Source organism: Tenacibaculum holothuriorum (genome assembly GCF_002120225.1).
Classification (GTDB): Bacteria; Bacteroidota; Bacteroidia; order Flavobacteriales; family Flavobacteriaceae; genus Polaribacter; species Polaribacter holothuriorum.
Genome location: NZ_LAPZ01000002.1, coordinates 1 through 57,671 on the forward strand (window position 1 = coordinate 1; position 57,671 = coordinate 57,671).

A 57,671-nucleotide genomic window follows, 5' to 3' on the forward strand; every position below is an offset into this window, starting at 1 on the left:
ACTTGAAATATTTGTTAACTCATCTGGTAATGTCGATAAACTGTTACTTTGAAGATTTAATGTATATATATTTAAACTACCTATTGTACTTGGAATACTAGTTAATCTATTAGACTCAATTCTTAGCTCTTCTAAATTAATTAAATTTCCAATATTAACAGGTAATTTAGTTAGCTTATTGCTATACAAGGTTAACTCTTCTAACAGCACCAAATTACTCATATCTTCTGGTAAGTCTGTATTAAAGTTTGGGTTATCTTCCCCTAAACGGTTGTTATGTAAACGCAAATATCTTAACTTGGTAAAGCCTCCTAAACCTGCTACTACTTGTAATTCGTTATTATTTAAATATAAAGTTTCTAAGTTGGTTAAATTAGCAAATGCTGCTGGTGTATTTGAAATTTTACAATTAGCAAAATCTAAAAATGTAAGTTTTGTTAATTGCCCAAACTCATTAGGGATACTGGCAATATTATTTGGAGCCGCTACTAAGCGAGTTAATTCTGTTAATCCTCCTATTTCTGGAGGCAGTAATGTTATTCTTGTAGAACCAAACTCTAAGGTTTCTAATTTTTTCAGATTTCCTATGGTAGTTGGTATAACATCTACTTGAGTATTGTTAAAGTAAAGTTCTTCTAAATTGGTTAAATCTCCTAAACCATTTTGTAAGGTTGGTATTTGATTATTACTTAAGTTTAATATTCTTAAATTCGTTAAACCATAAACCTCTGTAGGAACTGAATTAATGCTATTGTTATTTAAATATAGTTCTTCTAATTTATTAGCATTCCCTATTTCAGCTGCTATACTTTGCAAACCATAACTTGGCAAAAATAAATGTTTTAACTCAGTAAAAACACCTATTTCAGTTGGCATATTACCTCCTATGTTACGGTTACTAATATGCATCTCTGTAACTCGGGCTTCTCCATTAATACTTTCAATTTCTAACCATTCAGTATCATTACTTCCATTTTTAATTGTGCTTGCATATGTGTAATTGTCGTTAACAAAAAACTTTTTTAACGCTTCTCTTTCTGCTATATTCGGAACTGCATTTTTATCTGCTTGATCATAGGCTACAATTCTTAATCCTAAATCGAAATAGTCTCCATTAAGGTTTGTAAATCCAGTAACATTAGGCACTTCTATATATGCCAAATTTTGCATGTTTTTTAGAGAAAAGGAAGTGTTGGAATTAAAAACAGAAGACATTATTCCATTACTTGGAAATTTAACAAAACTAATATCTGTTTCAGCAAAAATAAGTGTTCTTAAATCTGGGAAATTTTCAAAATCTAATTGCCCTGTAATATTTCCAGAACCATAACCTAAAGATATTGTCTGTATGGTCGTAGGAAAAAAATCTTTTGATATGTTACCACTTAAATTATTGCGAGAGAGTTGTATATGTAATAAATTGGTTAAAGAAGATAAATCAGGATAACTTCCCGATAATTTATTAGTTGATAACTGCAACACTTGTAAAGTATTCGGTAATTTTGAAACATCTATAGTTCCCGTAATTTGATTGGCTGCAAGCTCTAGACGATATAGGTTTGTTAATTTACTAAAATCTGGTATATCTCCAATCAAATTATTACCAACCAAATCTATTCTACTAACGTGCTTTTGGCCATTAATTACTTCGGTAGTAATCCCATGCCAGGTAGAAACATCAGAAGTTGAGTTTGGGTCTATGTCCCAATTAGTATTATTAGTCCAATTATCACCATCGGTAGCATTGTATAAATTGATCAATGCTTGTCGCTCAGCTTGAGAAACTTAAGCTTTAATTGCAAAAGAAAATAATGCAAAGAGAAAAAGTAATTTTGTTTTCATCTGTGTAAATTTTATTTTTTACTCGGTCAGATGTAACATTCACATTAAAACATGAATATTTCATGACACCCCTAGTTTAATTTGTTAAAAATAGGGGCTTTAGTATTTAATGTAAATACCTAGAAATGGGTATATTTTCTAAAAAGAAAACACCTTTAAAAACTTAGAAAACTCTTTATTATCAGATATTTCTAATTTTAATCTAATGTTTTTTATGTGCGTTCTTACGGTGTGTATAGAAATATATAAATTATCAGAAATCTCTTGGTGATTTTGCCCTAAAGCTACATTTTTTAAAACCTCTTTTTCTCTCTTAGTTAGAAGGTTAAATTTATATTCATTTATTAGTTGAAATTTTTCTTCTTCTAAAAGAGAATTTAACGATTTAAAGGTCTTTTTAATATTACTTACAGGAATTTTCACAATTACATTTCCTTCATCATCAACTCCTTCATATGTTATTTTTTTCTTCTCATTATCTATATATAGTTGTTCCTCTTCAAACAACCATTCTCTTGCTTTTTCTTCAGTTGTAAAATGTTTCGGTACAATACAAGAATTCAATTTATCAAAAGTATCAATAACAGCAATATGTGCTAAAACATCTTTACTTACTACAAAAGCACATTTTTTATTTCCGTATTCTAAACAAGGAATATTTACACTTTCCTCTATCCATACTTGCGTTTCCAGATCTAACTTAATAGTCATATTCTCTTGAATCCACAAAGTATACCTTGGTTTATGCTTCTTGTAAAAACTGGTATATATCAACATTTCTTGCTTAAACTCATCTATTGTAGTTGGAGAGTTTACCCAATATTGAATAAAAAGTGAGTCTTCTTTTTCATAAGAAATTGATAAAAAATCTCCCCTATAAACCTCTATCATATTTAAATTATTGAAAACCTCCTCAATATAATAATTTATCATTCATTTATTAAATTGTGTTATTATAAAAGAAATCTTCTGATAAACACTTTTTTCAGCAAAAAAAGTATCTTTGCATTTCAATTTTTTAAAAGATGAAAAGAAGTAGCGTTAAAGAATTATTACATTCTGATAAGTTTTTACAAGAAGTACATGTAAAAGGATGGGTTAGAACTTTTAGAAGCAATCGTTTTATTGCTCTAAATGACGGTTCTACTATTAATAATATTCAATGTGTTGTCGATTTCGAAAATACAAATGAAGCGCTTCTAAAAAGAATAAATACAGGTGCTGCCGTTGCTATTAAAGGTACTTTAGTAGAAAGCCAAGGTAAAGGACAAACTGTTGAAGTACAGGTTACCGATTTAGAAATCTTAGGAGATTCAAATCCTGAAGAATATCCAATCCAACCTAAAAAACACAGTTTTGAGTTTTTACGTGAAAACGCACACTTAAGAGTACGTACAAATACGTTCAGTGCTATTATGAGAGTTCGTTCGGCACTATCTTTTGCTGTACATCAATATTTTCAGCAAAACGGATTTTACTACGTAAACACACCAATTATTACAGGTTCTGATGCTGAGGGAGCTGGAGAAATGTTTAAAGTAACCAACTTTGACACTAACAAAGCACCTTTAAACGAAGAAGGTGAAGTTGATTATACTCAAGATTTCTTCGGAAAACAAACTAACTTAACCGTATCGGGGCAGTTAGAAGCAGAAACCTATGCAATGGCGTTAGGTAAAGTATATACTTTCGGGCCTACTTTTAGAGCTGAAAACTCAAATACAACACGTCACCTAGCAGAATTCTGGATGATTGAACCTGAGGTAGCTTTTAACGATTTAGATGCTAACATGGATCTTTCTGAAGATTTCATTAAATATGTTTTAGGTTATGTTTTAGAAAACTGCAAAGACGATTTAGCTTTCTTGGACAATCGTTTAGCTCAAGAGGAAAAACAAAAACCTCAAGCACAACGTAGTGACATGGGATTATTAGAGCGTTTAAACTTTGTTGTAGAGAACAACTTTAAACGTGTAAGTTATACAGAAGCTATTGATATTTTACGTAACTCTAAGCCAAATAAAAAGAAGAAATTTCAATTTCCAGTAAACGAATGGGGTGTTGACTTACAGTCTGAACACGAACGTTATTTAGTTGAAAAGCATTTTAAATGTCCAGTAATCTTATTTGATTACCCTGCAAACATTAAAGCTTTTTACATGCGTTTAAATGAAGATGGAAAAACAGTTCGTGCTATGGACGTTTTATTCCCAGGAATTGGAGAAATGGTAGGAGGATCTCAAAGAGAAGAGCGTTTAGACGTTTTAAAAGAGAAAATGGCTGAATTAGATATTCCTGAAGAAGAATTATGGTGGTATTTAGACACTCGTAAATTCGGAACAGCTGTACATTCTGGATTCGGATTAGGTTTCGAACGTTTAGTATTATTTACTACTGGAATGGGGAATATTAGAGATGTAATTCCTTTCCCAAGAACTCCACAAAATGCAGAGTTTTAATCGCAAGGCGATAACTAATTATACAACAATGTGAATTTTATTTTAGAACTTCACTTATACTCTTTTACTGAAGTTGTTAAATAAACAATAAAACTTACAAAAACAATCGTCATTCCTAACCGAATGACGATTTTCTTTTATACCTATTTGCTATATTTGTATTTATGCTAAAACAAAGTTTACATCAAAAATTACTTCAAAAATTATCTCCGCAACAAATTCAATTAATGAAATTGATTCAGTTGCCTACTCAAGCTTTTGAAGAACGTTTAAAGCAAGAAATTGAAGAAAACCCTGCGCTTGATTCTGGAAAAGAAGAACCTGAAAATTTTGAAGATTCGTTAGCTAACGATACAGATTATGACGATGCTGGCACCGAAAAAATAGAAGCAGATGATATAAATATTGATGAATATTTAAGTGATGATGAATACCCTAGCTATAAAACGCAAGCTAATAACTATTCGTCTGACGATGAAGAAAAGCAAGTTCCCTATGCAGCTGGAACTACTTTTCATCAATCTTTAAAAAATCAATTAAACACCTTTAGAATCGATGAAGAAGAACGTTCTATTGCAGAATTCTTAGTGGGTAGTATTGATGATAGCGGATATATTCGTCGTGAGATTATTGATTTAGTTGATGATTTGGCATTCACTCAAAATGTTTTTACCTCTGAAGAAAAGGTTTTAGACGTTTTATGTAATGTCGTTCAACGATTAGATCCTGTTGGTGTTGGAGCTCGTGATTTAAAGGAATGTTTAGTTATTCAGCTAAAAGCTAAATCAGAAAAACAAAGTAGACAATTAGCTATTGATATTTTAGAAAATGCTTTTGATCATTTTGTAAAAAAACATTACAAGAAATTATTAGAAAAATTCAATATTACTGAAGAGCAATTAAAAGAAGTTATTACTGAAATAGGAAAGTTAAATCCTAAACCAGGAAGTTCTTATGCAGGCAATAACAAAATTGCTGAACAGATAGTTCCAGATTTTACGATTCGAATTCTCGAAGGGCAATTAGAGTTGACTTTAAACTCAAGAAACGCTCCAGAATTGCATGTTTCTAGAGAGTACAATAATATGCTTAAAGGGTATCAAGATTCAAAAGAAAAGAGTAAAGCTCAGAAAGATGCTGTACTTTTCATCAAACAAAAATTAGATGCTGCTAAATGGTTTATAGATGCCATTAAACAACGTCAACAAACTCTTTTAGTTACTATGAATGCCATCATGCATTATCAAGAAGAATATTTTTTAACTGGTGATGAACGTAAGTTAAAACCTATGATTTTAAAAGATATTGCAGATGGAATTAATATGGATGTTTCTACAGTTTCTCGTGTTGCAAATAGTAAATATGTCTCTACTCCTTACGGAACAAAATTGATTAAGGAATTCTTCTCTGAATCTATGAAAAATGATCAAGGAGAAGATGTTTCTACCAGAGAAATTAAAAAGATTTTAGAAAATGTTATTGCTGAAGAGGACAAAAGAAAACCTTTAACTGATGAAAAATTATCTAAATTATTAAAGGAAAAAGGATATCCTATTGCAAGACGTACAGTAGCTAAATATCGTGAGCAATTAGATATTCCTGTAGCAAGACTTCGCAAAGAAATTTAATGCGTTGGCATAAATTCATATCAACAATTTTACACCCAGTAGTTATGCCAACTATTGGGGTTTTGTTGTTTTTCATCATATCTAGTTATTCAATAAATGAGCAACAACTACTAGCTATTTTAAGTTTAGTATTTACTGCTACATATATAGTTCCAATTTTATTATTGGTTTTTCTAAAATTGTTTGGATTAATAGACAGCTATCAAGTTAGTACGATTAGAGAGCGAAAAATTCCAGTAATTTTTATGATTGTTCTATTTTTTCTACTGGGAAAAACGTTAAATAATGTTCCTATTATTAGAGATTTTAGTATTCTCTTTTATGGAACATCAATTTCTCTAACAATTGTATATCTATTATTTTTTACAAAAACAAAAGCTAGCTTACATCTTTTATCAATGGGAAATGCCATTGGTTTCTTTATGTTTTTAACCAATACCTTGAGCTTTTCAACTCTTTATATTATCATTCCTTTGGTATTACTTTCAGGGCTATTAGCAAGTTCTAGACTACACTTAAAGGCACACAACAACAAAGAAGTATATCTTGGTTTTTTTCTAGGAATTTTAGGGCAATTAATTGCTTTATATTTATAGTTCTCTTACAAGAAATAAAAACTAATTCCCAATTTAAGGATAGAAGTATTTAATGTTTCACTTCCAACAACTGCATTATTAAATAACGGAGTTAAACCATAAGAAACATAAAAATTAAATGTACTATAACCCGCTGATAATGTTGCTGCCATTTGCCATTTGTTATAATTTGAAATACTTGAAGTTGAAGTTGTAACTCCACTTTCAACATTGGTGAAATTATGGCTTAGGTTATAGGTAACTTTCAATCCGGTATAAATACGCCAAAAAGAATAGGTTGTAGCTGTAGAAGTTCTCCAACGTAATTGAATAGGAAACTCTATATTGTGCAAATTTAAGGTGTTCGATGTTGGATTATTAGCTGCAGAAAAAACAACATTAGTATTGGTTTTTAATACTTTTAAACTGTGGTTAAAAGAATCATAATTATATCCTAATCCCAATCCAAGAGCAAACCTACCTGCTCTATTAAAAGGGATATCTTTGATATATCCTGCTGAAATTCCGTAAGAAAAAGTACTTGAAGGAATTGTTGAAGGTTGTTTAGTTAACACATTATAACTAATATCTAAATACAATTGGTCTTCCCAATATTTATCTCCAATTTTTAAAGAATCTTTTTGAGAAAAAACTAAACTGCTAGTAAAGAATACTAAAAAAAATAAAACTCTTGTCATCATAACTTATAACGCTAAAGATAGTTCTTTTTTATATAAAAAAAGAGCAATCTTTCGATTGCTCTTTTGTATTATGTTAAGAAGTAAATTACTTTTTTATAGTACTTCCTTTATGACTCGATAAACTTAATTTAAGAGCATTTACATCTCTTAATTTTTCACGAACATCAGCTAAAGTACCAACACTCGATTCTTTATCTGCCTTAATAGAAGTTGTCATAAAAGGAACTTCTTTTTCAGACTTATCTTCTCTCTCTCTAAGAATAAAAGCTGTCACATCATCTGCAGTACCAATCTTATCGTTTAATTGAATTCTATTGTACCCAGTTCCATATTTAGGATCTTTGGCTTTACCTACATAAATAGTACTTACTAAGCTTTTACGCTCTAACTTCTTTACTTCAGTAGCACTTGGTAAACGTGGCGAATCAATTTTTAAATCTGTTTCTCTCATAGTAGTTGTTACCATGAAAAAGAATAATAACATAAAAACAATATCTGGTAAAGATGCTGTAGATACAGCTGGTAAATCTTTTTTCTTCTTTCTGAATTTAGACATATCTATTGTTTTTTATTATTGTACACTAGTTGGTTCAACATCTGAAATAACTTGTGGATATGCTTTCTTAATATCCTCAACTTTCTTTCTTAAATCATCGTCTTTTCTTGCACTATCTTTGAATGCTTGCTCTAACTCAGTAAAAGACATTCCGTAACGCTCTTGAGAAAGTCTGTTACGTAAATCTCTGTAAGCAGCTAATAATTCATTTTGAACTGTTACATAAGTACCATACTCAGTAGCTCTATCACTTTCAACAGAGATAATTGCTTTATTTGGATGATCTGAAGATTCAGGGTCTTTACTACCTTTACAATAAGTACAAGGTCCAGACTCTACACCTTCTTCAACTTTTCCAACACCACCTCCGTTATCTAAGAAATCTATCGTAGCTTGTTTTAAGTCTTTTAACTCCATAATTTCACCTTCAACAAAAAGGTCATTATTACGGTTAATACTTATTTCAAAGATGTTTTTCTTTTTAATAATTGGTGGAACAAAATCTTTGGGTGGTTTTTCAGCTAACTTCTTTGAAATACCTGAATCAACATCCATAGTTGTTGTTACAAGGAAAAAGATAAGTAGCAAGAAGGCAATATCTGCCATAGAACCTGCATTAATTTCTGGGTTTTCTCTTCTTGCCATTTTAAATTACGATTTAATTAAACTCTTTAATAAATCCCAAACAAAGAATACTCCTCCAACCACTAATAAAATGTAGCTATAGTTTAATCCTGTTTCAGACCATTTAGAAACACTACCTGCTTCTAATAAACTTTCGTTGTTTGCTCCTGTTACAGCTCCATCAGATGATGCAAAGTAAGACACAGCTAATAAAACACCTAAAACTACAAGTCCTAATAATGTTTTCTTTAACGCTGCTGGGTTTTTGAATAATGATAATAAAGACATTACTACAGCTAAAAATGCTGCTAAACCTAATAAAACAACTGCAAAGTTAACCATGAAAGAAGCAGCACTAGCCATCTCTGGAGAAGTATCTTCTCCACCGTTAGCTACCATAATCATTCCTACTACTGCAAGAATAAAAATTAAGGCAACTAATACTTTTAAAAATAAATTGCTCTTCATAGTTAATTCTTATTTTTTATATTTTGCTAATAAATCGATTAAAGAAATCGAAGCATCTTCCATATTGTTTACGATACTATCAATCTTAGAGATAATATAGTTATAAAAGATTTGTAAGATAATTGCTACAACTAAACCAAATACAGTTGTTAATAATGCTACTTTAATACCACCTGCTACTACCGCTGGAGAGATATCGTTAGCAACTGCGATAGAGTCAAATGCTCCAATCATACCAATTACAGTTCCCATGAACCCTAACATTGGTGCTAATGCGATAAATAAAGATAACCAAGAAACGTTCTTCTCTAATAATCCCATTTGAACTCCACCGTAACCTACTACAGCTTTTTCAGCAGCATCTAATCCTTCTTCAGAACGCTCTAATCCTTGATAGAAAATAGAAGCAACTGGTCCTTTTGTGTTTCTACAAACTTCTTTTGCAGCCTCAACTCCACCTGAGCTTAATGCTTCATCAACATCTGCTACTAATTTCTTAGTATTAGTAGTAGCCATATTTAAATAGATAATTCTTTCGATTGCAATAGCTAAACCTAAAATTAAAGCTACTAATACAATCCCCATAAATCCAGGTCCACCTTCAATAAAACGTTGCTTTAATTCTTGACGGAATCCTTTCGATGCTTGGGCAGCTTCTTGAGCTTGTGTTGATTGAATAGCTCCTAAAAACATAAATCCTGCAATAGTTAGGACATTTACTACTTTTTTCATTTTGTTATAATTAATTTAAATAGTTAACGGGTTAAAAATACAAATTTTACTAAGAAAAACGTAAAAAAATACCAATTAGCATAGTTTTCTTACTTCTAATTAATTTTTTCACATTTTTTCAGAGTGCCAAATAACAAAAAAATGTTGGTTCAGTAAAAAAATTAATAGAGTATTTACGTTAAATCAAGGATTTTAATGCTTAAAAAAAGAAAATCAAAGAATTACAAACCTTAAATTAACAATTAATTAACGTTTTTAAGTTATCTCACCCCTTAAAGATAATTCGAAATAGTGTTTAAACTCTTCTTTTGATAGTTTTTCACCTAATAAATACATCATTTTTGCAACTGCAGTCTCTGTAGTAATGTCTTTTCCTTCTATAACTCCTATTCTTTTTAGCTCAGAACTTGTTTCATAGTGTCCTAAAATAACACTACCTCCTACACATTGAGTTACATTTACAATATGAATATTTTTTGCAATACTTTCTTTTAATAAATTAACAAACCATTTATAAGTTGGTGCATTACCTGCTCCATAAGTCTCTAGCACAATTCCTTTTAAATTTGGAATACTTACTATACTTTTAATCACCTCTTCTGTAATTCCTGGAAACAATTTTAAAATAACTACATTTTTATCTAACCTTTTTCTGAAGATTAGTTTTTTACCATTGTTATTTGACCTAAACAATATAGGTTTATTAAAATTTAAATGTACTCCACTTTCTGCTAATGGAGGGTAATTCATCGAAGTAAAAGCCTCAAATTGTTCTGCACTTATTTTAGTTGTTCTATTAGCTCTGTATAACTTGTATTCAAAGTATAATCCTACTTCTTGTACGATAGGTTTACCATCTTCATAAGCAGATGCAATTTGAATTGAAGTAATTAAATTCTCTTTTGCATCAGTACGTAAGTCTCCAATTGGTAGTTGAGAACCCGTAAATATCACTGGTTTTTGTAAATTTTCGAACATAAAACTAATTGCCGAAGATGTATACGACATGGTATCTGAACCTGTTAACACCACAAAACCATCGTACTTTTCATAATTATCAGCAATAATTTCAGCAATATTGATGTAGTAATTAATATTCATGTTTGAAGAATCTATTGGTTCTTCAAAAGAAATTGTAGTTACATTACAATTCAATTGTTTTAATTCAGGAATTTTCTCTAAAATCTGACTAAAATCAAACGCTTTTAATGCACCTGTTTGGTAATCCTTTACCATACCAATGGTACCTCCTGTATAAACTATGAGTATTTCTGGTTTCTTTGCCATTTTGACATTTAATAATATTAAATACTAAATTGGAATAATTTATGTTGTAAATTTATCAAGAACAAAATTGACATATTTTTTTTAAACAACATATATTATGATTGGATTTTATGCCCTTATTGGTATTATTTCTTTATTCAGCTGGATGGTTAGTAACACCTTAAAAAGAAAATTTAAAAAATACTCACAAGTACATTTACGCAATGGCATGAGTGGAGCAGAAATTGCAGAAAAAATGTTAGCAGACCATGGTATTAATGATGTAAAAGTTATATCTACTCCTGGTATGTTAACCGACCATTACAATCCGCAAAATAAAACAGTAAATCTTAGTGAAGGAGTATATAATCAACGAAATGCAGCTGCGGCAGCTGTTGCAGCTCACGAAGTTGGTCATGCAGTACAACATGCGCAAGCCTACCAATGGTTACAAATGCGATCTAAATTAGTACCAGTAGTGAGTATTTCTTCTCGATTTTCTCAATGGATGATCATAGGTGGAATTGCTATTGGTTTAGGTTCTGGTAATAACAGCATTGGTTTTATGATTGCTATCGGTGGTTTAATTTTTATGGCGTTAGGAACATTGTTTAGTTTTATTACTCTCCCTGTAGAATATGATGCTAGCAATAGAGCATTGGCTTGGTTAGAAAACAAACACATGGTAACAAGAGAAGAATTAGCTGGTTCTAAAGACGCATTAAAGTGGGCTGCAAGAACTTATTTAGTTGCTGCACTAGGTTCGTTAGCAATGCTTTTATATTGGGCTATGCGAATTTTAGCAAGTAGAGACTAACAGAGCAATCAAAAATATTTTAAAAAAGCTTTCAGGTTTCTGAAAGCTTTTTTCTTTTTAACCGTCTAAGTTTCTGTAAATGAATTATCAATGAAGAAAATATTCTTATCACTTTTTATTTTACTGAACCTAAATAGTGGTTTTTCTCAAAAAATGACACCTACAAAATTAGGGGAAATTTTTACTGAAGTAAGTGATAGTATATACAGTCAAAAAAATCAATGGAGATTTACCATTAAAAACATCCCTCTCATTGCAATTGCTGATTCTACTCACAATAGAATGAGAATAATTTCTCCTGTTGCTGAAGTAAAAAAACTAAACAGTGAGTTATTACTAGCTAGTTTAGCTGCTAACTTCCATACTGCTTTAGATATAAAATATGCTATATCAGACAATCTATTATGGTCTATCTATGTTCACCCTTTAAAAGAACTTAATAAAAATCAAGTTATAAATGCTATAAGTCAAGTATACTATGGAAATGTAAACTACGGAACAACATTTTCCAGCACTTCTCTAGTTTTTCCAGGTAGACAACCCAAACCAAAAAAAGAACCTAAGAAAGAAAATAATTTCACAGAAAAAATTTAACCCCCATTTTCATTGAGTAACAAAACGTTTTCAATTTTAAAGTTGAAAACGTTTTTTAATTATATACTAATTCATCGAAAAATTATCCCATTTCATCTGTTTCATATTTTTTACCAAATAGATAAATTGCACTTTTGAAGTGTTAGTAAAAATAAAAACTATGAAATCTTTAATTACCACAACACTTCTTATCGTATTTTCAATTGCTACTTGTTTTTCTCAACATAGCATTAAAGGTAAAATAACTGATCAAAACCAAGAACCAATACCTTTTGCTAACATTATTTTAAAAACAAAAGACTCTAAAACAACTCCCAAAGGCGCTGTTTCAAACGAAAATGGTGAGTATATTTTTGAAAATATAAAAAGCGGCACTTATCAATTAGAAACTTCAGTTTTAGGATTTCAAACTAAAAAAACGAAGGAATTTAAGTTAAACAACAATCAAACATTCAATTTTGTTTTAAAAGAAGAAAGTCAAACTTTAAACGAAGTTGTTATTAAAGCGAAGCGACCAGTAATTAGACAAACTGCTGAGAAACTTATTGTAGATTTAACAAAATCAGATTTACCTACTGCAAGTTTACAAGATGTAATGCGACGAGTTCCTGGTGTTTTAGTTACCAATGACAGAATATCTGTAGCAGGAAAAGCCGATGTTCGAATTTTAATAAACGGTAAAACTACCGAATACATGGACATTAACACACTTTTACGCGATTTACCTTCAGACGATATTGCTAAAGTAGAAGTTGTAGAACAACCTGGTGCAGAATATGACGCTTCTGGTTCTGGAGCAATCATCAACATTATTTTAAAGAAAAATGTGCGTTTAGGAACTCATGGTAGTGTAACTGGTTGGATTGGTGAAGATGAAGGTTTTGAATTTGGTACAAGAGCCTCTATTGCTAGTTATAAAAACAAATTAAATTGGCAAACAAGCTTTGGATATTCTCAACCAACATGGAGAGATGATTTATTTTTAGTTAGAACTGTAAATGTTAACAACACTACTGAAACCTACGACCAAACAACCCGTTCTCCTTTCGACCCTACAAATATTTATGGTAGCGCAAGTATAGATTATTTTATAAATGACAAAAACTCTTTTGGTGTAAACGGAAGATGGAGAAAAAGACTTTCAGACAGAGTTTCTTCTTCTACAAACATTATTACCTCATCTACCGAAAATAATTCAATTTTAACAGAAACAAGTACTGATTTAGATCGCGTTACTTTCAATATAAATCCATATTACGAATACAAATCAGAAACTGAAAAACTATTAGTTGACTACAATTACATTAACTTTAAAAACAACACAACTACTAATATTATTGATATTAGAAGCACTTTACTAACTCCTAATGATAATTTACGTTATTTTCAAAATGGAAAATTTACAATCAATACCTTTAAAGCTGACTATTCTAAAAACCTATCAGATGATTTAAAGATTAGTTTTGGTAGTAAATACTCAATGGTTAAAACTGATAATGACTTACAAGCTTTTACAAACAGTACTGGGAATTATGTTAAAGATATAAACGGAAGTAGTCGTTTTTTTATTGACGAATCTATTTTTGCTATCTACTCTAAAGTAAATACCACATTTGGAGACTGGTCTTTATCTGGAGGACTTCGTTATGAAGATAGCCACACAAAAGGAACATCTAACTTTATTAAAAACAATGCACCAACGACCGAAACTAAAGAACGCCCTATTAGTAAACTATTCCCAAGCTTAGCTATTAGCAAGAAAATCTCTGAAAACTTAGGGGCAAACATTGCATATAGTTATAGAATTCAACGTCCGTCTTATGGAAGCTTAAATGCTTTTCAAACATTTTTAGATCGTTTTTCTGGTGAAGAAGGAAATCCAAATTTAAAGCCATCTTTCACTAATAATTATCAATTCAACTTAACATACGACGGTCAACCATTTTTCACTGTTGGATATAGCCAAACAAAAGATGCAATTTTTGATCAAATAAAGCAAACAGGAAACCAAATCCGTCAAAAGGCAGTAAATGTAGAAGATTTTACTAATTGGAATTTTAGACTTTTTGCTCCTTTAAGTTTTATTAAAAAATTAGATGGTTATACAGGTTTTATCGTTACTAATCCTAGCTACACTTCAAAAGCTCATGGAATAAATTTATCTAAATGGAATTTATATTGGTTTATTCAAGCGAACTACCAATTACCTTGGGAAATAGATTTTCAATTAAGTGCTAATTACGGAACAGGGGCTTTAGAAGGACAAATTGAAGTTGACTGGATTGCTGATTTAGATTTTTCTTTCAGTAAAAAATTCATGAATGATCGCTTAAAAACTTCCTTAGGAATTAGCAAAGTATTAAACCGTGGTTTTAACGGAACCATCGATTATGGAAATGGAAATGCTGTAGTTGAAAGTAATGGTTCTCGTCAAAATATTCAGTTTAGAGTTACGTATAGTTTTGGATCTAAATTCGGAAAGAAAAAATCAAGAAGAAATGCTTCTAAAGAAGAAGAAGATAGAATTAACGACAATAATTAATATGTTTGTTACATGAATACCAAACTTAACAAATCAGATTATATTCTTCTTATTCTTTATTATGGAGTAGCTGTAATTTTAAACATTATAGATTATAAAAGTAGAGGATTAAAAACTATTGAGTTCTGGGTAGACATTCCAGCTTCTCTTATCATTTCCTTTATCACAATAATACTATTTATGTACATTATTATTCCTAAATTCTTGATGAAAAAAAAGTATTTATTATTTCTAATTTCTGCTTTTTTAACTCTATCAATATTAGGTGTTATTGATGACACATTAGGTTTTTTAAGTGCAGGAAGAAAATTATCTAATCTTCCTAAATGGTACAACATTATTATTAACGGAGTTTATACTTCGTCCAACAATGCAGGGTTTCTTCTAGGGATTTTATTCACTAAAAAATTCTATGAAGGTCAATCTCAAATCTTGAAAATAGAAAAACAACAAAAAGACAATGAATTAAAGCTATTGCGCTCTCAAATAGATCCACACTTTTTATTTAATAATTTAAACACTTTAGATAGCTTAATAGATTCCGACGCTGAAAAAGCTAAAGAATACATTAACCGATTATCGCTAATTTACAGATATTTAATTAAAACAAAAGATGCCGAAGTAATGGAGCTCTCTAAAGAACTTCAGTTTGCTGAACACTATATTTATCTGATGAAAACTCGTTTTGGAAATGATTATGATTTTAAGATTGAAAAACAAACCGATTTAACTGATAAATTCATTCCAACGGGTGCGTTACAAACTTTACTAGAAAATGTTGTAAAACACAACAAACCAAAACACAATGAAACTATTGTAGCTAACATTGTAATTAACAACAAGTCGTTAGAAGTCATTAATCACAAAGGACATACAACCCTTAAAAAAGATTCTTTAGGCACTGGTTTAGAAAACTTAAAAGTTAGATATCAATTATTATCAGATGAAGAAATTACAATTTTAAATACTGACAAAAAGTTTAAAGTAGTGATTCCTATTATAAAATTATCAGAATAAAAATCATGAACATTTTAATATTAGAAGACGAAATACCAGCTCAACAAAAACTAGAGAAATATTTATTAGAATATTTTGAAGATGAAATTTACTATGATTGGGCACGTTCAATTTCTGAAGGAAAAAAACTATTATCAGAAAATAAGTATGATTTTATTTTATCAGACATTCAGCTTTTAGATGGAATTTCTTTTGATTTGTTTGATGAAATTACCATAAACTGCCCCATTATTTTTTGTTCTGCTCACGACGATTATTTATTCAAAGCTTTTAACACAAACGGAATTGCGTACATACTAAAACCGTATTCAAAAGCAGATTTTAATAAAGCGATTGAAAAGTATCAATCTCTTTTTAACCAAGGAAATTACAACAAATTAAACTCTGATACGATCTCTAATTTAAAATCAGCTTTACAAGAAGAAAACACATCCTATAAAAAACGTTTTGTTATTAAAAAAACAAAAGGAATTCAATTGTTAAATGTTACAGATATTAGTTTAATTGAAGCTTCAGGTGATTTTTGTATTGCAACAGATTCATCTGGAAAAAGACATACTATTTCGCAAACTTTAGGAAACATCTTTCAACAATTAAACCCTGCTAAGTTTTTTAAAATTAATAGAAGTGAGATCATTAATATTGATTTTATTAATAATATAGAAAGTCATTTTAAAAACCGTTTATTAATCACATTACAAGGTGTAAAAGAAAAACCGATGACAAGTACTTCTATTACTTCTGAATTTAGGAAGTGGTTAGAACAATAAAAAAAGCTTCAGTATCCTGAAGCTTTTTTTATTATATATTTCTTTTAATATTAATCTCTACTTAAAAATATTTGCAATACATACCAAAACAACAACATTAAAGAAGCGAATAATCCTAATGCAGCTGGTATATAATCTTCCGTTCCAAACTTATGTACTAAGTTAGACGTTTGGTATAAAATTGAGCCTCCAGCTAAAACACACATTCCAACAGAAAACCATAACCCCAAGTTAAAACCAAATAAAGTACCAGCTACAATTAATCCTATAGCAATAAAAAACCCTATTGTTAAAGCTGCTCTTAGAAATGAAAAATCTTTTTTAGTAATCAAAACTACTGCAGATAAACCAGCAAACAAGGTTAAGGTCACAATAGCTGCTTGTTGAAGTATATCAAAATTCTGAGTATAGCTAATTGCTATGTAAATTAGCGGAATAAAAATAAAAGCTTCTGCAAATATATATCCTGCATACGCCATGTACTGCAAATTTTTATCCGTAGTTCTTAACGCTGTACTTTCTGCGTAATTTGTTATTAGCATAAAACCTCCCAATAACAACAACCATTTATATCCTTGTGTCATTGATAAAGCGAATTCTACAATTGCAGTACTTTGGAATAATAAATATTCAAACACAACAAATAACAATACACCGCCAGCAACATGCGCATAGGTCTTCTTATAAAAAGCTACTCTCTCTGCTTGATTTGTATCTGCAACTAAGACTTTTCCTTCATTAAAAGAATTGAATGAATTTTCCATAATAATTTTTAGTTAAGTTATTTTTTCTATTCGTAAAAATAAAAAATATTCCTAAAGAAAAAGCCTCAGTTAAATTTAACTGAGGCTTTATTTATTTTTAATCATTTAATTTTAAAACTGCCATAAACGCTTGCTGTGGAATTTCTACGTTTCCAACTTGACGCATACGTTTTTTACCTTTTTTCTGCTTTTCTAAAAGTTTACGTTTACGAGAAATATCACCTCCATAACATTTTGCTGTCACATCTTTACGTAAAGCTTTTACAGTTTCACGAGCAATAATTTTCGCTCCAATAGCTGCCTGAATTGGAATATCAAATTGTTGACGTGGAATTAATTCTTTTAATTTCTCACAAATACGTTTTCCTATTGAATAGGCATTACTATCGTGTAATAAAGCAGAAAGTGCATCTACAGATTGCCCATTTAATAGCATATCTACACGAACTAATTTTGATTTTTGCATTCCTATTGGATGATAATCAAAAGAAGCGTATCCTTTAGAAACTGTTTTTAAACGATCGTAAAAATCAAAAACAATTTCTGCTAAAGGCATATCAAAAATTAATTCAACTCTTTGTGGAGTTAAATACGTTTGATTTACAATTTGTCCACGCTTTTCAATACAAAGCGACATTACTTGTCCAACGAAATCAGATTTTGTAATAATCGAAGCTTTAATAAAAGGCTCTTCTACTCTATCTAATTTTGATGGATCTGGTAAATCTGACGGGTTATTTACAATGATAATCTCGTCTGGATTTTTCTTAGTAAATGCATGATAACTTACGTTAGGAACGGTTGTAATTACGGTCATGTTAAACTCACGCTCTAAACGTTCTTGAATAATTTCCATGTGTAACATCCCTAAGAATCCACATCGGAAACCAAAACCTAAAGCTGCTGAGCTTTCTGGTTGAAACACTAAAGAAGCATCGTTTAACTGCAACTTTTCCATAGAGTTACGAAGTTCTTCGTAATCTTCTGTATCTACTGGATAAATACCTGCAAACACCATTGGCTTAACGTCTTCAAAACCTTCAATTGTATCAGTGGTTGGGTTTGCAAAATCAGTAATTGTGTCCCCTACTTTTACTTCTTTAGCTGCTTTAATACCTGTAATTAAATATCCTACATCTCCTGTTTTAATCTCTTTTTTAACTACCTGTTCTAACTTCAAAGTTCCAACCTCATCCGCTCCATATTGCTTTCCTGTAGCCATGAATTTTATTTGTTGATTCTTTTTAATAGAACCATCAATTACTCTAAAATAGGTTTCAATTCCTCTATAAGAATTATAAACACTATCAAAAATTAAGGCTTTTAAAGGTGCATCAGGATTTCCTTCTGGTGCTGGTACTCTTTCAATAATAGCTTCTAAAATCTTATCAACTCCAAAACCTGTTTTTCCACTTGCAGGAATTACATCTTCAGGATCACAACCTAATAAATCTACAATATCATCAGTAACTTCTTCTGGATTGGCAGAAGGTAAATCTACTTTATTTAATACTGGAATAATTTCCAAATCGTTTTCTAAAGCTAGATATAAATTCGAAATTGTTTGCGCTTGAATACTTTGAGCCGCATCTACAATTAGTAACGCCCCTTCACAAGCCGCAATAGAACGAGAAACTTCGTAAGAAAAATCTACGTGACCTGGAGTGTCAATTAAATTTAAAATATAATCTTCTCCGTTGTATTTATAGTCCATTTGGATTGCGTGTGACTTAATGGTAATTCCACGTTCACGCTCCAAATCCATATTATCTAACAATTGATCTTGTTTTTCTCTTTCGGTTACAGCTCCTGTATAATCTAACAGTCTATCTGCCAAGGTACTTTTTCCGTGATCAATATGCGCAATAATGCAAAAATTTCTAATATTCTTCATTCGTCGTATTTCTAACTTCTTATGACTTGCAAAGATAAGCTAATAAACTGCTAGTGCAAATTAAATCAATCATTCAACACAAACACCAAAAACAAAAGAATTATAAGCCAAAAACACCAAAAAACCACATTATCCTCAAAAAGAAGAAATTAAACTTACATTTTATTGATTTTTAACATATTTTTTTTAAAGTTTAACTATTTTTGTCAACTAAACCTCGTAACTATCAATAAAATAATTGAGAATGAAAAAAATAATTACTATTTCATTATTATCTCTTGCATTTTCTTTAAATGCTCAAGTCCAAAAAAATGCTCCTTGGACTAATTCTAACAACTTACAAAAAAAAGGTAAGACAACTTTTAAAGATATTACCAAATCTGCTGAAAATTACTTTAAAACTATAGATAAAAATAAAAAAGGGAGTGGAATTAAACCTTTTGAAAGATGGAAGTATCATTGGAGTTTTTATACCAAACCTGACGGAACTTTGGCTCCTGCTGAAGACTTATGGAGTGCTTGGAAACAAAAAAAGCAAATGAGTTTACATCAAAAAAACTCAAATACAAGTAACTGGGTTTCTAAAGGCCCTTATACTCACACCAACACAGCATCTTGGTCTGCTGGTCAAGGTAGAGTCAACGTCGTTGCCATTGATCCTTCAAATCAAAACACATATTATGTTGGTACTCCAGCTGGTGGCATTTGGAAATCTACTGATGCTGGACTTAATTGGATCCCTTTAACTGACAACCTACCTCAAATAGGCGTTTCTGGAATTGCAATACATCCTACAAATTCAAATATAATTTATATTGCCACTGGAGATGATGATGCTAATGATTCATATTCTGTAGGAGTATGGAAATCAATTGATGGAGGAAGCACATGGAACAATACAGGTGCCATACCAGGCAGCCCTACTGATATGAGTGAAATTTACATAAACCCTAACTCTACTGAAACTGTATTAGTTGCTTCTAGTTCTGGTGTTCACAAAACCACAAATGGAGGAAACACATGGGTTACAAAATTAAATGGTGACATTGAAGATATTAAAATGAAGCCAGGTGATTCTTCTATTTGGTATGCTACATCTAACGATACCTTTTATAAGTCAACCGATAGTGGAGAAACTTTTAGCGCAATAAACATCCCTACTCTAACAGGATCTTCAAGAATAACCATGGATGTCACTCCAGCTAACTCAGATTATGTTTATTTTGTTAGCGCTGCAAATGACCGATCTTTTAACGGACTATTCAAATCTACTGATAGTGGTACAACATTTACAAAAACATCTGAAACCAACAATATTTTTGAAAGCTCTCAAGCTTGGTTCGATTTAGCTTTAACTGTTTCTTCAAAAAATGCTAATATAGTCTATGTTGGCGTTCTTAATATTTGGAAGTCAATCAACGGAGGAGACAGCTTCTCAAAAATAAATGAATGGAACCAACCTAATTCTGCTTCATACACTCATGCCGACATACATTTTTTAAGATTCATCAATGATAAGTTTTTTGCAGGAACTGACGGAGGGGTATATGTTTCTAATGACGAAGGAAGCACATTCACTAGCCTTACAGACAATCTTGCTATAGGTCAATTTTACAGAATTTCAGTTTCTCCTCAAAACTCAAATAATATTGTAGGAGGACTCCAAGATAATGGAGGTTATGCTCACTCAGATAATACTTGGAACAACTATCATGGAGCTGATGGTATGGATTGCGTTATTAAACCAAATTCTCCTAATAATTACTTCGGTTTTATTCAATATGGCGGAAGCCTTTACGAAACTAAGGATGGTGGAAAAACTAGAGCTAGTTTTGTTAGCGCCCCTGCAGAAGAGACTGGACCAAATGACAGTGGAGGAAGATGGATAACTCCATTAGTAACTGACAACGACGGAGTTCTTTATGCTGGTTATAAAAAACTATATAAACTACTTTCCAACTCATGGCAAGCAGTTACAACATCTGCTTTTTCAGGAGATATTTCTTCTATTGAAATAGACCCAAACAACAATAACAACATCTATGTTACAGTTGGTACTACATTATATAAAAGTATTGACCGTGGTATTACGTTCAACAGCATCCCTTTAAACACTTTAAGTAATATAAATACTTTTGAAGTTAGTAATAATGACTCTAATATTGGATGGCTAGTATTAAACAATGGTGTATATAAATCTACTAACCTAACCAGTAGCTCTCCTACATTTACAAATATTACTAACAATTTACCTTCAGAATCAAAAACAACCATAGTACATCACTTAAGAAGTGGTAATAACACTATTTACGTAGGAACTACTTTAGGAGTTTATTATACCAATGACAACTTAACAGAATGGAAGGTTTTTGACACAGGGTTGCCCAATACAATGATCAGGGATTTAGAAGTTAACGAAGAAGACGCTCAATTATATGCGGCTACTTACGGAAGAGGGGTTTTTTACACTAAAATACCTGAACAATTACCTAATGTTGACATTAAATTAGAATCTATTGAAAATCCTACAAACGGAATTAGTTGTTCAAGTAATATAACTCCTAAATTAATAGTTAAAAACAAAGGTACTCAAACAATTTCTTCATTAACTATTAACTATAAATACAACAATCAATCTACTCAAACACAAAATTGGAATGGAAACATTACCTCTTTAAACACAGTAACTATTGAATTACCAACCGCTACTTTAGAATTAGGCAGTCAATCTCTAGAAATTGAAGTAACAACACCAAACGACACTTACAACAATAATAAAAGAACAATAAATTTCAATATAAATAAAAGCTCTAACACCCCAACAACCATCAATTCATTTGAAGGCAAAAACGATGTTCTTTTAACAGACTTCACATCAAACTCTGGTGCAACCAAATTCTGGGATGTAGGCCCTATAAACAAAACCTTACTTCAAACACCAACAGGAAGTAAGGCTTATGCTACTAGTTTATCTGGCAACTATCCAGACAAAACTACCGCCTATCTATATACAAACTGTTACGACCTTACTAAAATTGCTAATCCCGTTTTTAAATTTAACATGGGATTTGACATTGAACAAGATTGGGACTATTTAGTTGTAGAATACTCTAAAGACCAAGGAAAATCATGGGAAATTCTTGGAACTGCCAATGACCCAAATTGGTACAATAGTTCTTCTACATTAAACAACCTACCTGGTAAACAGTGGACTGGTGAAGGAGAAGACACTAATCCACAAGGAGGTAACAACTCAACAAACAGAGAATATAGTTATGATTTAAATGCATTTAAAAACGAATCTAATATTGTTTTTAGATTTAAATTTTTAGCTGATGACGCCACTAATGAAGAAGGTGTTGTTATAGATGATCTAGTAATAGCGGGTACTCTATCTAACAACGACCCAACAGTTTTAAATGCTATATCTATTTTCCCGAACCCATCTGATGATATCTTCAACTTAAGATGGACTACAGGAGACAACTTAAATATTAAAGTTTACGATATAACTGGTAAACAAATCTTTAGTAAAAAAGATTTAAATGACAGTAATTACAAACTTAACATGAGTAATTTTGCTAAAGGAATTTACCTATTAAATATGGAAATGAATGGCAAATCTGCAACTAAGAAGTTAATCTTAAAATAATCAAGATTTCTTACTATAACTTAAAAAGCCAATCTGAATAGATTGGCTTTTTTTATAATATTTCATTTACAGTTTTAAAAATTAAATCACTCTCGAACCCTTTGTACATTAAATGATCTACTATTTTTTTCTTCTTTTTAAATGCGTTTATTTCTTTTATCAAACTCTTCTTTTTCTCAACTAACTCATACAGGGTTTTTACATACTCATCTTCGTCAATTTCTATAAGTGCAGTTTTTATATTATAAGAGGATATATCTCGAAATTTCAATTCTCTTGTTATCCTAACTCTACCCCATTTTTTAATTCGGAACTTTCCTCTGGCAAAACTTTTTGCGAAACGTTCTTCGTTTAAATAATTTTCCTGCAATAGATGTAATAGTATTTTTTCTTTTGCTTCTGGTATTAAATTATACTCTTCAAGTTTTTTTTCTACTTCCTTATGGCATCGGTCTTGATATACACAAAAACTTTCTAATTTTCTTTGAACTTCTTCAACTGATGCGACCTGTTTTTTCATACCACGAAAATACTAAAAAGGGCTGAAAGAAAACCTTCAACCCTTTTTAGTCAACAAAAATTAAATTATGATAAATCTAGTTATACAACAGACCTATTTCTTAGCCACATTTTAAACTGAGTAATTAAGTAGAATAAAATTGGCACTACTATTAGCGTTAAGAAGGTAGCAATTAACAATCCGTAAATTACTGTCCACGCTAATGGCCCCCAGAAAATTACATTATCACCTCCCATATAAATATGTGGATTAAATTCAGTAACTAGGGTAAAGAAGTTAATATTTAATCCTGTTGCTAACGGAATCAACCCTAAAATAGTCGTAATTGCCGTTAATAACACTGGGCGTAAACGTGCTTTTCCTCCTTTAATAATTGCTTCTCTTAGAGCTGGTTTATCTACAAAATCATCTTCATCTATATGATGTTCAACTTTCTTTCTATCAATTAATAACTGAGTATAATCTAAGAGTACTACACCATTATTTACCACAATTCCCGCAAGCGAAATAATACCCATCATTGTCATCATAATTACAAATGAAGAACCAGATGCAACAATACCGCCAAACACTCCTATTAAACTTAAAAAGATAGCTAACATGATGATACCTGGTTTAGACACCGAGTTGAATTGGAAGATTAAGATTAAGAAAATTAAACCTAAACCTCCAAAGAAAGCTCCCATTAAGAATGCCATTTGTTTGTTTTGCTCTTCAATCTGACCTGTATAATCTATTTTAATCCCTTTTGGAATATCATTGTAAGATTTCATTTCTTCTTGAATCTTGCTTACAATTGCTCCGGCATCAGTAAAACCAGGCGCTAATGCAGAATATACAGTTACTACTCTTTCAGAATTTTTGTGTTTAATTGCACTAAATCCAGACGTGTTTTTTTGTTTAGCTACTGTAGAAACTGGGATTGATTTTACCTGACCAGAAGCCATATCTCTAAACGTAATTGTTTGATTGAAAATAGCACTTGTATTATAACGATTATCTTTGTTAAAACGCACATAGATATCATAATCATCACCATCTTCTTTGTAAACACCTGCTTTCGCACCAAAGATAGAATTACGTAATTGCTGACCAACTTGCGATGCACTCACCCCTAATTCTCCTGCTTTTTTTCTATCTACATCTACCAACATGGTTGGCTTAGATTTGTTTACATCAATCTTTAATTCTGCGATACCAGGAATCGATTTTGTATTGATAAAATCACGCATTTTCTCAGCAGCAACAATCAATTCATTATAATCTTTTCCTTCTAATTCTATATTAATTGGATAACCTGCTGGTGGTCCTACTGGATCTTTTTCTACAGAAATTAAAAGCCCTGGATAAATTCCTTTTAAAGCATCTGTAACTTCTTTCTTCAACTCTTTACTACTAGCTCCTTTACGGTATTTGTATTCTCTCATCGTAGCTACAATCTTACCTCTATGTGGCATTTCAGCTGTAGACCCTCCATCAGTTTGAGGGTTACCAGAACCTGCACCAACCTGAGCAACAGAGCTTTCTACTAAGAAATTATAACCATTTTCTACATATTTAGGCTGATTGATAACTTTATCTACACGAACCTCCAAATCTTTCATAATTCGGTTCGTTTTTTCGATATCCGTTCCTTGAGGATATTCTACATAAACCACTACTTGGTTTGGTGTGTTATCTGGAAAAAATTCTACTTTAGTTCTTTGACTTCCTACTGAAGCTCCGAATCCCATAAAAGCAACAATTAATAGTATAAATGTAGCCACGGTTATAATCGCAGGTCTCCATCCTTTTAAAGCTCCAGTAATCATTCTTTCATAAAAACGTTCCCAACGTGGTAATACTTTATTTTGGAAACCGTTAGCTGCTGGACGTAAAACATAACGATAAATCCAGAAATTAACTGCAGCGAATACCATCAATGTTCCTAATGGACGAATGCTTCCTCCAAAAATTAAGATTAATAATCCTACAGCTCCTAAAACAGAAGTCATAATGATCAATCTTTTTAATGGCATATTTTTATCTTCAGTACTCATAAACTGAGATACCATTACAGAGTTAAAGAAAATTGCTACAAATAATGATGAACCTAATACCACCGATAATGTTACTGGAAAATAAATCATGAATTGCCCCATAACTCCAGGCCACATCCCCAAAGGAATAAAGGCTGCTACGGTTGTTGCTGTGGAAATAATAATTGGAAATGCAATTTCACCAATACCTTTTTTAGCTGCTTCTATACGACTCATTCCCTCTTCATCCATCAAACGATACACGTTTTCAACAACTACAATACCATTATCTACCAGCATTCCGAGTCCCATGATTAATCCGAAAAGAATCATGGTATTCATCGTATATCCCATTCCGTTTAAGATCATTAATGACATAAACATAGACATTGGAATTGCAAATCCTACGAACAAGGCATTTTTAAATCCTAAGAAGAACATTAATACGGTAACTACTAAGATTACCCCGAAAATGATATTATTTACTAAATCATCTACCTGACCAACGGTTTTTGCTGATTGATCATTAGCAATCGTTACTTTTAAATCTGATGGAAAAACATTCTCTTTCGCATTTTTTACAATTTCTTGAATTTCCTCAGCTGCTTTTACCATGTTTTCTCCAGAACGCTTTTTCACATCAAGCATTACTACAGATTGCCCGTTCTCTCGAGCATAGGTAGTTTTATCTTTATCTTTAAAAGTAATTTTCGCAATATCTTTTAAGTAAATAGAGTTTCCTCTCTCTGATTTTACCACAAAATTTTGTAATTCTTGCGGATCTTCTACCTCTCCTAAAACACGTATCGTACGACGTTGACCACTAGCAATAATATTACCTGCCGACATAGTCACGTTTCCTCCTTGAATAGCTTGTATTACATCTTGAAAACTCACCTTAGCCGCCATCATTTTGTAAATATCTACAGCAACCTCAACTTCTTTATCTTCTGCCCCACGAATATCTGCCTTTTTAATTTCAGATAAATCTTCAATTTCATCTTGTAAATATTCTGCGTAATCTTTTAACTGTTCTACAGGATAATCTCCAGAGATATTAATGTTTAAAATCGGAGTTTCTTCAGCAATATTTAACTCAAAAACATTTGGTTCTACCTTAGCTCCGTTAAAAGTTGGCCAATCTTCACCAGAAACCTCTTCATCTATCTCGTCTTTTACCTTTTGTTTTGCTTGATCTACAGTAAGATTTTCGTTAAACTCAATCGTAATCATCGACACATCTTCTTGAGATGTTGAGTTTATTTTTGTTACGTTACTTACCGATTTTAATTTATCTTCTAACGGATCTGTAATTAATTTTTCTATATCTTCTGCAGTGTTTCCAGGGTATACAGAACTAACATAAATTTTAGTTTCTTTAATCTCTGGAAAATTCTCTCTTGGCATATCTAAAAAGGCAGAAATACCATAGAACAAAATCATCACCATCATTACATAGATGGTCGTTTTGTTATTGATTGCCCAAGACGACAGACCAAATTCTTTGTCTACTTTCTTTTTTTGTTCTGACATGATGCTACTTATTTAGAGATATTTACTAACTGACCATCTTTTACACTTCTTGCTCCTTCTTTAATAATTTGAGCTCCGTTAGATAATCCTTTTAACACTTCAATAATATCTCCTTGCGTTTTACCAGTTTCTATAATCACTTTTTTAGCAGTTCCTTGCTCTCTCTTATCAACTTTTTTCACATCTTCAACAACATAAACATATTGATCTCCTTTCGCATTTTCTGAAATAATACTTTGCGGAATCAAGATAGCCTTCGGATTTGTATAATCGTTAATTTTTAACTTCGCAGTTAAATTTGGCTTAATACTTCTGTCTTTGTTAGGAACCCCAACTTCTATTTTAAAAGTTCTATTTGCTGGATTAATAAAGTTACCTGCTTGACGAACTGTTGAATTAACTATTTTTCCTAAGATTGGAAAATCTACCTCTACTTTCTTTCCTTTTTTAACTGAAGTAATGTAACTTTCAGGAACATCTGTTTCAATGTACATATCTCCAAGATTTACAATTCTGAAAACTTCTGCTCCAGCACCAGGTGCAACCACAGTACCTTGCTCTTTAATTACATCATCAATAATTCCTGTAAAAGGCGCTCTAATTACACTCTTAGCTAATTGCTTTTTTAATTGATTTACACTTCTTGTTAAAGCTTCGTAATTTGTTTTGGTTTGTAAAAACTGAATTTCAGATCCAATTTTTTGATCCCATAAACGTTTTTGACGCTCGTACGTAGTTTTTGCTAATGCTGCTTGTGCTTCAACTTGTGCTACTTGTTGACTTAGTCCACCGTCATCTATCTTAGCTAATGCTTGCCCTTTTGCTACTCTTTGTCCTTCTTTTACGTAAATAGACACTAATTGTCCTGGCATTTCAGGATATACTAAAACATTTTTCTTTGTTTGCACATTACCTTGTAAATCTAAATAGTGTACAAATGGTCTTTCTACTGTTGTAATAGTACTAATTAATGGTATTTTCTTATTAGTATCTAACTTAGAAATTTCATCACTCAATAGTTTTATTTGAGCAGAAAGTTCTTGTTGTTTTTTATCTAATTGGTCTTTTTTAGCTCTAATTTGTTCTAAGTTTTTAGATGCTAATACCGAATCTACTGTTTGTTCTTTGCTTCCGCAAGAAACTAATAATACAGTTGCTATGGTTACTATTAATATCTTTCTCATTAGTTGATTATTTAACTGGAATATTTAATGCGTTTTCTAATGTTGCTTTTTTAGCAATTACATTAAGCATTGATTGAACATAATTGTTTTGTTGCGTGTATAATTGGTTTTGAGCCTGTAACAAATCAAAGCTTGAAGAAATACCTTCAAAAAACTTTACTTGTTGCTTTTTTTCTATTCTTTCAGATAAAGCTAGGTTCTTTTTAGCTGTTTCGTAATTTTCAATACTTAATTGATAATCGCTCTTAGCTCTTTCTGCTTGAAGATTTAGTTTTTGTGTTATTTCTTGTAGTTTAATATCAGCATTCTCTAATTCTATTCTTGCTCTTGCTGTCTTTGCACTTCTTCCTAAACTACTAAAAATAGGAACGTTTAAACTAACACCAAATAATGAATAGTCGAACCATTTTTGATCACCATTAAAAAATGTAAAACTATCGGAGTTTGCATTTGCTCCGTAGTTAATAAAAGCTGACAGTGTTGGCAATGCTTTACTTTGCTCTAAACGCATCAATAAACGTTTACTTTCTCTATCGTTTTGTGCGATTCTAAAATCTATATGATTATCAATATCAAAAGCTTCTGTTAGTAAACTTAAATTAGTATTGCTTAATGTTAAACTTTCTAGGTTATCTGTTAATGTTACTTTGGTGTTTAAATCGGTACCTAAAGCAATATTTAACATTTGTAACCCAATTATTTTTAACCTCTGAGCATTGTTTAAATTATTCTCAATATTACCTAGGGTAATTTGTAATTGTTCTACGTTTTCTAATTCTGTTAAACCATTATCATATATCTTTTGAGTTTCATTAACATTCTTTTGTAAAACATTTTTGTTTTTCTCCAAAATGTCAATGGTTTTTTGAGCCACTAAAACATTACCATAAGCATTAATTACTGCTTCTCTAGTAGCTAATTCAGTCTTTTCTTTTGCTTGTTCAGAAATTTTCAAATAGGTTTTTGCTGATTGTAACCCTACTAAATAAGAACCATCAAATATTAATTGTGACAATGTTACAGATGCATTTACGCTTTGCTTTGTTCCAAACGGAACTGCCAATCCTTCTGTTGGAGCATCAGGAATTTCTTTTATTATTCCTAAAGATGATAAATCGTAAAATTCACTTAATTGTCTTATTTGACTATAACTATCTGCAAACCCTGCTGGAAAAACTGACACTTGTTGCTTTAGCCAATTTTGATAGTCTACTTTTCCATTAATTTGCGGAAGCCCCATCGTAGTAGTTTCCCACTTTCTCTTTTTAGCAGCTTCAATATTATTTACAGCTGTTTTATTATCGTAGTTGTTTTTAATAGCATAATTAACTGCTTCTTGCATTGATAAGCTAAGTTCTTTTTCTTGAGCCTGAATAGCACCCATAAAAAAGATGACAAATACACTATAGATGTATTTCCTCATTATTATTGATTTTTATGTATTATAGTTAAGTGTTTCTCTAATTCTTCTAATCCTTTTTCGGTAGCAATAGCCCTGATATGATATTCTAAAACTTCATATTCTACTTTCATTAACTCACTCATTTCATGGCTATACATATCGCTGTCGAAAACTCCAAAAATCAAGGTGAAATAAAAGTTTACTATTAAGTCTATTTTAATATCACTTCTATATAATCCTTGTTCAACACCTTTTTGTAAATTATCGGTATTGCAATCTCTAAACATACAAACCTCACGTTCTATAAGTTCGTTATAGGTCTCTGGATAGTATTTTTTCAACTGATACATTGGTGAAGTTTTCGCATTCTTAAACATTTCTTTAAAAATCGATTTAATTGCAAACTCTTCTTCAATAGCATTATACTTCTTTTCTTTAATAGATAAAATTGCATTATCTATTGCTTGTTGAACACTGTCAGTTGCTTCACTTACCAAATCAGCTTTATTCGAAAAGTACTTGTATAAAGTTTTTTTAGATACTCCTAATTCGCTAGAAATATCATCCATAGTAACACTCTTAAAACCATAGTTTAAGAACATTTTTGCTGCTTTATTTAATATCTTATCTTTCATAAATCGTTGGCAAAAATACAACAGGAAACTTTAGAAACAAAAAAAGTTTCCATAGTTTTAATGTTTTTTTAACATTTCATTTATTTTAGCATTTAACTTTACCTTATTTTTACCAAAATTTTTTGATTTGAACATATTACAATATCAATCGGACTTTTTATCGTACTTAGAATCTCAGAAAATGGTACGTGAGCCAAAGAATTTATACCTACCTATAGAATATATACTACAATTAGGTGGAAAAAGAATAAGACCAATTTTAACTTTAATTGCTGCTGATGTTTTTTCTGGAGATTATAAAAAAGCGCTTCCAACTGCTCTTGCTGTTGAAGTTTTTCACAACTTTACTTTAGTACATGATGACATTATGGATGATGCTCCTTTACGAAGAGGAAAGGAAACTGTTCATGAAAAATGGGATTTAAATACAGGAATTCTTTCTGGTGATGCAATGTTGATTTTAGCCTATCAATATTTTGAAAACTATCCACCACATATTTTTCAAAAGCTTGCTAAACTTTTTAGTAAAACTGCCTTAGAAGTTTGTGATGGACAACAATTAGATATTGATTTTGAAACTAGAAACGATGTTACTATTGAAGAGTACATTAAAATGATTACTTTAAAAACATCTGTTTTAGTAGCAGCTGCCTTAAAAATGGGAGCTATCATATCTGAAGCTGATGAGGAACAAGCCCAACATCTTTACAACTATGGTTTAAATTTAGGTATCGCATTTCAGTTACAAGATGATTATTTAGACACTTTTGGTGATCCAGAAACTTTTGGAAAACAAGTTGGTGGAGACATTATTGAAAATAAAAAAACATACCTATACCTAAAAACTTTAGAAGTAGCAAACGAAGAAGATCGTAATCTTCTTGTAAAATTATACAACGAAGAACCAAAAAATATTAATAAAAAAATCAGTGAAGTTTCTTCAATTTTTAAGAGAAACAATATCACTCAACACACAAAACAACTTATTGAGTATTACACAAATAAGTCTTTTGAAAGCTTAGATTACCTTACTATACCTAAAGAAGCCAAAGAAGGACTAAGAGCTTTTGGAGAAAATTTAATGAGTAGAAAAGTGTAAAAATTAGTTTTTATTTTAAAAAAAGTTTTTATTTTTGCACACCCAAGAAAACGGGTCCTATAGCTCAGTTGGTTAGAGCACCTGACTCATAATCAGGGGGTCCATGGTTCGAGCCCATGTGGGACCACCTTTAAAGCTTCACTTTTTGTGAAGCTTTTTTGTTTTATACTAACAAACAACCATAAAAAAACACGCTAAAAAGCGTGTTCATTATTTTCTCTAAAATAAAACCTCTATTTAAATTCAGTTAATCGAGCAACATATTTTCCGATAACATCAAACTCTAAGTTAACCTTTGTCCCTTTTTTAAAATATTTAAATGTAGTATGCTCGAATGTGTATGGAATTATCGCCACACTAAATTCATCCTTCTTAGAATTTACGACTGTTAAACTCACTCCGTTAATTGTTATCGACCCTTTTTCAATAGTAACATTATTTCCTTCAAAATCATATTTAAAAGTAAAAACCGTACTACCATTTTCACCTTTAATTCCAATACATTCCCCAGTCCTATCAACATGACCCTGCACAATATGTCCATCTAAACGAGCACCTAATTTCATTGCTCTTTCAAGATTCACTTCATCACCAACTTGTAAACTTCCAATATTAGTTTTATCAAGCGTTTCTTTAATTGCCGTTACAACATATCCATCGCCTTCAATTTCTACCACTGTTAAACAAACACCATTATGCGCTACGCTTTGATCTATTTTCAACTCATTGGTAATTGAGCTTTTTACTGTTAAATGTAAATTCTCTTTTTCTCTTTCAACCTTAGTTACTTCACCAAGAGTTTCTATAATACCCGTAAACATTCTATAAAAATTTAACTACTTTTGTTTGCATCAAAAATACAACTTACGAAAGTAACTATGGAGAAAACAGACAAAATTATTGTTGGAATTTCGGTTGGAGACATTAACGGAATAGGAATAGAAATTATCTTAAAAACATTTGAAGACAAAAGAATGTTAGATTTCTGCACTCCAGTAATTTTTGCTTCTAACAGATTGATTTCTTTCCATAAAAAAAACCTAAAACTAAACAACAGTATCCATAGTATACATTCTACCGATAAAATTACACATGGTAAAATAAACCTTGTGAATATTTGGAAAGAAGAAGTTAAAATTGAAGTTGGAAAATCAACAGGAAATGGAGGTAAATACGCATTTAAATCTCTTGAAGCAGCAACAAAAGCTTTAAAAAACAACCATGTAGACATTTTACTTACCGCTCCTATAAACAAAGATACAATTCAATCAGAAGATTTTAAATTCCCTGGACACACAGAATATCTTCAAGACAATTTAGACGGTAAAAGTTTAATGATTTTAATGACTGATGAATTAAGAGTTGGTTTAATCACAGGACATATTCCTGTCTCAAAAGTGAGTGAAACAATTACACCGGAATTAATCCAAGAAAAGGTTGAGATTATGCATAAATCTTTGGTAGAAGATTTTGCTATTAGTAAACCAAAAATTGCAATTTTAGGACTGAACCCTCATTGTGGAGACAACGGAATTATCGGTTCAGAAGATAATGAGATTGTTCGTCCAACAATTACTGAAATTAAAAAAACTGGCAAAATGGTTTTTGGACCTTATGCTGCTGATGGATTTTTCGGTTCTAAAACTTACAAACAATTCGATGGTGTTTTAGCGATGTATCACGATCAAGGGCTTGCTCCTTTTAAAGCATTAAGTTTTGGCAATGGTGTAAATTACACGGCTGGTTTAAATAAAGTACGTACTTCTCCCGACCACGGAACAGGCTTCGATATCGCAGGAAAAAACAAAGCAAATCCCGATTCTTTTAAGGAAGCCTTATTCACTTCTTTGCACATTTACAAGAACAGAAATGAGTATCAAGAACTTACTAAAAATAAGCTCCCTGTAAAATAGTTTATTTTTTTACAACAAAACTTAAAAGTAAAAACTTTTTTTATATCTTTGCACGCTCAATTTGATGTTAGAGATGAAAGATTTAAAAGAATTCAACATACCTTTTGTTGGTTTAAAAGAAGGAAGTCATTTATTTGAATATCATATTGATAAAAAGTTCTTTGAAGCATATCAGTTTGAAGACTTTAACGACGCTAACATAAACGTTAAAGTTAATTTTGTAAAGAAAAGCACTATTATGGAGCTTTCAATTACAGCAAGCGGAACTATTCATGTACCATGTGATATTACAAGCGAAATGTATAATCAAGAAATTGAAGGAACATTAGCTTTAGTAATAAAATTTGGCCTAGAATTTAACGATGATAATGAAGAGATATTAATTTTACCTCACGAAGCGTATCAAGTTAATATCGCACAATATATTTACGAATTAATTGTGTTATCAGTTCCTTCAAAAAGAATTCATCCAAAAGTTATTGATGGAACCATGAATTCTGAAGCGCTCAAAAGACTAAAGGAATTAGAATTAAAAGAAGAAAAACCTGTTGAAAAAGAAAAATCAACAGACCCAAGATGGGATAAATTAAAGGATTTACTAACAGATAAATAAAGATATAAAATGGCACATCCAAAGAGAAAAATATCTAAAACTAGAAGAGATAAGAGAAGAACTCACTATAAAGCTTCTGTACCTCAAATAGCTGTAGACCCAACAACTGGAGAAGCTCACTTATACCACAGAGCTCACTGGCACGAAGGTAAATTATACTACAGAGGTCAAGTTGTTTTAGAAGCAGCTACTGCCGAGGCATAATTTATAGTCAAATAAAATTAAAAACCCTCTTTTTGAGGGTTTTTTTATGTTTTTATGTTAAAAACCATCATTTTTTGATTGTTTTTACTAAAAAAAGTGAAATAATTTTCATTACTTTGAAAACTCGTTTTACGACAAAACAAACAACTATGACTAAAATAACTGCAGCAATTACAGCAGTAGGAAAATACTTACCTGACTATGCTCTTACAAATAAAGAGCTAGAGACTATGGTAGATACGAACGACGAGTGGATAACTACCAGAACAGGAATCAAAGAAAGAAGAATTTTAAAAGGTGAAGGTCTTGGAACTTCTTTTATGGCTATTAAAGCAGCCGAAGACTTACTTCAAAAGTCAAATACAAACCCAGAAGATATCGACATGGTAATAGTAGCAACAGCTACTCCAGATATGCCAGTTGCATCTACAGCAGCATACACAGCTTCTAAAATCGGAGCTACCAATGCATTTTCATACGATTTACAAGCAGCTTGTTCAAGCTTTCTATACGGGATGTCTACGGCATCTAGCTACATAGAAAGTGGACGTTATAAAAAAGTATTATTAATAGGAGCCGATAAAATGTCTTCTATTATAGATTATACAGACAGAGCTACTTGTATTATTTTTGGTGATGGTGCTGGTGCAGTTTTATTTGAACCAAATGAAGAAAATTTAGGACTTCAAGATGAATATTTAAGAAGCGACGGAATTGGTCGTGAATTTTTAAAAATTGATGCTGGAGGCTCTATTTTACCTGCAAACGAAGATACTGTAAAAAACAAAAGACATTTTGTTCATCAAGAAGGTCGTACAGTATTTAAATTCGCTGTTTCTAACATGGCAGATGTTGCCGAAAAAATGTTAACAAGAAACAACTTAACAAAAGAAGAGATACAGTGGTTAGTACCACATCAAGCTAATAAAAGAATCATCGAAGCTACTGCTAATAGAGTGGGCTTAGAAGATGAAAAAGTAATGATGAATATTCATAAGTACGGAAATACCACTTCTGCTACCTTACCGTTATTACTTGCAGACTATGAAAAAGAATTAAATAAAGGAGATAATTTAATTTTTGCCGCATTTGGTGGAGGCTTCACTTGGGGAGCTATTTACTTAAAATGGGCATATAACTCATAAACCAAACAACTAATAATTTAAGAAAATGGATATTAAAGAAATTCAAAGTCTTATAAAGTTTGTAGCAAAGTCTGGTGCAAGCGAAGTAAAGTTAGAAATGGAAGATATTAAAATCACCATTAAAACTGGAAGCGAAGCTCCTGAGACAACAATTATTCAAGCTGCTCCTGTAGCTGCTGCACCACAAATTGCAGCTGCTCCGGCACCAGTAGCTCAACCAGCTGCTCCGGCTGCTCCTGCAGCAGAAGCACCAGCTGCAGACGACGAGTCTAAATATGTTACAGTAAAGTCTCCAATTATTGGTACTTTCTACAGAAAGCCATCTCCAGACAAACCAATGTTTGTAGAAGTTGGTAGTACAGTAAAAGCTGGTGATACAGTTTGTATCATTGAAGCAATGAAATTATTCAACGAAATCGAATCTGAAGTATCTGGAAAGATTGTAAAAGTCTTAGTAGATGACATGTCTCCAGTAGAATTCGATCAACCGTTATTCTTAGTAGATCCATCATAGTTAAACATTATATTTTAGAGGTTAAAAGTTGAACATTTTTAGATGCTTCAACTTTTAAACTTTAATCTGTAAACTAAACTCTAAAAGTATGTTTAAAAAGATATTAATTGCCAATAGAGGTGAAATTGCACTACGTGTAATTAGAACCTGTAAAGAAATGGGCATTAAAACTGTGGCTGTATATTCTAAAGCAGATGCTGAAAGTTTACACGTAAAGTTTGCCGATGAAGCTGTATGTATCGGTCCTGCCCCAAGTAACGAGTCTTACTTAAAAATGGATAGAATTATTGCTGCTGCAGAAATTACAAATGCAGACGCAATTCACCCAGGATATGGATTCTTATCTGAAAATGCTAAATTTTCAAAGTTATGCGACGAGCACGAAATAAAGTTCATTGGTGCTTCTGCAGAAATGATTGACCGTATGGGAGATAAAGCAAACGCTAAATCTACTATGATAGCAGCTGGTGTACCATGTGTGCCTGGTAGTGAAGGTGTTATTCAGGACTTTGAAGAATGTAAAAAATTAGCCATCGAAACAGGCTATCCTGTTATGTTAAAAGCATCAGCAGGAGGTGGTGGTAAAGGTATGCGTGCCGTTTGGAAAGAAGAGGATTTAAAAGATGCTTGGGATTCTGCAAGACAAGAGTCGAAAGCTGCCTTTGGTAACAACGACATGTATATGGAAAAGTTAATTGAAGAACCTCGTCATATAGAAATCCAAGTAGTTGGAGATTCTTTTGGTAAAGCATGTCACTTATCTGAAAGAGATTGTTCTGTACAACGTCGTCACCAAAAGTTAACTGAAGAAACTCCTTCTCCATTCATGACAGATGAATTACGTGATAAAATGGGAGAAGCTGCAGTAAGAGCTGCAGAATACATTAAGTACGAAGGTGCTGGTACTGTTGAATTCTTAGTAGACAAACACCGTAACTTCTACTTTATGGAAATGAATACTCGTATTCAGGTAGAACACCCAATTACTGAAGAAGTTGTTGATTACGATTTAATTCGTGAGCAAATCTTAGTAGCTGCTGGTGTGCCAATTTCTGGTAAAAACTATTATCCACAGTTACATTCTATCGAGTGTAGAATTAATGCTGAAGATCCGTTTAACGACTTTAGACCTTCTCCAGGAAAGATTACTTCTTACCACGCACCAGGAGGTCACGGAGTTCGTGTAGACACGCATGTGTATGCAGGATATATGATTCCGCCAAACTACGACTCTATGATTTCTAAGTTAATTGTTACTGCTCAAACTCGTGAGGAAGCAATTAACAAAATGAAACGTGCTTTAGACGAGTATGTAATCGAAGGAGTAAAAACAACAATTCCTTTCCATAGACAATTAATGGATCATCCAGATTATGTAGCTGGTAATTACACTACGAAGTTCATGGAAGATTTTCAAATAAAGTCTTAAGGATATTTAAAATACTTCAAAAATCAGTGAGTTATGCTCGCTGATTTTTTGTTTATTCTTGAAAGTATCGTAAATTACTTCTTGTTCAATATTTACCTATTCTTGAAGTAATCTACTTACCTCAATTTACCCAATACCTCAATGAGGGTTCATAAATTCGTGATATGAGTTTACTATACAACCTACTTTTATTCAAAGCTTCCATTTTATTACCTATCGTTGCTTTGTTCAACAAAAAAATAAAACTATTTGTTGATGGTAGAAAAGAAACTTTTTCAAAATTAAACGCAATTAAAGCTAACAATAAAGTCGTATGGATTCACGCAGCTTCTTTAGGAGAATTTGAGCAAGCTCGTCCCATAATTGAAGAATTAAAGAAAAATCACGCTGCTTATAAAATCGTAGTTACCTTTTTTTCACCTTCTGGTTATGAAATAAGAAAGAATTATACTTTAGCTAATGTAGTTTGTTACTTACCATTCGATAATCCTTCTAAGGTTAAAAAATTCATAAAACAAATACATCCTGATTTAGCAATTATTATTAAGTATGAATTTTGGCCTAACTTATTATCAGAATTAAAAAGAACAAACACAAAGACTATTTTAGTTTCTGGAATTTTTAGAAAAAAACAATCCTTTTTTAAATGGTACGGAGGTTTTATGAGAAAGAAACTAGAGGCATTTAATTTCTTTTTTGTTCAGAATGAAACCTCTAAAAACTTATTAAATTCCATCGGTTATAAAAACGTAACTGTGAGTGGAGATACTCGTTTCGATAGAGTTTATGAAATTTTACAACAAGATAATTCTATTGAATTTATTGAAGAGTTTAAAAACAATACCTACACTGTTGTTGCAGGAAGCACATGGAAAGAAGACGAAGAACTTTTAGTTGATTACATCAACAATTCAACTTCAAAAAACGAAAAGTTTATCATTGCTCCTCATAATATTAAACCGAATCAGATTCAAGAACTAAGAAATTCTATTTTAAAAAAAACGATTCTCTTTTCAGAAAAAGACAATGTAAACCTTAAAGAGTATCAGGTTTTTATCATTGATACTATCGGTTTATTAACCAAAATCTATTCCTATGCAGATGTTGCTTATGTTGGTGGTGGTTTAAAAACGGGGCTTCATAATGTTTTAGAACCTGCAACTTATGGAGTACCTGTGATTTTTGGTGGTAATAAATATCAAAAATTTAAAGAAGCTACCGATTTACTAACTCTTAAAAGTGTTACAATTGTTACAAACAAAAAAGAATTAACTGATATTTTTGTTTCTCTAAAATCAAATGAAAATTTGCGATTAGAAATGGGAAAAACTAATGCTGCTTATATTGAAAACAATAAAGGAGCTACAACAACAATAATGAATTATATAAACAATATTTTATAATGGATTTTTTATTACAACCTTGGCCTTGGTTCGTATCTGGACCTTTAATTGCCTTTGTACTATTTTTATTCTTTTACTTCGGAAAGAACTTTGGCGTATCTACCAACTTAGAAACCATGTGTACCATAGCCGGTGCTGGCAAAGTTTCTGATTATTTTAAAAAAGATTGGAAAGAACGTGATTGGGCATTGGTCTTTTTAATAGGATTAATTATTGGTGGCTTTATAGCTATCAACTATTTGTCAGCTACTAAAACAATTGATCTAAACCCGAAAACAGTACAAGAATTAGCTGATTTAGGTTTTGCTAATGCAGGAAACTCCTACGTGCCTTCTGAAATTTTTAGTATTGAAAATATGCTAACCTTAAAAGGTTTCAGTATTCTTTTGGTTGCTGGAATTTTTATTGGTTTTGGTACTCGATATGCTGGTGGTTGTACATCAGGACATGCAATTACTGGTTTAAGTAGCTTACAACTACCATCGTTAATTGCAGTAATCGGTTTTTTTATTGGCGGTTTGGTAATGACGTGGGTTCTTTTCCCTTTAATTTTTGGGTAATATGAAAAACATAAAATTTTTATTCTTAGGTATTTTCTTCGGAATTGTATTAACAAAATCTGAAGCTATTTCATGGTACAGAATTTATGAAATGTTTAAGTTTCAGTCATTTCACATGTATGGAATTATTGGTTCTGCCGTAGCTATCTCAATGGTATTAATGTATTTCTTTAAAAAAGGAACTATTAAAGATTATTTAGGAAATCAAATCAATATTAAAGAAAAGAAAAAAGGTTTTATTAGAACTTTAGTAGGCGGAACAATTTTCGGATTAGGTTGGGCTTTAGCGGGTGCTTGTCCTGCTCCTATTTTTGTATTAATTGGTCATGGAATAATCCCGATAATTATTGTTTTATTTGGAGCTATGTTAGGTGCTTTTATCTATGGTATTTTAAATAAAAAACTCCCTAGCTAGTCTTTCAGTTTTATAAAATTTTCTAGTTTTTGGTTGGTATTATCAACTACTTGCCAACCAAAAACTGATGATAATTTATACAGCTTAGAAAGCTCTACAAATAATCTTGTTTTTGCTTCTTTTTGCAGCTTAGTAACTTCTATTGTTTCTTTGATTTTATCAATACTCTTTTGATTGATATCATTCAACTCTCTTTTTGAAAAGGTATTGAACTTACTTTGTTGTAAATCGAAATATTTTACTTCTGGCGCAATAATTATTTCTTGTTGTGGTATTTTATTGATAATTATTTTTTGTTGCAAAGAATCTATTTGAAGATCTAATTTTGTAAGGTCATACCCTACCTCAACTTTTGCATTTACAGTTACAACAGCTTTCTTATCGAAAGACAGGTAATCGTAGAAATATTTTTTACTATCACTATAGCTTAAAATCTCTGAAAAAGTTCCTTCTGAAACCACCAATTTACTCATGTTTTTTATTCCACTAAGAATAATACGAGTTTCTTCTTGGGTATGATTTTTTTCCTTTTTTTCATACCAAAGTTTTGCTAGTAAGAATCCTAATAAAAAAACAGCAACATATTTTAGAAAACGCATGCAGTAAAGTTTTCTTAAAGGTAAAAAAACAAGATGAAATGCTGAAATAAATTCAGTTATTTAGATTCCATTTTCACGGGAATGACAAACTTCAATATAATGCTAATCCTCTTTTGGAAACGCTTGCTTATTGAATAAGAACAATAGTATTACACCAATGGTAATCCAAGAGTCGGCACCATTAAAAATAGCATTAAAGAATGTAAAATGTTGTCCGCCCCAAATAGGTAACCAATTAGGTAATGTTCCTTCCCACATAGGAAAATATAACATATCTACCACTTTTCCATAGAACAATTCTCCATACGGATTATCAGAAAATAGTGTCGCTACTTTATGCATAGATGAATCGAAAATAACACCGTAAAAAACAGAATCGATTATATTACCTACAGCACCCGCTAAAATCAATCCTATAGCTACGACAACAGCTGTATGTGCATTTCTTTTAATGGTTTGCCATAACCAATATCCAATTCCAGTTACCGCTACAATTCTAAATAACGTTAAGAAAAGCTTACCTGCTCTTCCGCCAAATTCAAATCCCCATGCCATTCCGTTGTTCTCGGTAAAGTGAATCTTAAACCAATCTGCAAAAACCACTACTTCTTCTCCTAAACGGAAATGAGTTTTTACATATATTTTACTAATTTGATCGATTAAAATTGCTAAAACAACCGTTAAAATTGCAATGTTCTTTTTAGACATAGGTTTTAAATTATCAGCCAAAAATAAGAAAAGTATTCAGTTTATTTTGTAGTTATGAAAATATTAGCGTTTACCGAATCGAATGTTAGTTTTTTAGCTCCTTTTGTAGTTTTCTTATATGGCTTTTTTGCTATTTCTTTATCATCAATCATAATCTTACCTTTTCTAGTTTTAAGGCTTAACGACACATTTTTATCAACATTAGCAAATACATTTCCTAAAAAGAGTTTTACAGATGTCTCATTATATATTTTACCAAGATAGACATTTCCTTTTTCTATATAAACTTCTAAATTCCCCTTATAGCTTTTACTTTTTACACCAATGGTTCTTCCATAAACTACTAAGTCCTTGTTTATGGGAATTTTCAATAAAACTCTTGCTCTTTCTAAACGCTTGGTAATATATTTTCTAAAGATTTCTTTTTGAAAAGCACCCTCTATTTTTTTGAAAGACAACTGAATTGTATTATTTACTTTCTTTACATCAACATTTAGTGGTATTGCATTTTCATCAATCAACAAAACTTGTAATGTATTGTTTTTTGAGGTTTCAATAACAACATCATCTAATCCCAAAGTTTCTATTTCAATAAGTTTATCTGAAGCAGTTAAGGTAAGCTCTTTTAAAACTTTTTGTTGAGAAACTATAGTAATAGTAATAAAAAATAAAAGTAATGTTACTATTTTTTTCATCATAAAAAATGGCTTCATAAAGAAGCCATTTAGTTATTTTAATTTAAATTTTAAGAAACAATATTATTGTTTACGTTTAGCCTCAATACTTAACGTTGCGTGAGGTACTAATTTTAATCGTTCTTTTTGAATTAACTTACCCGTAACTCTACAAACTCCATACGTCTTGTTTTCAATACGGATTAACGCATTCTTTAAATCTCGAATAAATTTTTCTTGACGAATTGCTAATTGCATATTCGCTTCTTTTGCCATAGTATCAGATCCTTCTTCGAACGACTTAAACGTTGGCGAAGTATCATCTGTACCATTATCAGACCCATTTTTGTAAGAGGCTTGTAATAATCTTAAATCCTCTTCTGCTCTTTCGATCTTCTTTAAAATGATTTCTTTAAATTCTTGTAAATCACTATCAGAATATCTAACCTTAACATCATCCATAGTGCTATATTTTTTCGATTAACATTTTACTTTTAATGGTATCGAATTCAATTTCTGTACCATTTTCTAATGCACCAACAAAAACCAACTCATTTGTTAATGTTTCTGTTTTAATGTATGTTTCGTTTGCAGATACTGATTCTTGCAAATCAGCAGAATTTAAGATAGTTAATTTTATTTTATCAGTTACTTCTAAACCTGAGTCTTTTCTGGCATTTTGAATTCTATTCACTAACTCTCTCGCAACTCCTTCTCTACGTAAATCGTCGTTTATTGTTACATCTAACGCTACAGTAATTCCTTCTGCATTGGCAACTAACCACCCTTCAATATCTTTAGACGAAATCTCTACATCAGCGGTCTCTAAGGTAATCATTTTGTCGTTAATTTCAATAGAAATAGCACCATCTTTTTCTATTTTAGAAATCTCTTCTTGCCCAAAAGACTGTATCTTACTCGCTATCAACTTCATATCTTTTCCAAATTTTGGACCTAACGCTTTAAAGTTTGGCTTAATTTGTTTTACTAAGATATCTGAAGCATCATCCATTAACTCAATTTCTTTAACATTTACTTCTGATTTTATTAAATCAGCCACTGCTAAAATCTCTTCTTTTTGAGTTGCATTTAATACAGGAATCATCACTTTTTGAAGTGGTTGACGCACTTTAATTTTCTCTTTAGCTCTTAAGGATAAGACTAATGAAGAAATAGTTTGCGCGCTTTCCATCTTACGTTCTAACGACTTATCTACTAACGCTTCGTTGTATTCTGGGAAGTTTGCTAAATGTACACTTTCAAATTCTTCTTTACCTGTTGCTGCTACTAAATCTTTGTACAATCTATCCATATAAAATGGTGCTACTGGTGAAGCTAATTTAGCTACCGTTAACATACAGGTGTATAATGTTTGATATGCTGAAATTTTGTCTTGTGCATACTCTCCTTTCCAGAATCTTCTTCTACATAAACGCACGTACCAGTTACTTAAATGATCTTGAACAAAGTCAGATATTGCACGTGTTGCACGCGTAGGCTCATAATCTGCATAAAAAGCATCTACATTCTTCACCAACGTATTTAATTCTGATAAAATCCAACGATCAATCTCAGGACGTTCGTTTAATGGAACTTCAGCTTCTGCATAGGTGAAATTATCAATATTCGCATACAAACTAAAGAATGAATACGTGTTATATAAAGTTCCGAAGAATTTTCTTTTTACCTCTTCTACTCCTCCAATATCAAACTTTAAATTATCCCACGGATTTGCATTTGAAATCATATACCAACGAGTAGCATCTGCACCAAAAGTTGATAAGGTTTCAAACGGATCAACCGCATTACCTAAACGCTTAGACATTTTTTGCCCATTCTTATCTAACACTAATCCGTTAGATACTACATTTTTGTATGCTACAGAATCAAATACCATGGTTCCGATTGCATGCAACGTATAGAACCATCCACGAGTTTGATCTACTCCTTCTGCAATAAAATCTGCTGGATATGACTCTTTGTTGTCTACTAATTCTTTGTTTTCAAACGGATAATGCCATTGCGCATACGGCATAGAACCTGAATCGAACCAAACATCAATTAAATCGCTTTCACGTTTCATTGGTTTTCCTGTTGATGAAACTAAGGTGATTTTATCAACTACATTTTTATGTAAGTCGATTTTATCATAGTTTTCATCTGACATATTTCCAACTTCAAAATCAGCAAAAATATCTTCGCTCATTACTCCAGCTTCTACAGCCTTTGTCATTTCTGATTTTAGTTCTTCAACAGAGCCGATACAGATTTGCTCAGTTCCATCTTCAGTTCTCCAAATTGGTAATGGGATTCCCCAGAAACGAGAACGAGATAAGTTCCAATCGTTTGCATTTTTTAACCAGTTTCCGAAACGGCCTTCTCCAGTAGATTTTGGTTTCCAGTTGATTGTTTCGTTTAACTCAAACATTCTATCTTTTACATCGGTTACTTTGATGAACCAAGAATCTAATGGATAGTATAAAATTGGTTTATCAGTTCTCCAACAATTCGGATAACTGTGTACATATTTTTCAACCTTAAAGGCTTTATTTTCTGTCTTTAATTTAATAGCTATTTCTACATCTACAGATTTTTCAGGAACTTCATGAGCTTCATAATATTCATTCTTCACATACTTTCCTGCAAATTCACCCATTTCTGGTCTGAATCTCCCTTGTAAATCTACCAATGGCACTGGATTTTCATTTTCATCCAATACTAACATCGGTGGAACTTCTGGAGTTGCTTGTTTTGCCACTAAAGCATCATCTGCACCAAAAGTTGGGGCTGTATGTACAATACCAGTACCATCTTCCGTAGTAACAAAATCACCAGAAATTACTCTAAATGCATTTTCTGGGTTTTGATATGGCAATGTATAATCTAATAATTGCTCATATTTGATTCCTACTAAATCCTTACCAACAAACTCTTTTACGATTGTATAAGGTATTTGTTTATCTCCCGCATTGTAATTAGCTAAAGCTGCTTCGTTTTCAACTTTATTGAACTTCTTTCCAGCAAATTGCTTTCCTACTAAGTTTTTAGCTAATACAACCTGAATTGGCTCAAATGTATATTGATTGAATGTTTTTACTAACACATAATCAATCTTAGGTCCAACAGTTAATGCTGTATTTGATGGAAGTGTCCATGGAGTTGTTGTCCAAGCTAAGAAATGTACATCTCCTTCTACTTGTAAAAATTCAGGTAACGTTTCCTTAATTGCTTTGAACTGTGCTACAATCGTAGTATCAGTTACATCTTGATAGGTTCCTGGTTGATTTAATTCGTGTGAACTTAATCCAGTTCCTGCCTTTGGAGAATATGGCTGAATTGTATAGCCTTTATACAATAATTCCTTGTTATAAATTTGTTTTAACAACCACCAAACAGACTCCATATATTTTGGCTGGTAAGTTACATACGGATTCTCCATATCTACCCAATACCCTGCTTTACGAGTCATATCGTTCCAAATATCAGTATAACGCATAACCGCTTTTTTACACGCTGTATTGTATTCTTCAACGGTAATTTTGGTTCCGATATCTTCTTTGGTGATTCCTAATTCTTTTTCAACACCAAGTTCTACTGGTAAACCATGAGTATCCCACCCAGCTTTACGTTTTACTTGGTATCCTTTTTGAGTTTTATAACGACAAAAAATATCTTTAATAGCACGTGCCATTACGTGGTGAATTCCTGGTAAACCGTTTGCTGAAGGTGGTCCTTCGAAAAACACAAATGGTTTATTTCCTTCACGTGAAGTTATACTTTTTTCAAAGATGTTATTTTCCTCCCAATAGTTTAAGATTTCTTCTGCTACTTTTGGTAAATCAAGTCCTTTGTATTCAGTAAATTTCATACTTTTTTATCGTTCGTATTATTGAATTTGCGAAATTACGTATTTTCTTGTAATTGTTGGGTTTATCGCATAAAAAAACGCTCCTTTTGCAGAAGCGTTAATTTTTACTAATTCATTCCTCGTTCTTTTTTTATTTTCTCATATGCAGCCTGTATTTTTTGAAATTTTTCTTGTGCTCCTTGCATATGTTCTTCTCCTAATCCTTGTAATTTATCTGGATGATATTTCTTTGCCATCTTTCGGTAAGCTTTTTTTACCTCATCATCGGTTGCATTTTTAGATATTTCAAGCATTTGATATGCACTATTTGAACTGTCGTAAAACATAGCTCTTATTGAAGCATAATCATATTCGTTGATATATAAATAGCCTGCAATTTTTCTTATTTCTTGTTCTTCAGGAGCTATTACTTGTCCGTCTGCTTGTGCGATTCCGAATAAAAAATGGAGCAATTGTAAACGTGTAGAATGTGACATATGCTGACGGATTTGCAAACAAACTTGTCGTGTAGAAATTTGCTTTTTCATAATTCCGCTAAACAGTTTAAACGCATGATTAGCACGTTCTTTACCATACATTTTAACGAAGTACATACGTACATAATCTAGCTCTCTCCTATCTATTTTCCCATCAGCTTTTATTACGATAGATGCTAGAATTAATAAACTTATTTCAAAATCACCAGAAGTTGCTCTACCTCTTCTTGCCTGCTGCTGTGTATTTCTTTGGTATTCTTGCTGTTCTTCTGCTAAATCTTCAATACTTAATCCGTCGATAAAGCTCCCTACAACAAATCCTAAAATTGCTCCAATAGGACCTCCCATTGTAAATCCAGCTCCAGCTCCGAGCCATTTTGCAAATTTTCCCATGTATTTATTTTAAAAGCGTAAATATACTCAGTTTTCAACTTTTTTTAACGAACTTTTAGGCTTTATGATTGTTTTAGCATTCTACTAAAAATGAATATCTTTGCAGCAATAAAAATTCATAAATATGTATCCAGAAGAATTAGTAAAACCAATGCGCGATCAATTGATTGATGCTGGTTTTGAAGCTTTATATACTGCTGAAGATGTTGATAACGCTTTAGCCAAAGAAGGAACTACTTTAGTAATGGTAAACTCGGTTTGTGGTTGTGCTGCTGGTACAGCAAGACCTGGAGCAATTGCTTCTTTAGGTGCCGACAAAGCTCCTACGCATTTAACAACAGTTTTTGCTGGTGTTGAAAAAGAATCGACTGCAAAAGCTAGAGAATATATGATTCCATTTCCTCCTTCTTCTCCTGCTATTGCTTTATTTAAAGACGGAAATTTAGTACACATGTTAGAGCGTCATCATATTGAAGGTCGTTCGGCTCAAGCAATTGCTCAAAATTTAGCAGCAGCTTACGATGAGTTTTGTTAATATTTATTTACAAACAAGACTTTTTAGATTAAAGAATAAGACAAAAAAATCCAGCTAAGTGCTGGATTTTTTTATTACTTAAGACAATAGTTTAACTAATTTTTCCGGCAGCTAATAAATAGATCGTTATAGCTCCTCCTATAAAAACTCCAAATAGGAATAATGCAACTATTCTTTTTTCTTTTTTTTCGAAAAATAATTCTAATTTATTCATAATAATTTATTTTAAACCTTAACGGGTTTCTAATGATTGATAATATATTCTTATTCTAAGATAATTTGATTATTACTTTAATTTTTTATACTTTTTTAATCACATTGGTTACAATTCCCCAAATGATAAAATTATTTTCTTCTGTAATTTTTATAATTGGATAATCAGGGTTCTCAGGTTTTAACCAAACCTCATTTCCCTCTACTCGTAATCGTTTCACAGTAAACTCACCATCTAAAAAACAAACCGCTATTTTATTATTTTCTGGTGCTATGCTTCTATCGATCACCAATAAATCGTTATCATCTAAACCAGCGCCAATCATCGATTGCCCACTAACTCTTGCAAAAAAAGTGGCTTCTTTATTCTGAATCAGTTCTTCATCTAACGAAATACGCGTTTCTCTAAAATCGTCTGCTGGCGATGGAAACCCTGCTGAAATACCAATATCAACAAAAACAGCTCCATTACCTGCTTCATTTTTAGGTGTAAAAAATATTAGGTTTTGAGATTCTTTTAGACTCATTTTACTACAATTATTTCGTTAATACTTGTGGTGTATTTTGGTGATAAGCGCTCTTGACGCATCTTCCAAGTTCGTTGTAGATCTTGATTTGCTAATTTAATCTTATCAGCTTTCAACTTTGTATTTAACTTATCAATCGTTTTCATTAAAGATTGATGCTTCGGATTTTCAGCAGCAAACATATTTAACTGATAATTATCTGAAGGCACCAAACCTGTAACAATCACTCCAGCTCGCTTGTACTTTACTCCTTCTTTAAAAATATTTTCAACCGCTAAAACAGCTTGTTTACTCAACGTTAATGTTGAATTTGTTGGATATGAGAACAATACCGTTTTACTTACTCGATGTTGTACACTATCTTTCTTATGACGATCGCTACGAAGCATTACAATCATCATATGACAACTGGTATTTTGTCTTCGTAATTTTTCGGCACAACTCGATGCAAATGTAGAAATACGTTCTTTTATATTTACAATATCAGAAAAGGTATATTCAAAACTTCGTGTAGTAGCAATTGCTTTTTTAGTTTCTCGAGTTTCTAATGCTAACTTAGGAATTCCTTCTAATTCTTTTTTAAGACGCCAACCTGTAATTGCCATGTTTTTCTTTACCCAATCATCATTTAATTGAATAAAATCGTATGCTTTTACACATCCTTTAGCCAACAATCGTTTTTGCAAACCTCTTCCAACTCCCCACACCTTTTCTATTGGCATCCATTGTAATGCTTTCTTAATTTTTTCTTCGGAATCAATTACGTACACACCTCCTGTTTCCTTGGGGAATTTTCGAGCTATTTTATTCGCTACTTTACTTAGTGCTTTTGTTGGTGCTATTCCTACACAGGTTGGAATTCCTGTCCATTGTAAAACTCTATTTCGAATTTGTTTTCCATAGGATTGAAAATCGTAATTCTCAAATCCTTTAAACTGTAAAAAAGCTTCATCTATAGAATATACTTCAACATCGGGAGTAAATTGTGCTAAGATTTTCATTACTCGCTCACTCATGTCTCCATACAACGGATAATTAGATGACAAAACCGATATGTTATTATCGCTACAGAATTTTTCCCATTTAAAAATAGGAGCTCCCATAGGTAAATTCAAATCTTTAGCTTCGTCACTTCGTGAGATTACACAACCATCATTATTACTTAAAACAGCAACTGGTTTTCCTTGTAAATTCGGATTAAAAACCCGTTCACAAGAAGCATAAAAATTATTACAATCTACTAAAGCAAACATTAGTGTAAAGGTAATAATTCTTTATCTTCTTTTGTTGAATTTACTTTTCTGAATATTCTAAAATATCCGCTGGTTGACAATCGAGCGCTTTACAAATTGCTTCTAAGGTTGAAAAGCGAATCGCTTTGGCTTTACCCGATTTTAAGATGGATAAATTTGCGGTAGTAATTCCTATTTTTTCTGCCAAATCTTTGCTTCTCATCTTCCGTTTAGCAAGCATCACATCTAAATTTACAATTATTGGCATAGTTAAATTGTTAAATCGTTTTCTTGTTGAATTTCAATACCTCTTTTTACAATTTGAGCAAAAATAAATATGATTGCAGATAAAAACACAAAATCACTCGAAAACAAACTCATTTGAAAATCGTATTTCTTTCCTATCAATTGCATATGTGTATTATGTACAATGGCTAAAACCCATAAATAAAATATCCCGTAACTAATTTGCTGCATAAATTTTTGAACATCTATGCTAAATGGACGTTTAACATTTAAACTTCTTAATAGTTGAATTACTAAAAAAGCAATATATGCCTCAGCTGCATACAGCAAAACTTTATACCCTACTATAAATGAATACTGTACAAAACTATATTCTCGGTATTCAAAAAGATTGATTCCGTCATATATATTTTTTGAAACTTCTGGATTCTTAATACTTAAGAAATAAGCAACCGTTATAACTCCCGTTTTAATCATTAGCCCTACAAAGGCAAACCATGAAAAAAACTTCATAATATTTAATATTCTTTGTGTTTTCATTTTTCTAAATCGTTAAATCGTTTTCTTCTTGTAATTCATTTCCTTTTACCACTATAAAAGATATAAACTGTATAAATAGTGCTACTACAAAAACAGCAAGATTACCTCTAACTGATCTACCTAAAGCTGCTCCTAAATTGTAACTTTTACTTTTAGCTAAATCATACCCCATTGGGTTTATAGACTCATTTAATTGAAACACATATGCCATATTTAAAAACACACTAAATACAAGAAACAATATACCATATACAATCAACCCTTTTCCTACACTGTTTAAACGTTCACTATTCTCTCTGGTAAAAACCTTATCCTTTGAAAAATTAAAAATCACTTTTCTAAAAACTACAATTAAATAAATTAGGTACGCTATTACCAAGAGTGACATTATAGTTAAGAAATAGTAAACTCCTACATTCCAATCTTCAGGAATTACAACCTTAAACACCTCAGGTCTTTTCCCTCCATAGACAGCATAATGAATCATTTCAAATAGTTTTTCTAAAAACTTAAAACCTACACTAATCACTAATAGCGTACAAAACAACTTTAAAATACTTAATACTTTCTTCATCTTTTATATTTGATTAATTGCGATACAAATATAATAAAATTGTTGAAAAACAATAATTTTTTATCTTTTTAAAACATTTACTTACTGAATAACACCACAAAGGCATTTAAACAAAGTAAATTGTTTCATTAACAAAGTATACCTACCTTTGTTTTATGAGTAAGAAAATAAAAATAGATGGTATCGATAAAATCATCATTAAACGATTGGTTAAAGATGCTCGTACACCTATATTAAGTATTGCTCGCGAGGTAGGTATATCGGGAGCTGCTATTCATCAACGATTACGTAAATTAGAAGAATCTGATTTAATTGATGGCTTTAAAATGACATTAAATCCAAAAGCTTTAGGGTATACAACTACTGCTTTTGTGGGTGTTTTTTTAGATTCTGCCAGTTTATATTCTTCAGCAATAAAACGTCTTAAAGACATACCCGAAGTTGTTGAAAGTCACTACACTACTGGTAACTATGCAGTTTTCATAAAGATTCTTTGTAAAAACAATGAAGACTTAATGCACCTTCTTAACAAGGATATACAAACCATAAAAGGAGTTTCGAGAACAGAAACTTTTATATCTTTAGACCAACAAATAGACCGTCAAATAAAAATTTAACCCCTAAATGAACGATTTCATTTTTTACTTTAAAATGGGCTTATTTCATGTTTTAGACATTAAAGCCTATGACCATATTTTATTTTTAATTGTGTTAGCTGTTGTTTATCAATTTAAACAATGGAAAAAAGTTTTATGGCTTATCACATTATTTACTATTGGACACTCAATAACCTTAGCCTTGTCTGCTTACGGAGTATTAAATGTGAGAGCCGATTTGGTTGAATTCTTAATTCCACTAACTATTTTTATTACTGGAGTAATGAATGTTTTAACAGCTAAAAAAGCATCCGTAGGAAAAGACAATCAGAATTTATTTTTTGCGTTGTTCTTCGGATTAATCCACGGATTAGGATTCTCTAATTATTTTAAAATGATGATTGGAAAAACAACTGATAAATTCTTCCCTTTACTTGAATTTGCATTAGGTGTAGAAGCAGCTCAGGTTATCATCGTTGCTGCTATTTTATTAGTAGGCTCATTACTACAATCAATATTAGGAGTAAATCGTAGAGATTGGATTTTAGTAGCTTCATCTATTGTAATTGGCTTCGCAATGCAAATGATGATAGACCGTGTTTTTTGGTAAAAAATTAACGTACAACTATCATAAAACTAAGTACATTAGCGTTATAGCTTTCTAATAAAATTCTTTGTGGATAAAAAACAATTAAAATACGACAAGGCTTATTTAAAAATGGCCTACGAATGGGGACAACTATCACATTGTAAACGTAAAAAAGTAGGTGCTTTAATTGTTAAAGATCGTATGATAATTTCTGATGGATATAACGGAACTCCGTCGGGTTTTGAAAACTATTGTGAAGACGAAGAAGGATATACAAAATGGTATGTGTTGCATGCAGAAGCAAATGCTATTTTAAAAGTAGCCGCTTCAACACAATCGTGTAAAGGAGCAACTTTATACATTACACTATCTCCTTGCCAGCAATGTAGTAAACTTATACATCAAGCAGGAATTAAACGTGTTGTATATTCTAATGGATATAGAGATACTTCTGGATTAGAATTTTTAGAAAAAGCTGGTGTAGAACTGATGCATATTCCACATGAATAAAAATAACTTACCTATATATTTTTCAATAGCTGTTGTCTTTGGAATTCTTATCGGAACTTTTTTTAGCTCGGGTAGAAATTTAATTGCCAAATCTTCGGCAAACGAACAAAAAATAAAACGTCTTATCAATTACATTCAACAAGATTATGTTGATCAAGTAAATACAGACGATTTATTAGACGATGCTATTGCTCAAATGCTCGAAAAACTCGATCCGCATTCGGTGTATATTCCAAAAGAAAACCTACAAGCCATTACCGAAAATATGCAAGGTAATTTTGTAGGGATTGGAGTTCAATTCAGAATGATTGAAGATACTATTGCTGTGATTCAACCTATAAAAGGAGGCCCAAGTATAAAACAAGGAATTAAAGCTGGAGACAGAATTTTATTAGCCAACAACGATACGTTACATGGGAAACAGCTTCAGACTTCTCAAATAATGAAAGCTCTTAAGGGTAAACCAAACACCAAGGTTGACTTACAAATTTATCGTAAAACAAATGATAGTCTTTTTAATGTAGCCATCAATCGTGGTAAAGTAAACATAAAAAGTGTTGATGTAGCCTATATGCTAAACGACAGCATTGGTTATATAAAATTAGATCGTTTTGCTCGTAATACATATAAAGAATTTAAAACTTCTCTAGACGACTTACTTACTGAAGGAATGACTGATCTCGTACTTGACCTAAGAGGAAATGGTGGTGGATTTATAGACATCGCCAACAAAATTATTGATGAGTTCTTAGAAGATGGTAAACTCATGGTTTACACGAAAAACAACAAAGGAGATGTAGACAAATCTTTCGCTACTTATAAAGGAGATTTTGAAAAAGGAGGTTTGTATGTTTTAATTGATGAAAACTCTGCTTCTGCATCAGAGATTGTAGCTGGTGCTTTACAAGACAATGATAAAGGAACTATTATTGGACGTCGTTCTTTTGGTAAAGGGCTTGTACAACAAGAAATGGATTTAGGTGACGGTTCTGCAGTACGATTAACTACTGCTCGTTATTATACACCAACGGGGCGTTCAATTCAAAAACCATATAAAAAAGAAAGTGAGGCTGAACAAAGCGAATACAATCAAGGCTTACAACTTCGATTAAGAAACGGAGAGCTTTTTCATAAAGACAGTATAAAAATTGTAGATAGCTTACAATACAAAACTCCAAAAGGCAAAACTGTTTATGGTGGTGGCGGAATTGTACCAGACGTATTTGTACCAATAGATACTACCGATTATATTCCAACCATTTTCTTCGGAAGATTAAATCGTTTTGCGTTTAATTATGTAGATAACAATCGAAAAAAGCTTTCTAAATTATCTATCGATGATTTTATAAATAACTTCGATAAAAATCATACCGTTTCTAATCAGTTTTTTGATAAAATGAGAGACTTTAGAGTTTCTACCAAAACCAAAAACACAATTAGAAAAAATTTAAAAACACTCATAGCTCGAGAATTATTTGACGACAAAGGCATGTATATGCTTCGTCATAAAGACGATAGTATGATTAAAAAAGTACTAGAACTAGAAACAAAATAAACTCTTTTATATAGCCTCGTAATTTTTACGAGGTTTTTTATTTCAAAAAAACACAAACTAAATGTAACCTTTTTATAAATTGATGGTTTTAAAGATAGAAACTAATCAAAACTAACACATTGAAACATCTAACCGATGAAGAATTAATGTTAGCTGTGGCTGACGGAGAACTTAAAAAACTATCTGTTCTATTTGACAGATATAATGTTCGCATCTATAATTTCTTCAATAAGATGTTACAAAACAAAATGGTTAGCGAAGATTTAACTCAAGAAGTTTTTATTAAAGTTTTAAAATATAGAACATCATATAAAAATGGGAATTTTACTTCTTGGATATATACCATAGCTCGAAACATATTTTCTAGCTATTATCAAAAACAAAAAAAAGAACGAAGCAATATTATTGAAGACGATCTTCTTAATTCTGAAGAAAAATTACATACCGAAAGTAATACTGAAGAATTAGAACATTTACAAAAATCATTGTTACAACTTAATAGTTCAGATAGAGAACTTATTGTAATGCATCGTTTTCAAGAAATAAAGTACGAGCAAATAGCCGAAATTATAGGAAGTTCTGAAGGAGCCGTAAAAGTGAAAGTTCACAGAGCATTAAAAAAATTAAAAGATATTTATTTTCAAACAGTACACAATTAATTATGGAATGTAAAGACATACAAAACAAACTGATTGATTATATAGAAAACACATTACCTCAGCACGATAAAAGCAGTGTTGAAGAACATTTAAATTCTTGTGATAATTGTACAAAAGAGTTGAAAGAGACAACCCAATTTTTAGCTCTAATAACAAAAGACACAATAGAGCAACCTAGTGTTTCTTTAAGAGACAACTTCGAAAAGTTATTAGAAAATGAAATTAAAAAGCAAGAACCAAAAGTAATTGACATTAACCATAAAACAAATTGGAAAACCTATATACAAATCGCTGCTAGCATAGCTATTGTAATTAGCGCTTTTTTAATCGGACAAAAATCAAACAATGGTAGTAATGAAATTACTATAAAAGAACAACAAGTACTGGCTTTATTGCAAAATCAATCGGCAAGTAAGCGAATTATGGCAGTGTCACAAGCCGAAGAATTCAATAAAAACAATACTCAAATAATTGATGCTCTTATACAAAAACTATTTAATGACAAAAACGTAAATGTACGTTTGGCTGCAGCAGAAGCACTGGCAAAGTTTTCTTCATTAGAAAAAGTAAAAGAAGCGTTAATAAAATCGTTAGAAACAGAAAAAGTACCTGCAATGCAAATCGAATTAATTCAAATTTTAGCTAAGATTCAAGAAAAAAGAGCGCTCGAACCAATGCAAAAATTATTAGAAAATTCAGAAACACCTACATACGTAAAACAAGAATTAGAGTACAACATTGCTAGTTTATTCTAAAAAACATATTCAACATTATGAAAAAAACAATATTAATAGCATTACTTATTAGCGGAATTACTTTCGCACAAAAAAAAGAATACACACATTCTTTATCTGGAATTAAGAAAGTTCAAATTGAAACAGGAACAAAAACTAAAGTAACCGTTGGCACCTCCAATAGGTTAGTGATTAAAAATTTAAAATCTTCTCATTTTAACGACAATTGTAATAATTGTAATCACAACAATCACCATCATTCAAAAGAAAAAAATGATAAAACTAAAGGATTAACAGCTATTTACCCTGGAGGAAAAGACAATACAAACGGATACGGATTTTCGATTTACAAAGAAGAAAATGTATTAGTGGTTAAAGATTTAAAATCGCACTTTCAGCGTCATGGAGTTCATATAGAGTTACCCAAAAACATGAACATGTCTGTTGATGCTGGAAACCTTGGAAGTATTAATATAGAAGGGTTCAGCTCTGAAATTGAAGTACAAACCAATGTTGGTAGAATTACAATGAAAGATGTTACAGGTCCTTTAACGGTTCATGGAAATGTAGGCCCAATAAACATTGAGTTTAGCAAAGTAAATCAATCATCTCCAATATCTATTAGTTCTTCTACAAGTGAGATTGACGTTGCAATTCCTGCTAATACAAAAGCAGATTTAGAATTAAAAACTAACGGAACGGTTTATACCAATTTCGATATTCAAATTCCTACTAAAAAAGGAATGAAAAACGTAAGCGGAATTAAAAGAATTAACAGTTCTATAAACAACGGAGGCGTTAAGATTAAACTAAGATCTTCAATGGGAAATATTTACTTACGTAAAAAATAAGCCCAAAAACTAATTCAAAAAAAACATTAAAACATTACAAATGAAAAGATTAACTTTTTTCATAGGACTACTATTGACTTTTAGTAACCTAGCAGCTCAGAAAAAAATTACAAGAAGCCACAAAGCATCTGGAATAGAAAATGTTTACGTACATGTAAAATTTGCTGAAAACATTGTTGTAAAAAACTGGAATAAAAATGAAATTTCAGTTGAAGCAACTGTAAATATTAATGATAATAAAGACAACGATGTCTTTAATTTAGAAGCCGAGAAAGAAGGAAAAACATTAGAAATAAAATCAGATTACGGAAACTTTTTCAATCGTCATAAAAAAGGAGTTACTATAACTCATAGAGGCGAAGGTTGTAACAGCTACAATCATTGCACAAACCACAACGAAATGCACATAAATTATACTATTTATGTTCCTAAGAACATGGAATTGAAAGTGAAAAGTATTTCTGGTAGTGTTGATGCTCTTGCTTATAACGGAAATTTATCTCTCGATCTAATTAGTGGTAATATTACGATTAAAAAACACTCTAAAAACATGAATCTTAAAACCATTAGCGGTGATATCGATTTAGTAATATCTGACGCTAATTTTAAAGCAGAAACTTTAACAGGTACTGTATATTCTGATTTAGATATAGAGTTTAACAAAAAGAACAAAAACTCTTACGGAAGCAAAATCTATGGAACTGTAAAAAATGGTATTGCTTCTCTTAACATGAAAACCATAAGTGGAAATATTTATTTAAGAAAAAAATAATTACAAGCTCAGGCAACTTTACATCATAATAAATTGTCTATATAAGTAGCAATATTTAACTTTAACAATCTTTAATGAAAAAGAATTAAAAGCATATGAAAAAACTACTATTACTACTTATTATTAGCGTAATTTCTTGTAACAATTCAAAAGAACACAACGGATTTCCCGTTATTAAAGCAAAAACACCTTATACTGAATTTAAAGTTGCCGAAAATTGGTATAAAGGATGGTGGTCTGTAGCACCACAAGTAGAACACGACACTTTAAAAATCACCTGTTTTGCGCCTTCAGAAAAGTTCGTTTTTAAAACAGATTCTGATAGTATTAAGTTTACTATTACACCAGGAAAATCAAAAGATTTTTATATTCATTTAAACGATTCTGTTTTTGCACATACAATTATTACCGGAGTTTCTTTTAACCCAGAAACTATTCAGCATACCACCAATAGAAACGATAGTATTAACATTCGTTATCAAGAAGGAAGTAGCAATGATTATTTAAGTGAATTAGCTACCAAGTATCCTATTAAACATCTATTAAAAGATGAAAGTAACGACACCGATAAAATTTTATCTATCCTGAATTGGACAAATAACAGATGGAGTCACAATGGAAATAATTCTCCAAGCAAGTCAGATGCTATTACCATTCTTAACGAAGCTAAAGAAGGTAAACAATTCCCTTGTTTTGCATATGCTATAGTTTTAAAAGCTCAATTAGAAAATGCGGGTTATAAGGCACGTACTTTGTACTTAAAAACAAAAGATGTTGAAACTCGAAAATCTTCTCCTGGTCATGTTGCTACAGAAGTTTTTGTCCCAGATTTAAATAAATGGATTTTTATTGATGGTCAGTTTAATATTATGCCAACACTTAATAACATGCCTTTAAATGCTGTTGAGTTTCAAGATGCATTGAGTAATAATTATGATAAGTTGAAATTAAACAGTTTAGATGAAGTATCTAAAAGATTGTATACTGAATTTGTTTATGATTACCTGTATTATCTAGACACAAGCTTAGACCATAGTGTTAGAATTGGTACTAACAATAAACGTCATACTATAAATAATAATTACAACATAATGCTTGTTCCTAATGGAGCTAAAAATCCAACAAAAATAGATTTTTGGAAAATGACTTTAGATGGTTATTTATACACCAATTCTTTAGCCGATTTTTACGCAAAACCTATATAAAAAGAAGTTTTAATCACATAAATAAAGCTGTTAGTTCTCATAGAATTAACAGCTTTCATTTTTATAAAATATTGTTTTCTATTAAATTAGTAATATTATTTAAAAAAGTGTCTCAAAAAGAAATTGC

At 31.3% G+C, this 57,671-nt stretch carries 57 protein-coding genes and 1 tRNA gene; 30 read left to right on the plus strand and 28 right to left on the minus strand.

Going from position 1 to position 57,671, the window contains the following annotated elements:
• The coding region (locus WH52_RS02740; RefSeq protein WP_198938363.1) for a leucine-rich repeat domain-containing protein at nt 1-1,761 on the minus strand (1,761 nt) is incomplete at its 3' end.
• Between the two features lie 219 nt (nt 1,762-1,980).
• Entirely contained in the window at nt 1,981-2,775 is a 795-nt protein-coding gene (locus tag WH52_RS02745) for a response regulator transcription factor (protein ID WP_086029415.1), read from the minus strand.
• 92 nt (nt 2,776-2,867) lie between these two features.
• Between WH52_RS02745 and asnS the strand changes: the two genes are divergently transcribed.
• From asnS to WH52_RS02760, 3 genes are all read left to right on the plus strand, one after another.
• Nucleotides 2,868-4,301: an asparagine--tRNA ligase gene (gene asnS / locus WH52_RS02750; protein WP_086029416.1), complete on the plus strand. Its 1,434-nt coding sequence runs from the start codon at nt 2,868-2,870 to the stop codon at nt 4,299-4,301.
• A gap of 164 nt (nt 4,302-4,465) precedes the next feature.
• Entirely contained in the window at nt 4,466-5,929 is a 1,464-nt protein-coding gene (rpoN, locus tag WH52_RS02755) for an RNA polymerase factor sigma-54 (protein ID WP_086029417.1), read from the plus strand.
• Nucleotides 5,929-6,525 carry a hypothetical protein gene (locus tag WH52_RS02760; RefSeq protein WP_086029418.1) on the plus strand — a complete coding sequence of 199 codons (597 nt, stop codon included), beginning with the start codon at nt 5,929-5,931 and terminating at the stop codon, nt 6,523-6,525. Before rpoN ends, WH52_RS02760 begins: the two co-directional genes overlap by 1 nt.
• A 5-nt stretch (nt 6,526-6,530) precedes the next feature.
• Here the strand turns inward: WH52_RS02760 and WH52_RS02765 are convergent, their stop codons facing one another.
• From WH52_RS02765 to WH52_RS02790, 6 genes are all read right to left on the minus strand, one after another.
• Nucleotides 6,531-7,205, minus strand: coding sequence for a porin family protein (locus WH52_RS02765; RefSeq protein WP_086029419.1), 675 nt, complete (start codon nt 7,203-7,205; stop codon nt 6,531-6,533).
• 85 nt (nt 7,206-7,290) lie between these two features.
• Nucleotides 7,291-7,761 carry an ExbD/TolR family protein gene (locus WH52_RS02770; RefSeq protein ID WP_086029420.1) on the minus strand — a complete coding sequence of 157 codons (471 nt, stop codon included), beginning with the start codon at nt 7,759-7,761 and terminating at the stop codon, nt 7,291-7,293.
• A gap of 15 nt (nt 7,762-7,776) precedes the next feature.
• The gene (locus WH52_RS02775) at nt 7,777-8,406 is read right to left on the minus strand and encodes an ExbD/TolR family protein (protein ID WP_086029421.1); all 630 of its coding nucleotides are present in this window, start codon (nt 8,404-8,406) and stop codon (nt 7,777-7,779) included.
• Between the two features lie 6 nt (nt 8,407-8,412).
• Nucleotides 8,413-8,853: a hypothetical protein gene (locus tag WH52_RS02780; RefSeq protein ID WP_086029422.1), complete on the minus strand. Its 441-nt coding sequence runs from the start codon at nt 8,851-8,853 to the stop codon at nt 8,413-8,415.
• Nucleotides 8,854-8,862: 9 nt separating this feature from the next.
• Nucleotides 8,863-9,585: a MotA/TolQ/ExbB proton channel family protein gene (locus WH52_RS02785; RefSeq protein ID WP_086029423.1), complete on the minus strand. Its 723-nt coding sequence runs from the start codon at nt 9,583-9,585 to the stop codon at nt 8,863-8,865.
• A gap of 255 nt (nt 9,586-9,840) precedes the next feature.
• Nucleotides 9,841-10,872, minus strand: coding sequence for an asparaginase (locus WH52_RS02790; protein WP_086029424.1), 1,032 nt, complete (start codon nt 10,870-10,872; stop codon nt 9,841-9,843).
• Between the two features lie 97 nt (nt 10,873-10,969).
• Here WH52_RS02790 and WH52_RS02795 point away from each other — a divergent pair, with 97 nt between their 5' ends.
• The 5 genes from WH52_RS02795 (at nt 10,970) to WH52_RS02815 (ending at nt 16,591) form a co-directional block, all read left to right on the plus strand.
• Complete coding sequence (locus WH52_RS02795; protein WP_086029425.1) at nt 10,970-11,668, plus strand: zinc metallopeptidase; 699 nt, start codon at nt 10,970-10,972, stop codon at nt 11,666-11,668.
• Between the two features lie 90 nt (nt 11,669-11,758).
• On the plus strand, nt 11,759-12,262 hold the full coding sequence (locus tag WH52_RS02800) for a hypothetical protein (protein WP_086029426.1): 504 nt from the start codon (nt 11,759-11,761) through the stop codon (nt 12,260-12,262).
• A gap of 160 nt (nt 12,263-12,422) precedes the next feature.
• A complete protein-coding gene (locus WH52_RS02805) occupies nt 12,423-14,804 on the plus strand; it encodes a TonB-dependent receptor domain-containing protein (protein WP_086029427.1) in 2,382 nt (793 codons plus the stop codon).
• 12 nt (nt 14,805-14,816) lie between these two features.
• Nucleotides 14,817-15,821, plus strand: a complete 1,005-nt coding sequence (locus WH52_RS02810) for a sensor histidine kinase (RefSeq protein WP_086029428.1) — start codon at nt 14,817-14,819, stop codon at nt 15,819-15,821.
• Nucleotides 15,822-15,826: 5 nt separating this feature from the next.
• Nucleotides 15,827-16,591, plus strand: coding sequence for a LytR/AlgR family response regulator transcription factor (locus tag WH52_RS02815; RefSeq protein WP_086029429.1), 765 nt, complete (start codon nt 15,827-15,829; stop codon nt 16,589-16,591).
• Nucleotides 16,592-16,641: 50 nt separating this feature from the next.
• Here the strand turns inward: WH52_RS02815 and WH52_RS02820 are convergent, their stop codons facing one another.
• Nucleotides 16,642-17,355 (minus strand): Bax inhibitor-1/YccA family protein, encoded by a 714-nt coding sequence (locus WH52_RS02820; RefSeq protein ID WP_086029430.1) that lies wholly within the window; start codon nt 17,353-17,355, stop codon nt 16,642-16,644.
• Nucleotides 17,356-17,452: 97 nt separating this feature from the next.
• Entirely contained in the window at nt 17,453-19,249 is a 1,797-nt protein-coding gene (gene lepA, locus WH52_RS02825) for a translation elongation factor 4 (protein WP_086029431.1), read from the minus strand.
• Nucleotides 19,250-19,493: 244 nt separating this feature from the next.
• Here lepA and WH52_RS02830 point away from each other — a divergent pair, with 244 nt between their 5' ends.
• Nucleotides 19,494-22,901, plus strand: a complete 3,408-nt coding sequence (locus WH52_RS02830) for a T9SS type A sorting domain-containing protein (protein ID WP_143592030.1) — start codon at nt 19,494-19,496, stop codon at nt 22,899-22,901.
• Nucleotides 22,902-22,953: 52 nt separating this feature from the next.
• Here the strand turns inward: WH52_RS02830 and WH52_RS02835 are convergent, their stop codons facing one another.
• The 5 genes from WH52_RS02835 to WH52_RS02855 all read right to left on the minus strand — a co-directional run bounded on the left by WH52_RS02835 (nt 22,954) and on the right by WH52_RS02855 (nt 30,193).
• A complete protein-coding gene (locus WH52_RS02835; RefSeq protein ID WP_086029433.1) occupies nt 22,954-23,421 on the minus strand; it encodes a regulatory protein RecX in 468 nt (155 codons plus the stop codon).
• Nucleotides 23,422-23,501: 80 nt separating this feature from the next.
• The gene (locus tag WH52_RS02840; RefSeq protein WP_086029434.1) at nt 23,502-26,972 is read right to left on the minus strand and encodes an efflux RND transporter permease subunit; all 3,471 of its coding nucleotides are present in this window, start codon (nt 26,970-26,972) and stop codon (nt 23,502-23,504) included.
• Nucleotides 26,973-26,980: 8 nt separating this feature from the next.
• Complete coding sequence (locus tag WH52_RS02845) at nt 26,981-28,156, minus strand: efflux RND transporter periplasmic adaptor subunit (RefSeq protein WP_086029435.1); 1,176 nt, start codon at nt 28,154-28,156, stop codon at nt 26,981-26,983.
• A 7-nt stretch (nt 28,157-28,163) separates the two neighbouring features.
• Nucleotides 28,164-29,579 (minus strand): TolC family protein, encoded by a 1,416-nt coding sequence (locus tag WH52_RS02850; RefSeq protein WP_086029436.1) that lies wholly within the window; start codon nt 29,577-29,579, stop codon nt 28,164-28,166.
• Nucleotides 29,580-29,581: 2 nt separating this feature from the next.
• A complete protein-coding gene (locus tag WH52_RS02855; protein ID WP_086029437.1) occupies nt 29,582-30,193 on the minus strand; it encodes a TetR/AcrR family transcriptional regulator in 612 nt (203 codons plus the stop codon).
• Nucleotides 30,194-30,320: 127 nt separating this feature from the next.
• Between WH52_RS02855 and WH52_RS02860 the strand changes: the two genes are divergently transcribed.
• Together WH52_RS02860 and WH52_RS02865 are read left to right on the plus strand one after the other, a co-directional pair.
• Nucleotides 30,321-31,292 (plus strand): polyprenyl synthetase family protein, encoded by a 972-nt coding sequence (locus WH52_RS02860; protein WP_233131510.1) that lies wholly within the window; start codon nt 30,321-30,323, stop codon nt 31,290-31,292.
• A 53-nt stretch (nt 31,293-31,345) separates the two neighbouring features.
• A tRNA-Ile gene (locus WH52_RS02865) sits at nt 31,346-31,419 on the plus strand.
• Nucleotides 31,420-31,525: 106 nt separating this feature from the next.
• Here the strand turns inward: WH52_RS02865 and WH52_RS02870 are convergent.
• Nucleotides 31,526-32,113, minus strand: coding sequence for a riboflavin synthase (locus tag WH52_RS02870; protein WP_086029439.1), 588 nt, complete (start codon nt 32,111-32,113; stop codon nt 31,526-31,528).
• Between the two features lie 57 nt (nt 32,114-32,170).
• Here WH52_RS02870 and pdxA point away from each other — a divergent pair, with 57 nt between their 5' ends.
• The 9 genes from pdxA to WH52_RS02915 all read left to right on the plus strand — a co-directional run bounded on the left by pdxA (nt 32,171) and on the right by WH52_RS02915 (nt 39,488).
• Nucleotides 32,171-33,205, plus strand: a complete 1,035-nt coding sequence (gene pdxA, locus WH52_RS02875; RefSeq protein ID WP_086029440.1) for a 4-hydroxythreonine-4-phosphate dehydrogenase PdxA — start codon at nt 32,171-32,173, stop codon at nt 33,203-33,205.
• 73 nt (nt 33,206-33,278) lie between these two features.
• The gene (locus WH52_RS02880; RefSeq protein WP_086029870.1) at nt 33,279-33,818 is read left to right on the plus strand and encodes a YceD family protein; all 540 of its coding nucleotides are present in this window, start codon (nt 33,279-33,281) and stop codon (nt 33,816-33,818) included.
• A 9-nt stretch (nt 33,819-33,827) separates the two neighbouring features.
• The gene (gene rpmF, locus WH52_RS02885; protein WP_086029441.1) at nt 33,828-34,022 is read left to right on the plus strand and encodes a 50S ribosomal protein L32; all 195 of its coding nucleotides are present in this window, start codon (nt 33,828-33,830) and stop codon (nt 34,020-34,022) included.
• A 149-nt stretch (nt 34,023-34,171) separates the two neighbouring features.
• Complete coding sequence (locus tag WH52_RS02890; protein WP_086029871.1) at nt 34,172-35,167, plus strand: beta-ketoacyl-ACP synthase III; 996 nt, start codon at nt 34,172-34,174, stop codon at nt 35,165-35,167.
• 25 nt (nt 35,168-35,192) lie between these two features.
• On the plus strand, nt 35,193-35,681 hold the full coding sequence (gene accB, locus WH52_RS02895) for an acetyl-CoA carboxylase biotin carboxyl carrier protein (protein WP_086029442.1): 489 nt from the start codon (nt 35,193-35,195) through the stop codon (nt 35,679-35,681).
• Between the two features lie 88 nt (nt 35,682-35,769).
• The gene (accC, locus tag WH52_RS02900) at nt 35,770-37,110 is read left to right on the plus strand and encodes an acetyl-CoA carboxylase biotin carboxylase subunit (RefSeq protein ID WP_086029443.1); all 1,341 of its coding nucleotides are present in this window, start codon (nt 35,770-35,772) and stop codon (nt 37,108-37,110) included.
• 164 nt (nt 37,111-37,274) lie between these two features.
• The gene (locus WH52_RS02905) at nt 37,275-38,513 is read left to right on the plus strand and encodes a 3-deoxy-D-manno-octulosonic acid transferase (protein WP_086029444.1); all 1,239 of its coding nucleotides are present in this window, start codon (nt 37,275-37,277) and stop codon (nt 38,511-38,513) included.
• Nucleotides 38,513-39,073, plus strand: a complete 561-nt coding sequence (locus tag WH52_RS02910) for a YeeE/YedE family protein (protein WP_086029445.1) — start codon at nt 38,513-38,515, stop codon at nt 39,071-39,073. The genes WH52_RS02905 and WH52_RS02910 overlap by 1 nt, the downstream gene beginning before the upstream one ends.
• Nucleotide 39,074: 1 nt before the next feature.
• Nucleotides 39,075-39,488 (plus strand): DUF6691 family protein, encoded by a 414-nt coding sequence (locus WH52_RS02915; protein WP_086029446.1) that lies wholly within the window; start codon nt 39,075-39,077, stop codon nt 39,486-39,488.
• Here WH52_RS02915 and WH52_RS02920 read toward each other — a convergent pair.
• From WH52_RS02920 to WH52_RS02945, 6 genes are all read right to left on the minus strand, one after another.
• Nucleotides 39,485-40,087 (minus strand): DUF4230 domain-containing protein, encoded by a 603-nt coding sequence (locus tag WH52_RS02920; protein WP_086029447.1) that lies wholly within the window; start codon nt 40,085-40,087, stop codon nt 39,485-39,487. The genes WH52_RS02915 and WH52_RS02920 overlap by 4 nt on opposite strands.
• 102 nt (nt 40,088-40,189) lie before the next feature.
• Complete coding sequence (locus tag WH52_RS02925) at nt 40,190-40,795, minus strand: lipoprotein signal peptidase (protein WP_086029872.1); 606 nt, start codon at nt 40,793-40,795, stop codon at nt 40,190-40,192.
• Between the two features lie 41 nt (nt 40,796-40,836).
• Nucleotides 40,837-41,508, minus strand: coding sequence for a hypothetical protein (locus WH52_RS02930; RefSeq protein WP_158091349.1), 672 nt, complete (start codon nt 41,506-41,508; stop codon nt 40,837-40,839).
• A gap of 45 nt (nt 41,509-41,553) precedes the next feature.
• On the minus strand, nt 41,554-41,931 hold the full coding sequence (locus WH52_RS02935) for a TraR/DksA family transcriptional regulator (protein WP_086029449.1): 378 nt from the start codon (nt 41,929-41,931) through the stop codon (nt 41,554-41,556).
• A 4-nt stretch (nt 41,932-41,935) separates the two neighbouring features.
• Nucleotides 41,936-45,337 (minus strand): isoleucine--tRNA ligase, encoded by a 3,402-nt coding sequence (gene ileS, locus WH52_RS02940; RefSeq protein WP_086029450.1) that lies wholly within the window; start codon nt 45,335-45,337, stop codon nt 41,936-41,938.
• 107 nt (nt 45,338-45,444) lie between these two features.
• The gene (locus WH52_RS02945; RefSeq protein ID WP_086029451.1) at nt 45,445-46,206 is read right to left on the minus strand and encodes a TerB family tellurite resistance protein; all 762 of its coding nucleotides are present in this window, start codon (nt 46,204-46,206) and stop codon (nt 45,445-45,447) included.
• Between the two features lie 124 nt (nt 46,207-46,330).
• Here WH52_RS02945 and WH52_RS02950 point away from each other — a divergent pair, with 124 nt between their 5' ends.
• Nucleotides 46,331-46,741 carry a BrxA/BrxB family bacilliredoxin gene (locus WH52_RS02950; RefSeq protein WP_086029452.1) on the plus strand — a complete coding sequence of 137 codons (411 nt, stop codon included), beginning with the start codon at nt 46,331-46,333 and terminating at the stop codon, nt 46,739-46,741.
• Between the two features lie 91 nt (nt 46,742-46,832).
• Here WH52_RS02950 and WH52_RS15060 read toward each other — a convergent pair whose 3' ends face one another.
• The 6 genes from WH52_RS15060 to WH52_RS02975 form a co-directional block, all read right to left on the minus strand.
• A complete protein-coding gene (locus WH52_RS15060) occupies nt 46,833-46,955 on the minus strand; it encodes a hypothetical protein (protein WP_262509539.1) in 123 nt (40 codons plus the stop codon).
• A gap of 85 nt (nt 46,956-47,040) precedes the next feature.
• Nucleotides 47,041-47,481 carry a LexA family protein gene (locus WH52_RS02955; protein ID WP_086029453.1) on the minus strand — a complete coding sequence of 147 codons (441 nt, stop codon included), beginning with the start codon at nt 47,479-47,481 and terminating at the stop codon, nt 47,041-47,043.
• Nucleotides 47,478-48,734: a Y-family DNA polymerase gene (locus tag WH52_RS02960; RefSeq protein ID WP_086029454.1), complete on the minus strand. Its 1,257-nt coding sequence runs from the start codon at nt 48,732-48,734 to the stop codon at nt 47,478-47,480. The genes WH52_RS02955 and WH52_RS02960 overlap by 4 nt, the downstream gene beginning before the upstream one ends.
• Nucleotides 48,735-48,774: 40 nt before the next feature.
• Nucleotides 48,775-48,981 carry a helix-turn-helix domain-containing protein gene (locus WH52_RS02965; RefSeq protein WP_086029455.1) on the minus strand — a complete coding sequence of 69 codons (207 nt, stop codon included), beginning with the start codon at nt 48,979-48,981 and terminating at the stop codon, nt 48,775-48,777.
• Nucleotides 48,982-48,983: 2 nt separating this feature from the next.
• Nucleotides 48,984-49,499 carry a DUF2975 domain-containing protein gene (locus WH52_RS02970; RefSeq protein ID WP_086029456.1) on the minus strand — a complete coding sequence of 172 codons (516 nt, stop codon included), beginning with the start codon at nt 49,497-49,499 and terminating at the stop codon, nt 48,984-48,986.
• Nucleotides 49,500-49,503: 4 nt separating this feature from the next.
• Nucleotides 49,504-50,073, minus strand: a complete 570-nt coding sequence (locus WH52_RS02975; RefSeq protein WP_086029457.1) for a DUF2975 domain-containing protein — start codon at nt 50,071-50,073, stop codon at nt 49,504-49,506.
• A 155-nt stretch (nt 50,074-50,228) separates the two neighbouring features.
• Between WH52_RS02975 and WH52_RS02980 the strand changes: the two genes are divergently transcribed.
• The 9 genes from WH52_RS02980 (at nt 50,229) to WH52_RS03020 (ending at nt 57,544) form a co-directional block, all read left to right on the plus strand.
• Nucleotides 50,229-50,690 carry an Lrp/AsnC ligand binding domain-containing protein gene (locus tag WH52_RS02980; RefSeq protein ID WP_198938365.1) on the plus strand — a complete coding sequence of 154 codons (462 nt, stop codon included), beginning with the start codon at nt 50,229-50,231 and terminating at the stop codon, nt 50,688-50,690.
• A gap of 7 nt (nt 50,691-50,697) precedes the next feature.
• A complete protein-coding gene (locus tag WH52_RS02985; protein WP_086029458.1) occupies nt 50,698-51,279 on the plus strand; it encodes a HupE/UreJ family protein in 582 nt (193 codons plus the stop codon).
• Nucleotides 51,280-51,345: 66 nt separating this feature from the next.
• Nucleotides 51,346-51,768: a deoxycytidylate deaminase gene (locus tag WH52_RS02990; RefSeq protein WP_262509540.1), complete on the plus strand. Its 423-nt coding sequence runs from the start codon at nt 51,346-51,348 to the stop codon at nt 51,766-51,768.
• The gene (locus tag WH52_RS02995) at nt 51,761-53,323 is read left to right on the plus strand and encodes a S41 family peptidase (protein ID WP_086029459.1); all 1,563 of its coding nucleotides are present in this window, start codon (nt 51,761-51,763) and stop codon (nt 53,321-53,323) included. The genes WH52_RS02990 and WH52_RS02995 overlap by 8 nt, the downstream gene beginning before the upstream one ends.
• 119 nt (nt 53,324-53,442) lie before the next feature.
• A complete protein-coding gene (locus WH52_RS03000) occupies nt 53,443-53,982 on the plus strand; it encodes an RNA polymerase sigma factor (protein WP_086029460.1) in 540 nt (179 codons plus the stop codon).
• A gap of 2 nt (nt 53,983-53,984) precedes the next feature.
• A complete protein-coding gene (locus WH52_RS03005; protein WP_086029875.1) occupies nt 53,985-54,737 on the plus strand; it encodes a HEAT repeat domain-containing protein in 753 nt (250 codons plus the stop codon).
• A 17-nt stretch (nt 54,738-54,754) separates the two neighbouring features.
• On the plus strand, nt 54,755-55,567 hold the full coding sequence (locus WH52_RS03010; protein ID WP_086029461.1) for a DUF4097 family beta strand repeat-containing protein: 813 nt from the start codon (nt 54,755-54,757) through the stop codon (nt 55,565-55,567).
• A gap of 40 nt (nt 55,568-55,607) precedes the next feature.
• Nucleotides 55,608-56,339 carry a DUF4097 family beta strand repeat-containing protein gene (locus tag WH52_RS03015; protein WP_143592033.1) on the plus strand — a complete coding sequence of 244 codons (732 nt, stop codon included), beginning with the start codon at nt 55,608-55,610 and terminating at the stop codon, nt 56,337-56,339.
• A gap of 95 nt (nt 56,340-56,434) precedes the next feature.
• The gene (locus WH52_RS03020; protein WP_086029463.1) at nt 56,435-57,544 is read left to right on the plus strand and encodes a transglutaminase domain-containing protein; all 1,110 of its coding nucleotides are present in this window, start codon (nt 56,435-56,437) and stop codon (nt 57,542-57,544) included.
• Nucleotides 57,545-57,671: the final 127 nt, after the last annotated feature.

What these genes read in the sequence shown, in the direction of transcription:
- asnS (WP_086029416.1), top strand. Translation starts at nt 2,868, where the DNA reads ATGAAAAGAAGTAGCGTTAAAGAATTATTACATTCTGATAAGTTTTTA.
- WH52_RS02770 (WP_086029420.1), bottom strand. Translation starts at nt 7,761, where the DNA reads ATGTCTAAATTCAGAAAGAAGAAAAAAGATTTACCAGCTGTATCTACA.
- rpoN (WP_086029417.1), top strand. Translation starts at nt 4,466, where the DNA reads ATGCTAAAACAAAGTTTACATCAAAAATTACTTCAAAAATTATCTCCG.
- WH52_RS02815 (WP_086029429.1), top strand. Translation starts at nt 15,827, where the DNA reads ATGAACATTTTAATATTAGAAGACGAAATACCAGCTCAACAAAAACTA.
- WH52_RS02995 (WP_086029459.1), top strand. Translation starts at nt 51,761, where the DNA reads ATGAATAAAAATAACTTACCTATATATTTTTCAATAGCTGTTGTCTTT.
- WH52_RS02785 (WP_086029423.1), bottom strand. Translation starts at nt 9,585, where the DNA reads ATGAAAAAAGTAGTAAATGTCCTAACTATTGCAGGATTTATGTTTTTA.
- accC (WP_086029443.1), top strand. Translation starts at nt 35,770, where the DNA reads ATGTTTAAAAAGATATTAATTGCCAATAGAGGTGAAATTGCACTACGT.
- WH52_RS15060 (WP_262509539.1), bottom strand. Translation starts at nt 46,955, where the DNA reads ATGAATAAATTAGAATTATTTTTCGAAAAAAAAGAAAAAAGAATAGTT.
- WH52_RS02780 (WP_086029422.1), bottom strand. Translation starts at nt 8,853, where the DNA reads ATGAAGAGCAATTTATTTTTAAAAGTATTAGTTGCCTTAATTTTTATT.
- WH52_RS02930 (WP_158091349.1), bottom strand. Translation starts at nt 41,508, where the DNA reads ATGAAGCCATTTTTTATGATGAAAAAAATAGTAACATTACTTTTATTT.
- WH52_RS02745 (WP_086029415.1), bottom strand. Translation starts at nt 2,775, where the DNA reads ATGATAAATTATTATATTGAGGAGGTTTTCAATAATTTAAATATGATA.
- rpmF (WP_086029441.1), top strand. Translation starts at nt 33,828, where the DNA reads ATGGCACATCCAAAGAGAAAAATATCTAAAACTAGAAGAGATAAGAGA.
- WH52_RS02790 (WP_086029424.1), bottom strand. Translation starts at nt 10,872, where the DNA reads ATGGCAAAGAAACCAGAAATACTCATAGTTTATACAGGAGGTACCATT.
- WH52_RS02795 (WP_086029425.1), top strand. Translation starts at nt 10,970, where the DNA reads ATGATTGGATTTTATGCCCTTATTGGTATTATTTCTTTATTCAGCTGG.
- WH52_RS02920 (WP_086029447.1), bottom strand. Translation starts at nt 40,087, where the DNA reads ATGCGTTTTCTAAAATATGTTGCTGTTTTTTTATTAGGATTCTTACTA.
- WH52_RS02845 (WP_086029435.1), bottom strand. Translation starts at nt 28,156, where the DNA reads ATGAGAAAGATATTAATAGTAACCATAGCAACTGTATTATTAGTTTCT.
- WH52_RS03015 (WP_143592033.1), top strand. Translation starts at nt 55,608, where the DNA reads ATGAAAAGATTAACTTTTTTCATAGGACTACTATTGACTTTTAGTAAC.
- WH52_RS02970 (WP_086029456.1), bottom strand. Translation starts at nt 49,499, where the DNA reads ATGAAAACACAAAGAATATTAAATATTATGAAGTTTTTTTCATGGTTT.
- WH52_RS02870 (WP_086029439.1), bottom strand. Translation starts at nt 32,113, where the DNA reads ATGTTTACGGGTATTATAGAAACTCTTGGTGAAGTAACTAAGGTTGAA.
- WH52_RS03005 (WP_086029875.1), top strand. Translation starts at nt 53,985, where the DNA reads ATGGAATGTAAAGACATACAAAACAAACTGATTGATTATATAGAAAAC.
- WH52_RS02985 (WP_086029458.1), top strand. Translation starts at nt 50,698, where the DNA reads ATGAACGATTTCATTTTTTACTTTAAAATGGGCTTATTTCATGTTTTA.
- WH52_RS02775 (WP_086029421.1), bottom strand. Translation starts at nt 8,406, where the DNA reads ATGGCAAGAAGAGAAAACCCAGAAATTAATGCAGGTTCTATGGCAGAT.
- WH52_RS02935 (WP_086029449.1), bottom strand. Translation starts at nt 41,931, where the DNA reads ATGGATGATGTTAAGGTTAGATATTCTGATAGTGATTTACAAGAATTT.
- WH52_RS02980 (WP_198938365.1), top strand. Translation starts at nt 50,229, where the DNA reads ATGAGTAAGAAAATAAAAATAGATGGTATCGATAAAATCATCATTAAA.
- WH52_RS03020 (WP_086029463.1), top strand. Translation starts at nt 56,435, where the DNA reads ATGAAAAAACTACTATTACTACTTATTATTAGCGTAATTTCTTGTAAC.
- lepA (WP_086029431.1), bottom strand. Translation starts at nt 19,249, where the DNA reads ATGAAGAATATTAGAAATTTTTGCATTATTGCGCATATTGATCACGGA.
- WH52_RS02830 (WP_143592030.1), top strand. Translation starts at nt 19,494, where the DNA reads ATGAAAAAAATAATTACTATTTCATTATTATCTCTTGCATTTTCTTTA.
- WH52_RS02760 (WP_086029418.1), top strand. Translation starts at nt 5,929, where the DNA reads ATGCGTTGGCATAAATTCATATCAACAATTTTACACCCAGTAGTTATG.
- ileS (WP_086029450.1), bottom strand. Translation starts at nt 45,337, where the DNA reads ATGAAATTTACTGAATACAAAGGACTTGATTTACCAAAAGTAGCAGAA.
- WH52_RS02915 (WP_086029446.1), top strand. Translation starts at nt 39,075, where the DNA reads ATGAAAAACATAAAATTTTTATTCTTAGGTATTTTCTTCGGAATTGTA.
- WH52_RS02835 (WP_086029433.1), bottom strand. Translation starts at nt 23,421, where the DNA reads ATGAAAAAACAGGTCGCATCAGTTGAAGAAGTTCAAAGAAAATTAGAA.
- WH52_RS02960 (WP_086029454.1), bottom strand. Translation starts at nt 48,734, where the DNA reads ATGTTTGCTTTAGTAGATTGTAATAATTTTTATGCTTCTTGTGAACGG.
- pdxA (WP_086029440.1), top strand. Translation starts at nt 32,171, where the DNA reads ATGGAGAAAACAGACAAAATTATTGTTGGAATTTCGGTTGGAGACATT.
- WH52_RS02850 (WP_086029436.1), bottom strand. Translation starts at nt 29,579, where the DNA reads ATGAGGAAATACATCTATAGTGTATTTGTCATCTTTTTTATGGGTGCT.
- WH52_RS02820 (WP_086029430.1), bottom strand. Translation starts at nt 17,355, where the DNA reads ATGGAAAATTCATTCAATTCTTTTAATGAAGGAAAAGTCTTAGTTGCA.
- WH52_RS02765 (WP_086029419.1), bottom strand. Translation starts at nt 7,205, where the DNA reads ATGATGACAAGAGTTTTATTTTTTTTAGTATTCTTTACTAGCAGTTTA.
- accB (WP_086029442.1), top strand. Translation starts at nt 35,193, where the DNA reads ATGGATATTAAAGAAATTCAAAGTCTTATAAAGTTTGTAGCAAAGTCT.
- WH52_RS03010 (WP_086029461.1), top strand. Translation starts at nt 54,755, where the DNA reads ATGAAAAAAACAATATTAATAGCATTACTTATTAGCGGAATTACTTTC.
- WH52_RS02925 (WP_086029872.1), bottom strand. Translation starts at nt 40,795, where the DNA reads ATGTCTAAAAAGAACATTGCAATTTTAACGGTTGTTTTAGCAATTTTA.
- WH52_RS02855 (WP_086029437.1), bottom strand. Translation starts at nt 30,193, where the DNA reads ATGAAAGATAAGATATTAAATAAAGCAGCAAAAATGTTCTTAAACTAT.
- WH52_RS02905 (WP_086029444.1), top strand. Translation starts at nt 37,275, where the DNA reads ATGAGTTTACTATACAACCTACTTTTATTCAAAGCTTCCATTTTATTA.
- WH52_RS02840 (WP_086029434.1), bottom strand. Translation starts at nt 26,972, where the DNA reads ATGTCAGAACAAAAAAAGAAAGTAGACAAAGAATTTGGTCTGTCGTCT.
- WH52_RS02955 (WP_086029453.1), bottom strand. Translation starts at nt 47,481, where the DNA reads ATGAGTCTAAAAGAATCTCAAAACCTAATATTTTTTACACCTAAAAAT.
- WH52_RS02810 (WP_086029428.1), top strand. Translation starts at nt 14,817, where the DNA reads ATGAATACCAAACTTAACAAATCAGATTATATTCTTCTTATTCTTTAT.
- WH52_RS02950 (WP_086029452.1), top strand. Translation starts at nt 46,331, where the DNA reads ATGTATCCAGAAGAATTAGTAAAACCAATGCGCGATCAATTGATTGAT.
- WH52_RS02910 (WP_086029445.1), top strand. Translation starts at nt 38,513, where the DNA reads ATGGATTTTTTATTACAACCTTGGCCTTGGTTCGTATCTGGACCTTTA.
- WH52_RS02945 (WP_086029451.1), bottom strand. Translation starts at nt 46,206, where the DNA reads ATGGGAAAATTTGCAAAATGGCTCGGAGCTGGAGCTGGATTTACAATG.
- WH52_RS02890 (WP_086029871.1), top strand. Translation starts at nt 34,172, where the DNA reads ATGACTAAAATAACTGCAGCAATTACAGCAGTAGGAAAATACTTACCT.
- WH52_RS02975 (WP_086029457.1), bottom strand. Translation starts at nt 50,073, where the DNA reads ATGAAGAAAGTATTAAGTATTTTAAAGTTGTTTTGTACGCTATTAGTG.
- WH52_RS02805 (WP_086029427.1), top strand. Translation starts at nt 12,423, where the DNA reads ATGAAATCTTTAATTACCACAACACTTCTTATCGTATTTTCAATTGCT.
- WH52_RS02965 (WP_086029455.1), bottom strand. Translation starts at nt 48,981, where the DNA reads ATGCCAATAATTGTAAATTTAGATGTGATGCTTGCTAAACGGAAGATG.
- WH52_RS02800 (WP_086029426.1), top strand. Translation starts at nt 11,759, where the DNA reads ATGAAGAAAATATTCTTATCACTTTTTATTTTACTGAACCTAAATAGT.
- WH52_RS02880 (WP_086029870.1), top strand. Translation starts at nt 33,279, where the DNA reads ATGAAAGATTTAAAAGAATTCAACATACCTTTTGTTGGTTTAAAAGAA.